Origin of the sequence: Agromyces sp. NPDC056965 (assembly GCF_042673425.1) — a bacterium.
GTDB lineage: Bacteria > Actinomycetota > Actinomycetes > Actinomycetales > Microbacteriaceae > Agromyces.
The window spans coordinates 1-57671 of the sequence record NZ_JBHURI010000001.1 but is presented as its reverse complement, the minus strand read 5'-3'; the positions used below and the strand labels follow the sequence as shown (position 1 = coordinate 57671).

The following is a 57671-nucleotide window of genomic DNA, read 5'->3' as shown; positions in this document are numbered from 1 at the left end:
ACGGCCACCGCCGCCGAATCGCTCGACCGCGTCGGCGTGCCGATCGAACCGCGCCGGGCGTGGCCCACCGGTGCCGACCGGCTCGGCGTGCCCGTCAAGGGTCGCATCGCGCCCGCCGAACAGGCGAGCGAGGGCCGCGCCCTGGCCCGCCTCACCGACCTCGGCTGGGGCGGCACGCTGCGCGAGCTGTTCGCGGCCGGTGCGCCCGACGCGCCCGTCTCACCGCAGGTGCTCGCTGCGTGCGTGCGGGTGCTCGCCGACTGGGGCTGGGCCGAGCGCCCGGTCGCGGTCGTGGCGATGCCGTCACGCTCGCACCCGCAGCTCGTGGACTCGCTCGCCCGCGGCCTCGCCGAGGTCGGGCGGCTGCCCTACCTCGGCGCCCTCGAGTTCCGAAACGGCGGTCCGACCGGCCAGCCCGGCGGCAACAGCGCGTTCCGGCTCGCCGGACTGTGGGATCGCTTCTCGGCCGACGGCCTCGATGTGCCCGCGGGCGGCGTGCTGCTCGTCGACGACCAGGCCGACAGCCGGTGGACCCTCACGATCGCCGCGCGCGAGCTCCGCCGGGCGGGCGCGACCGAGGTGCTGCCGTTCGTGCTCGCGCTTCGGGGGTGACCACCGCGCGCGAGCGCCCGTTCGGCCCGCCATGGCGCGGGCTCCGCCGCGTCAGTACCCCTGGATCTCGACCGGCAGGTCGTCTTCAACGGTGATCGTGACCGCGACGTCGAGGGGCGCATCCCATGCGACGTGCAGGACGTAGGTCACCCCGCCCGGGTCGCCGTTGAACTCGTTCCGATGCGGCGAGACGTTCGACACCCACACGTCGGCGTCGCCGACATGGAAGTGGAAGTCCTGCGCCGGCGGCGTCGCCCGCTTCTCCGTGGTACCGAACTGCACCTCGGCGGCGGTGATGTGCACGACGGACTTGGCCGTGATCACTCCCGGCCAGTTGAAGTTGTGCACGCTTCGGCCCTGCACTCCACGACGGATGTAGCGGATCGAGCGTCCCATGATGACCTCCCGGAACTGCGACGGTCCGCACAGCGTCCCGCGCGGACGCTCCGGCCGCCAGAGGGAGAACCCTGAGGTCCGCCGCTGCACCTCAGGCGGGCGCGAGCTCCTTCGCCACGAGCGTGAGCACGTCGTACGCCGCCACGAGCTCGTCGTCCTGGTTCTTCAGCACCGCGTCCCACCGCACCTCGCCGTACTCGTCGGTCTCGCGCGGCGTGATCTGCTTCGCCGTGAGCTCGACGCGGATCGAGTCGCCGGGCGACACGGGCGTCACGAAGCGCAGGTTCTCGAGCCCCGAGTTCGCGAGCACCGGCCCGGGTGCCGCGTCGACGAAGAGACCGGCGGCCCACGACACGAGCAGGTACCCGTGCGCGACCCGGCCCGGGAAGAACGGGTTCGCCGATGCCGCCGCCTCGTCCATGTGCGCGTAGAACGTGTCGCCGGTGAAGTGCGCGAACGTCTCGATGTCCTCGAGCGTCACCGTGCGCGACGCGCTCACGACCTGGTCGCCGATCCTCAGCTCGGCGAGCGACTTGCGGAACGGGTGCACGCCGCCGGGCTGCGACGAGGCCCCCGAGTGCCAGACGCCGGTGAGGGCGGTCAGCATCTCGGGCGACCCCTGCACGGCCGTGCGCTGCATGTGATGCAGCACGGCGCGGATGCCGCCGAGCTCTTCACCGCCGCCGGCGCGACCGGGTCCGCCGTGCACGAGGTTCGGCAACGGTGAGCCGTGGCCGGTCGACGAGCGGGCGTCGTCGCGGTCGAGGAAGAGCACGCGGCCGTTGTACGCCGCGATGCCCGAGGCGAGCGCGACGGCGACCTCGGGGTCGTGCGTCGCGACGCTCGTCACGAGCGATCCGCCTCCGCGGGCGACGAGGGCGGCCGCCTCGGCCACGGAGTCGTAGCCGAGGATCGACGAGACCGGGCCGAACGCCTCGACCTCGTGCAGGGCGGGGCTCGCGGCATCCGCGAATCGCAGCAGCATGGGCGCGACGAAGGCGCCGTCGGATGCCTCGCCGGTGGCGCCGTCGGCGAGGGTGACCGCCGGGGCATCCGTCGAACCGATGACGAGCTCGCCGCCGCCCGCCTCGAGACGGCCGACCTGGCGGAGCACCTCGTCGCGCTGCGCGATCGAGGCGAGCGGGCCCATCGTGACGCCCTCGGCGCGGGGATCGCCGAGCACGACGCGCTCGGCGATGCGGGCGCGCACGGCGTCGATCACGGCGTCGACGGATGCCGCGGGCACGATCGCCCGGCGGATCGCCGTGCACTTCTGGCCCGCCTTGGTCGTCATCTCGGCGACGAGCTGCTTCACGTAGGCGTCGAACTCGGGAGTGCCGGCGACCGCATCGGTGCCGAGCACGCTCGCGTTGATGGAGTCGGTCTCGCTCGTGAACCGCACGCCGCCGGTCTGCACCGAGTCGTGCGAGCGCAGCTTCTCTGCGGTCGAGGCCGATCCGGTGAAGGCGACGAGGTCGCCGAGCCGCAGGTGGTCGAACAGCGTCGGCACGCCGCCCGAGACGAGCTGCAGCGAGCCCTCGGGCAGGAGGCCCGATTCGACGAGGATGCGCACGAACGCCTCGGCGAGGTAGCCGGTGGGCGTCGCGGGCTTCACGAGCGTCGGCACGCCGGCGAGGAACGCCGGGGCGAACTTCTCGAGCGAGCCCCATACCGGGAAGTTGAAGGCGTTGATCTGCACGGCGACGCCGGGCAGGCGCGTGTAGATGTGGCGGCCGAGGAACGAGCCGTCCTTCGAGAGCTGCTCGACCGCGCCGTCGACGTAGACCTTCGAGTTCGGCATCTCTCGACGCCCCTTCGAGGAGTACGTGAAGAGCACGCCGATGCCGCCGTCGATGTCGACCCACGAGTCCTGCTTCGTGGCCCCCGTGCGCGCGGAGAGCTCGTAGAGCTCGGCCTTGCGTTCGGTCAGCGCGAGCGCCATCTGCTTGAGCAGCACGGCGCGCTGGTGGAAGGTGAGCGCGCCGAGCGAGGCCTGCCCCGCCGTGCGGGCGTACTCGAGCGCGGCGCCGAGGTCGAGTCCCTCGGTCGAGACGCGGGTGACGACCTCGCCGGTCGAGGCGTCGCGCACCTCGGTCGCCGACGCGGTGGCATCCGGGGTCCACCACTCGCCGTTCACGTAGCTCGGCAGGATCGTGTTCATCGGGAGTGCCTTTCGTCGAACGGGCGTCGAGACGTCGCAGATGGCGACCATTCGGGCGATGAAGCCGCCATCTTCGACGTTTCGGAGGTGGAGTAGGCGAGGCCCGGGCGCGGGCGCGTGCACTTGCGGGGCGTCACGGGGCGTCCCAGAGGTAGAAGCCCTCGCCGGTCTTGCGGCCGAGCTTGCCCTCGGCGACCATGCGGCGCAGCAGCGCGGGCGGGGCGAAGCGCTCGCCGAGCGTCGAGGAGAGGTATTCGGCGATGCCGAGTCGCACGTCGAGGCCGACGATGTCGGTCAGGCGCAGCGGGCCGATCGGATGCTTGTAGCCGAGGGCCATCGCCGCGTCGATGTCCTCCGCCGAGGCGACCCCGTCTTCGAGCATGCGGATCGCCTCGAGCCCGAGCGCGACCCCGAGCCGCGAGGAGGCGAAGCCCGGGGCATCCGCGACGACGATCGGGGTCTTGCCGATCGCGTGCACCCAGGAGCGGGCCTGCGCGACGAGCGGCCCCTCGGTCGCCTCGCCCCGCACGATCTCGACGAGCGTCGACGCGGGCACGGGGTTGAAGAAGTGCAGGCCGAGGAACCGCGACGGCCGGTCGAGCAGGGCCGCGAGCTGGTCGATCGAGATCGACGAGGTGTTCGACGCGAGCGCGGCGCCCGGCGCGAGCACGGCCTCGACGCGGGTGAGGGCGTCGATCTTCAGCTCGAGGTCTTCGGGCACGGCCTCGACGACGAGGTCGCAGCGGGCGAAGTCGGCGACCTCCGTCGTGGCGGCGAAGCGGGCGGCGATCGCGGCTTCGTCGTCGTCGGCGGTGCCCCGGGCGACGGATGCCGCGACGGAGTCGAGCACCCGCGTCGAGGCCGCAGCCGCGGCAGCGGCGTCGCGTTCGACGACGGTCACCCGCGAACCCGCGAGCAGGAAGGCGTGCGCGATGCCGGCGCCCATGCGCCCGCCGCCGAGCACGCCGACGTCGGCCGGAGCTCCGGTGTCGGTCTCGTTCACTTCTGCTTCCTCTCGAGGAACTCGGTCATGCGGCGCAGCTTCTCGGGGCTCTCGAAGAGCACGGCCTGCTCCTCGAGGTCGACCGCGGGGTGGGCGCCCCGCGGTGCGCGGAACACGCGCTTCGTCGCGATCGTCGCGGCGCGGTCGTTGCGGGAGATGCGGTCGGCGATCGCGTGCGCGGCCGGGAGCAGCTCGTCGGCGGGGTGCAGTTCGCTCACGAGCCCGATCTCGAGCGCTTCGGCCGCGGTGACCGTGCGCCCGGTGAGCAGCAGCTCGATCGCGCGGGCGTCGCCGACGATCTCCTTCAGCCGCCAGCTCGCACCGGCCGCGGCGATGATGCCGAGGCCGGTCTCGGGGTTGCCGATCTTCAGCGCGGGTGTCGCGATGCGGATGTCGGCTGCGTACGCGAGTTCGGCGCCGCCGCCGAGCGCGTACCCGTCGAGCGCCGCGATGACGGGCATCGGCAGCAGCGCGAGTCGGACGAACGCGTTCGCGTTGATGCCCGCGCGCGCGTCATCCGCTCGTCGTTCGCGGAGCTCGGCGATGTCGGCGCCCGAGGCGAAGACGCCGCCCGCGCCGGTGAGGATGAGCGTGCGCGGGATCGCCTCGAGTTCGGCGCACAGCAGGTGCAGGGCGTCGATCGTGGCCTGGTCGATGGCGTTGCGCTTCTCGGGCCGGTTGAGTGTGGCGATCACCCGGTCGTCGCGGCGCTCGACGAGGAGCGGCGCGTCGGCGGTGCCTTCGCGGGCAGCGGGCATCAGACGCGCTCCACGATGAGCGCGCTGCCCTGGCCGACGCCGACGCACATCGTGGCGAGGCCGTAGCGCGATTGCTCTCGCTCCATGCGGCCGAGCAGCGTCACGACGAGGCGCGAGCCCGACGAGCCGAGCGGATGCCCCAGCGCGATCGCTCCCCCGTCGGCGTTCACGCGCTCGGGGTCGAGCCCGAGGCGGCGCATCGACGCGATCGACTGGGTCGCGAAGGCCTCGTTGAGCTCGATCGAGCCGATGTCGTCGAGGTCGATGCCCGAACGCTCGAGCGCCTTCTCGGTCGCCGGCACCGGGCCGAGTCCCATGATCTCGGGCGGCAGCCCGGCCGAGGAACCGACCACGACACGTGCGCGCGGCGTGAGCCCGTAGCGCTCGACGGCGGCGGCGCTCGCGACGAGGATCGCCGAGGCGCCGTCGTTCAGTGCACTCGAGTTGCCGGCCGTGACGACCGATCCGCCGTGCACGACGGGCCGCAGCCCGGCGAGCGCCTCGAGCGTGGTCTCGGGGCGCGGCCCCTCGTCGACGAGCACCTCGCCGCGATGCGTCGGCACGCCGACGATCTCCGCCTCGAACCGGCCCGCGGCGATGGCGGCGGCCGCGCGCTGCTGCGAGCGGAGCGCGAAGGCGTCGGCCTCGTCGCGCGTGATGCCGTCGATGCGAGCGACCTCTTCGGCCGTCTCGGGCATCGAGAAGGTGGCCTTGTCGCGGGCGACGAGCTTCGGGTTCGGGAAGCGCCAGCCGATCGAGGTGTCGTAGGCCGCACCCGGCTTCGCCCACGCCCGATCGGGCTTCGCCTGCACCCACGGCGCACGGGTCATCGATTCGACGCCGCCGGCGATGATGAGGTCGGCGTCGCCGGCACGGATCGCCTGCGCGGCCATCGTGATCGCCGACATGCCCGAGGCGCACAGGCGGTTGACCGTGATGCCGGGCACCTCGTCGGGCAGGCCGGCGAGCAGCACCGACATGCGGGCGACATTGCGGTTGTCCTCCCCGGCCTGGTTGGCGGCGCCGAGGATGACCTCGTCGATCGCGCCGAGCTCACCGGCCTGGTCGAGGCGGGTGCGACGCACGAGTTCGCCGACGACGAGGGCGGCGAGATCGTCGGGCCGCACCCCGGCGAGCGCTCCGCCGTAGCGTCCGACGGGCGTGCGCACGCCTCCGACGAGGTAGGCCTCAGCCCTGGCGCTGTTCATGGGCACCGTCTCCTGACCGCATTGTCTGGTGGAACCTGCACCCAGCGTAGGCAGGGTGCGCGGCTTCGGGCAGTCCGGAATTCCCGACCGACCGTTCAGGAAGTAATTATGGCAAACGGATGTCCCCGGCGCCACCCGAGCCGCTCGAACGGTCGAGGTGGCACCGCACCCCCCTCGCCCCGCTGGTCAGCGGATCTGCGCGAGGATCGCCTCGGCGACCGCCGCGGCCCCGTCCTTGCTGGTGATCTCGTACACCGAGTCGCCGACCTTCAACAGCACCGGCGAGGCCGGTCCGTCGGTGACGAGCGCACGGATGGCGGCATCTCCCCCGGCGTAGCCCGGCGCGGCCGAGAGGTCGAGCGGCCCGAACGCCGTCGACACGTCGGCCTGTCCGAGCAGGTCGAAGAACTGGCCTGCACCGTGCACGACCGCGATGTGGGGCCCGCGCATGCTGTCGGTGAGGTAGTCGCACGAGTACGAGCGCGCCGCGGCGGCGACCGCGGCTTCGAACGAGTCCGGTGCGCGCGTCGTCGGGTCGTCGACCTCGGTCTCCGTGAAGGTGACGTCGAGAGCCATGCCGATGCCCTGCGGGTCGAGGCCGCCGTTGCAGACGGCGTCGCCCTGTCGCTGCGACCCCGCTGCCGGGAACACGAGCCGATCGGGCGACGCCGCCTGCACGGCCGAGAACGAGGCTTCGGCGAGCGCGCCGAGGCGGGAGAGCATCTCGGTCGGCGGGATGCCGTCGTAGCGTGTTCCGGTCGAGCCGAGCCCTGACGCGGTCAGGCGCATGGCCATCCAGGCGTCGCCGACTGGGGCGGTGAGCTGCCAGCCGGATTCGCCCACGGCGGTCGACGCCTCGATGGCACCGATCGCGAGCGTGTCGGTCGACGGAGCGTCGCCGGCCCATGCCGGCTGCCACTGCCCGGCCGCACCCGGAAGCAGGCCGATGCTGAGGTAGGCCACGTCGGCATCTCCGGAGTAGATCGTGGTCGGCGGCTCGCCGACCCGCCAGGAGCAGCCGAGCGCGCCGGCTGCAGCGAGCTCGACGGCATCGAACGCGTCGGTGGGACGGATCGCGCGTACCGGATCGACCGCAGCGCCGTCGGCACCGGTCATCACGGCGGCCACGAGTTCGCCCGGAGCCAGCTCGTCGCACATCAGCGGCCCGGTCGGCGTCATCTCGACCGGGGTCGGCGCAGCGACGGGAGTCTCCGTCGGCGTCGGTGCGGATGCGACGCAGCCGCTGAGGAGCAGGACGAGGGCGGCAGCGGCGGCACCGCCGGTGATGAGGCGCATGGCGCGAGCCTAGTGGCCGCCCGAGCACCGCGATTCAGGGGTGTCCCGGGCGACGACGAAGGCCCGCGTCCATCGGACACGGGCCTCGATCGTTCAGTGCCGGAGCACTCAGCCGGCGAGCTCCTCATCGGCGGCAGCCGACTCGGTCTCGACGATCTCGATGGTCTCCTCGACCTCGACGGCCACGTCGGCCGCGGCTGCACCGCGCTCGAGCTCGCCCGCGAAGTCGTCGCCGAGGCGCATGTCGACGAAGTCGACGTCGATCTCGGCACGGTCGAGCAGCTCGACCATGCGGCGCTGGCGGTTGCGCGGGATGAGCGTGACGACCTGACCGGTCTTGCCCGCGCGGCCGGTGCGGCCGGAGCGGTGCAGGTAGGTCTTGTACTCGTCGGGGGCGTCGGCCTGGATCACGAGGTCGATGTCGTCGACGTGGATGCCGCGTGCCGCGACATCCGTCGCCACGAGCACGTTGACCCGGCCGCTCGTGAGCTGCTGGAGGTTGCGGGTACGACGCGACTGGTTCAGGTCGCCGTGCAGGGCGACGGCACGGATGCCGTAGTCCTCGAGGTGCTCGGTGAGGTCTTCGGCGAACGCGCGGGTGCGGGAGAAGACGAGCGTCTTGCCCTCGCGGTTCGCGAGCTCGGCGACGATGTCGCGCTTCTCGTGGTTGCCGATGACGAACACGCGGTGCTCGATCGTCGAGGAGGCCTGGTCTTCACCGGCGACCTCGTGCACGGCCGGGTCGACGAGGAACTCGTCGACGAGCGCGGCGACGCCCTGGTCGAGGGTCGCCGAGAAGAGCAGCTTCTGCCCGCCCGGCGCGGTGCGGCGGATGATGCGCTGCACGGGCTCGAGGAAGCCGAGGTCGCACATGTGGTCGGCTTCATCGAGCACCGTGACGACGACCTCGGAAAGGTCGAGTCGGCGCTGCTCGATGAGGTCCTCGATGCGGCCGGGGGTGCCGATCACGATGTCGACGCCGCGCTGGAGCGCGCCGACCTGGCGAGCCTGGGGCACGCCGCCGTAGATCTGCGTGGTGAAGAGGCCGACGCTCTGCGCGATGGGCTGCACCGTGCGGTCGATCTGCAGGGCGAGCTCACGGGTCGGGGCGAGGATGAGCGCACGGGGCTTGCGGCCCATCTGGCGCTTGCCGCCGGCCTTGCCGGACTCGGCCCAGAGCTTCATGAGTCGCTCGACGGTCGGGGCGCCGAAGGCGATGGTCTTGCCCGAACCGGTCTTGCCGCGGCCGAGCACGTCGCGCCCCTCGAGCACGACCGGGATGGTCGCGGCCTGGATCGGGAACGGCGACTCGGCGCCGAGCTGCTTGAGCGCGGCCACGACGTTGCCGCCGAGGCCGAGGTCGGCGAAGCTCACGCCGTCGGCGTCGGTCGCCTGGATGGCCTGGGCCTCGAGGCGCTCGAGCACGACGTCGTCGTTCGGCGCGAAGCGGTTGCCCTGCTCCTTGGCCGGGTAGAAGCTCGAGTCGCGGCGACCCGACTCCTTGAAGCCGGGGCGGTCGACATCACGACGAGGGGCGCGGTCGTCACGGTCATAGGAACGGGCCGGACGGTCGGGACGGTCGAACGAACGCGCGGGGCGATCGTTGCGATCGAACGAACGGGCCGGCCGGTCATTGCGGTCGTTGCGGTCGAACGAACGGGGCGCGCGGTCGTCACGGTCGAACGAACGAGCCGGACGGTCGTTGCGGTCGAACGAACGCGCGGGGCGGTCGTTGCGGTCGTACGAACGGGCCGGACGGTCGTTGCGCTCGAACGAACGGGGCGCGCGGTCGTCACGGTCGAACGAACGAGCCGGACGGTCATTGCGGTCGTTCCGGTCGAAGGAACGCGGTGCGCGGTCGTCACGGTCGAACGAACGAGCGGGACGGTCATTGCGGTCGTTCCGGTCGAACGAACGAGCCGGACGGTCGTTCCGGTCGAAGGAACGGACGGGACGGTCGTTGCGATCGTTCGAACGGGGCGCACGGTCGTCACGGTCGTACGAACGAGCCGGACGGTCATTCCGGTCGAAGGAACGGGCCGGACGGTCGTTCCGGTCGAACGAACGCGGTGCGCGGTCGTTGCGGTCGTTCGAACGGGGCGCACGGTCGTCGCGATCGTACGAACGCGCAGGGCGATCGTTGCGGTCGTACGAACGGGGAGCCCGCTCGTCGCGGCCGTCGCGGTCGGAACGGTGCGGGGCGCGACCGGTGGCGACGCGCTCATCGCGCGACCAACGCTCCTTGCGAGGCGCGTCGGCCTCGGGGCGGTAGCCGCGGTGGCCTTCGCTGCGCGAACCGGGCTTCTGCGATCCGGCGCGCGCCGGGCCGCCCTTCGAGCCGCCCTTCGCGTACGAGGGATCGAAGTTCTTGGCGGGCCTGCCGCCTTGGGGCTTCTTGTTCTTGGGCATGGTGACTTCCTGGGTTGTACTCGTGTACATGGCAGCGCCACTGCAGGCGCAGCACACTGAGAACCCGGAGCATCGTCGACCGGGGCCGTTCACATACGGTGACTATCCGAGGCCTGTGCCTCGAAACCGGCCCTTTGGACTCACAAACCCATCCGCGCACAGCGCGGTGTCCAGAACCGACTCGGCCACGATACCGGAATCATCTGGGAAAGTCCCGCACGCGGCATCCGCCCCGTCGCTGGACCGCCCCGCGGCGGACGGACCCGCCGCCGAACGCTCAGCCCTCGGGGACCGGCGTCACCTCGGGGGCGGTGGTGGCGCCGGAGAGGACCCACGCGCCGCCGGTGCACTCGTAGAACGTCACCGTCTCGGTGTCGATGAACACGTCGCCGTCGGTCGTGCAGGTCTCGGGGGCCGGTTCGCCGGCGCCCAGCACGACCTGCGTGCCGGGCGCACCGGGCGCCCCGGTCTCGCCGGTCGCACCCGTCTCCCCGGTGGCACCCGTCTTCCCGGTCTCCCCCGTCGCGCCGGTCGCGCCCGGCGCCCCCGCGAGGTTCTCGGCCGCCGACACCCGGATGTTGCCGACGAGCGCCCAGTCGCCGTCGGTGAAGAGGTAGACGTCGGACGTGGCGATGTCGATGTAGACGTCACCGTCGTAGCCCTTGCCCGACTCGGGCGCGCCGGAACCGGCGCGCACGGCGGACCCGGCGGGCAGGATCTCGGCGAGCGCCTCCTCGTAGGCGGCCTCGTCGACCTGCGCCGTCGGAGTCGGGGTGGCGACCGCCTCGTTCGCGTCGGCCGAACGGGCCAGCGTCGCCCCGAGGAACGACGCCACGAACGAGAGGAGCACGACGGCCGCGCCGACCCAGAGCAGCATGGCGCGGCTCACTCCCGCGGGCTTCGCCGGCGTGCCGGTCGGCGGCGACTGGGGCGGCGCTCCGGTCGGTTCCGACGATGCGTCCTGCGGGATCCGGTCGTCACTCATGTCGCGCGCCCCTCACGTCTCGCGCTCCGGTCGACCCGTGACGGCACGGTGCGGAGCCGCGTCGCGCCCAGCGTAGCGACCGCGATCCGTGATCGATCGCGGCCACGCGGGCGGTCGACCTCGAAATCGCGACGAAACACGGGCGACGTAGGCTCACCGGATGCCGCAGCTCCACTCGCCCGTGACCGTCGGCGTCGAGCCGCCCCGCCAGCCCGAGGTCGAGCGCCTCCTCGATGCCAGCACCGCCTTCGCCGAGAGCCTGTACCCGCCCGAGAGCAACTTCCTGCTCGACGTCGCGACGCTCGAGCGACCGGGGGTCGCCTTCTACGTCGCGCGCGACGGTGGGCGCGCGGTCGGCATCGCCGCACTCGTCGCCGAAGCGGATGCCGCGCGCGGCGAGTTGAAGCGCATGTTCGTCGACCCGGCGGCGCGCGGACGCGGCGTCGCAGGTGCCCTGCTCGAACGCATCGAAGCGGATGCCGCGGCGCGCGGGCTCACCCGGATCGTGCTCGAGACCGGCGACCTGCACGACGCCGCGCAGGCGCTCTACACGCGCCACGGCTACCGCGAGATCCCGCAGTTCGGCCAGTACGTCGGCGAGGCGCACTCGGTGTGCTTCGCGAAGCCCCTCGCCGGCTGAGCGGCAAGCGTTTCCACCCGCGCGGAACGTGAGGTAGCATCACTCCACCCCTGAACCCGGAGCCCGGTGTGACCTCGACCCGACGCACAGGCGGCTCCGGCACTCGCGCCCGGCGAGTGGTGTGGGCCGTCGCGGCCACTGCAGCCGCCATCGCGACCGTGAGCGCGCTCTCGGGCTTCCACGTGCCGCTGCGCGAGATCGACCCGAAGGGCGCCGACGCGGCGAGCGAGGTCGTGACCGCCGAACTCATCGGCATCCGCACCTTCACGGCTCCCGACCGCATCACGGTCGAGGCCGATGTCGAGTACGGCGTGCGCGAGGACGGCACACTGCTCACGCTCGACGTCTGCACGCCGGCCGGCGCGGAGCTCACCGAAGCGCTGCTGCCGGCAGTGATCTCGATCCACGGCGGCAGCTGGGCGCGCGGCGACAAGGGCAACGCCGACTGGCGCAACGTCTGCCTCTGGCTCGCGAGCGAGGGCTTCGTCGCGGCATCCGTCAACTACCGCCTCGTGCCCGACGCCCGGTTCCCCGCGGCGATCGACGACGTCGCGCTCGCGGTCGAGTGGCTGCGCGACCCCGAGCAGGCCGAACGCTTCGGCATCGACGCGGCGCGCATCGGCGCGTTCGGCGGTTCGGCGGGCGGCAACCTCGCCGCGCTGCTCGGCACCACCGGCGAGGGGCCGCTCGACACGGGCTCCCGGGTCGCGGCGGTCGCCGAGCTCTCGGGTCCCGTCGGGCTCGGGGCCGCCGAGCTCGTGGCCGACGGGGCATCCGACTGGTTGCAGCGCATCGTCGGCGAGTACCTCGACTGCGAAGCCGGCGCGAGCGACGCGCAGTGCCCGCAGGCGATGGATGCCTCGGCCGGAAGCTTCGCCGATCCGAGCGATCCCCCCTTCTTCATCGGCCACGCCGAAGCGGAGGTCGTGCCGCTCGGGCAGTCGGAGCGACTCGCGGCCACCCTCGCCGCGGCCGGTGTTCCCGCCGAGCTCGCGGTCGTGCCGGGGGCCGATCACTCGATCGGCATCCTCGATGCGCAGATGCGGGCCCGCGTCGCGGCATTCCTGCACGCGCACCTCGACTGAGCAAGCCCCTGTGCCGCTGCGTCGGCTGCCCGTAGGCTCGGTCCGTCACCACGGGAGGCGACATGCCCGAACACGATCAATCCGGCCGCGCACCGTCGGGCCCCGAAGCATCCGGCCAGGACTCGCCGGTGCAGCTGTCTCGTGCCGACTGGAGGGTCATCCTCACGCGCACGGTGCACGAGTACCGCATCAACCAGGTGCACGACATCGCGGCGGCCCTGACCTTCTACGGACTGCTCACGGTCTTCCCCGCACTGCTCGCGGCACTCGCGCTCCTCGGCATCTTCGGCAGCGCCGAGGCCGTCGTGGCCGATGCGCTCCGCGTCGTGGAGGAACTCGGCGGCGCATCGGTCGTCGATGCCCTCCGCGAGCCCCTCGACCAGCTCGTGAACGCGTCGCACGCGGGCCTCGCCTTCGCGACGGGCCTCGTCGCCACGCTCTGGGCGGCGTCGGGCTTCGTCGGCGCGTTCGGCCGGGGCATGAACCGCATCTACGGGGTCGAGGAGGGGCGCCCGTTCTGGGAGATGCGCCCCGCGATGCTCGCCACCTCCGCCGCGCTCGTCGTGCTCGGCGCGATCGCCGCGGTCGGCCTCGTGGTGACGGGCCCGGTGGCCGAGGCTGCAGCCCGCGTGCTCGGCCTCGACGAGGGCATCGCCTTCTGGTGGGACCTCGCCAAGGTGCCGGTGCTCGCGGCGATCGGCATCCTCGTGCTGGCCCTGCTCTACTGGGCGGCGCCGAACGTGCGGCGCCGGCACCTGCGCTGGTTCAGCGTCGGCGCGATCGCCGCGCTGCTCGCGTGGGTCGTGACGACGGCGCTGTTCGCGCTCTACGTCTTCGGCGTCGGCAGCTACGTGCGCGTCTACGGCATCCTCGGCGGGGTGGTCGCCTTCCTGCTGTGGGTGTGGCTGTCGAACCTCGCGATGCTGTTCGGCGCGGTGCTCGACACCGAGGTCGAGCGCGCTCGGCAGCTCCGCGCCGGCATCCCGGCCGAGGAGCAGGTGCGCCTGCCGCTGCGAGACGACCGCGTGATCGCGACGAACCGCGCCCAGCGCCTGCGCGACGTGCACGCATCGGCGGGCATGCGGCCCGACGCGGTCGTCGACGGCATCACGCCGCCGGCCGGGCGGCCGCCGCACGGCTGATCGGCGACCCTACCGGCGTACGGCCGCGAATCGTCCTCGGGAGGGATGCAGCGCCGCGCCCGGCGTGGTTTGCTACTGGCATCATGGCGCAGACCCATCATCCCGAGCACGGCCCGGCGGACGCCGCGGCGGAGGTCCGACCCGCTGCGACGGCCCGGCCCGCGCCGCGACCGCCGGCCCCGCCGCTCCCGCCCGTGCCGTCGATCCCGGCGGCGCCTGCCCGGCTCGCCCGCATCACGGCCGACGAACGCCAGTTCCGGGCATGGATGCTCGTGTCGACCTCGCTCCTCGCCGTCATCCTCTTCTCGGTCTCGCTCCCGCTGGCCGCGACGATCTACGACATCGAGCTGCTCTCCGCCGCCGCCACGTGCCTCGCGCTCGCCATCGCGCTGCCGCTCGCGGTGCGCTGGCCATGGGTCGCCGCGAGCGTCTCCGCGGCGGGGCTGCTCGCCTTCGCACTGCTCTCCCTCGGCTCCGACGTCGCGCCGTGGCCGTGGCCGGTGACCTCGATCGTGAGCCAGGGCGTGCTGCTCATCGTGCTCGGCCTCATGTGGGAGTGGCGCCTCGGCCTCATCGCGTGGGGCATCGGGGTCGTGGTGACCCTGCCGTTCGCCTTCGTCGACTCGGGCGCCGCGGCGAGCATGATCACCGGCGCGGCCGTGACGGCCCTCGCCTGCGCCATCTCGGTGCTGCTCGCGCAGCGCCGCGTGATCGGCGTCGAGCTCTTCCGCGAACGCGCGCACTCCGCCTCGGAGCAGCAGCGACGCGTGCTCGGCGAGGAGCGCAACCGCATCGCCCGCGAGCTCCACGACGTCGTCGCGCACGGTCTGTCGATCATCCACGTGCAGGCGACGAGCGCGCCGTACCGGGTGCCGGGGCTGAGCGACGACGCCAAGACGGAGTTCGCCGAGATCGCGGCTTCTGCGCGGTCGGCGATGACCGAGATGCGGCAGTTGCTGGGGGTGCTCCGGAGCGCCGACACCGCGGCCGAGACCGCGCCGCAGCCCGGCCTCGCCCAACTGCCCGAGCTCGCGGCATCCGTCGAACGTGCCGGCGTGCCCGTGACCCTCACCGTCGACGCCTCCCTGCCCGACGGCGGTCTCGCCGCGACGGCCGCCTACCGCATCGTGCAGGAGGCGCTCAGCAACGTCGTACGGCACGCCCCGGGCGCACCCACCTTCGTCTCGATCGAGGTGCTCGCCGACGACCTCGTCGTCTGCATCGACAACGAGACGGCGACGGATGTCCCGGCGCCCGACGCCAAGGGCGGCGGCCACGGTCTCGTCGGCATCGGCGAGCGCGCGGCACTGCTCGGCGGACGCGCCGAATTCGGGGAACGACCCGGCGGCGGATACCGTGTTCTCGCGACCCTTCCGCTCGGGTCGGACGGAGGCATGGTGTGACGATCTCGGTGCTCATCGCCGACGACCAGGCGATGGTGCGAGCCGGCTTCGCGGCGGTGCTCTCCGCCCAGGCCGGCATCGAGGTCGTCGGGCAGGCGGCCGACGGCGACGAGGCCGTGGCGATGGCGCACGAGTTGCGCCCCGACGTCGTCGTGATGGACGTGCGCATGCCGGGTCGCAACGGCCTCGAGGCGACGCGCGCACTGCAGACCCCGCCGCGGTCGAGCGACTACGTGCCCCGCGTCCTCATGCTGACGACGTTCGACATCGACGACTACGTCTACGAGGCGCTGCGCGCCGGGGCGAGCGGGTTCCTCCTGAAGGACGCGACCCCCGAAGAGCTCGTCGCCGCCGTGCGCATCGTCGCGTCGGGCGACGCACTGCTCGCGCCGAGCGTGACGCGCCGCCTCATCGAGGACTTCGCGAGGTCGGCCCCGCCGCCGCGCATCGACGCCACGCGGCTCTCCGAGCTCACCGAGCGCGAGCGCGAGGTGCTGACCCTCGTCGGCCGCGGGTTCTCGAACACCGAGATCGCCTCGGCGCTCTTCATCGCCGAGCAGACGGTCAAGACGCACGTGTCGAAGATCCTCTCGAAGCTCGGACTCCGCGATCGTGTGCACGCCGTCGTACTGGCGTACGACACGGGGCTCGTGCAGCCCGGTTCCTGACCGTACGCCGGTACCGGCGAGAACCCCTCCCGCGGGTGATGGGCACCGCGGTACCGCCTTCGTAGCCTGCCTCCGAGGGCGGAGAGGCTGCCCGGACGGAGGCGGACATGACCGACGTACTCGCACGCTCGACCGGGCACGACCCGGTCGACCCGGTGGCGCGCGCCGGGGCATCCGCTCGGCGCCCCTCGGTCGCCCGCGACTCGAGCGTCGACGCGATCCGCGTCGCCCTGCTCGTGGTCGTGTTCGCCCTGCACGCGATGATGGTCGGCGTGAGCGTCGGCCCCGACGGCCCCGTGCTCGAGAACGCCCTCGAGGGGCAGGCCTGGTTCGCGGCCGTGAGCTGGGTCGTGCAGATCATGCCGTTGTTCTTCATCGCGGGCGGCTTCTCGAGCTTCCACCACTGGCGGTCGATGCAGGCGCGCGGGGCGAGCGGCGCCGACTACGTGCGAGCGCGGCTCGTGCGGCTCGTGCGCCCGGCCATCGTGCTGGTCGCCGTGGTCGCCGCCGCCCTCGTCGCGATGTCGCTCGCCGGCCTCGCCCCCGAGCTCGTGGCGACGGCGGGCTTCCGCATCGGGCAACCGCTGTGGTTCCTCGGCGTGTACCTCGCCACCTCGGCGCTCGTGCCGCTCATGGTGCGCGCCCACGAGCGCGCCCGGGTGCTGACCCCGCTCGCGCTGCTCGCGGGTGTCGTCGCGGTCGACGTGCTGCGCTTCTCGACCGGGCTCGACGGCATCGGGTTCCTGAACCTCCTGCTCGTGTGGCTGCTCGTGCAGCAGCTCGGCTTCCACCTCGCCGACGGCGCACTCGACCGCCTCGCTCCGGCGGCGCTCTGGTCGATCGCGGCCGGGTCGCTCGCACTGCTCGGCGTGATCACCGCCGCGGCGCCGTACTCGGCCGACATGTACGAGAACCTCAACCCGCCGACCGTGTGCCTCGTGGTGCTCGGCGTCGCCCAGCTCGCCCTCTTCCAGCTGGCCCGTCCGCGCATCCGCGCCTGGGTCGAGCGAGCGGATGCCTCGCAGCTCCTCTCGGCCGTCGGCGAGCGTGCGATGACGATCTACCTCTGGCACATGCCCGTGCTCGTGGGCCTCGCGGGCGCGCTGCTCGTCGCGAACGCCGGAGTCGGTCTCCCCCTGCCCGAGCCGATGAGCGCGGAGTGGTGGGCGACGCGTCCGCTGTGGCTGGGCGCCACGGCCGCCGTCGTCGCCGGTGCCACGCTCGTGTTCGCTCGATTCGAACGATCGCGGCGCGCGGCCCGGGTACCGGCGTCTTCGAGTCGACGTGCCGCTGCGCTCGATGCCGTGTGCGGCGTGGCCGGCGTCGCCGTCGTGCTCGTCACCGGGTTCGGACCGGTGCAGGCCGTCGTCGCGCTCGCACTGCTGACGGTCGCGCTGCGCGGCAGCGCGACCGTCGGCACCGTGCTCGCGAACGCGACCGCGGCGATGCGGGCTCAGCGGAGGTCGCGTCGCAACGGGATCGCGATGGCGAGCCAGGCCGCCACGACCGCGTAGCCGAGCAGCACGAGCGCCCCCACGAGCGGCGAGGTCGTCGACGTAGCCGCCATCGGCAGCTCCTCGGCGATCGCGTCGCCGAGGAAGGTGAAGTCCGTCAGTGCCGCGGTCGCGCCTCCGGGGAGGAACGGGTGGATGACGTTGACCCCGGGAACGATCATGAGCACGTGCTCGAGGAAGTAGAAGTACCCGAGCACGATGCCGATCGCGAGCAGCTGGTTGCGGGCGAGCGCGCCGATCGCGACGCCGAGCACCATGTAGACGGCCGCCGCGAGGGCGAGCCGCGCGAGGAGCGCGACGAGGGACGCGAGCGGCACCCCGAGTTCGACGCCCTGCACGGCGGCCCCCGTCGCGACGGCGAGACCGGCGAAGAGCGAGGAGACCAGCCCGTACGCGACGCCGAGGGCCCCGTAAGCGACGAGCTTCGCCGCGAGTACCCGGCTGCGACGCGGCACCGCCAGGAACGTCGTTCCGATCGTGCGATGCCGGTACTCGCCGGTGACGGCGATCGTGCCGATGAGCGCCGGCACGAAGAGCACGAGTCCGCTCATGCCGACGACGATGCCCACGCCCTCCGCGGTGTCGAGCCCCGGCAGCGGCGGGGTCGCGTTCTCGGGGCCGATGAGCGAGAGGAGCCCCGTCAGGCCTCCGCCGCAGAGCGCGGCCGTCACGAGCGACCAGTACGGGAGGCGGGTGGCGAGGAGCTTGGCGAGCTCGCCGCGGAGCAGCCGGGTCATGCGCGGATCCCTTCGGCGCCGGCGGGGACCGCCGCAGCTCCGCCCGAGGTGAGCTCGAGGAAGGCCGCTTCGAGGCTCGTACCGCGCTCCGTGAACTCCGAGAGCGGCCCCGCCCAGGTGGTGCGACCGCGGTCGATCAGCACGAGGTCGTCGATGCCGTGCTGCAGTTCGGTGAGCACGTGGCTCGAGAGCAGCACGGTGCCGCCGTTCGCCGCGAACTCGCGGAGGAACGTTCGCAGCCAGACGATGCCCGCGGGGTCGAGCCCGTTCGACGGCTCGTCGAGCACGAGCACCCCGGGGTCGCCGAGCAGGGCCGTCGCGAGTGCGAGCCGCTGCCGCATTCCCGTGGAGAAGCCGCCGACACGGCGATCGAGGTACTCGGCCATGCCGGTGAGCCCGGCGACCGCCTCGGCGCGGTCGGCAGCGTGGCCCCCGAGGGCGCAATAGCTCTGCAGGTGTCCGCGAGCGGTCATCGCCGGATGCGCACCGGCGAGGTCGAGCACGGCACCGACGGTGCCGGTGGGGTCGGGGAGCTCGCCGTACACGCGGCCGCCGATGAGCGCGGTGCCCGAATCGGGCCTCACGAGCCCCAGCAGCATCCGGAGCGTCGTCGACTTGCCGGCGCCGTTCGGGCCGAGGAACCCGGTGACGCGGCCGGGCGCCGCACTGAACGTCGCGTCGCGCACGGCATCGACGTCGCCGATGCGCTTCGCGAGTCCGGAGACGTCGATCTGGGCGGTGATCATGGAGCGGATCCCTTCGGTGGCATACTCGAACGAGAACGTTGAGAATGTTCTCACCGTGAGAATAATCATTCGGAGGACCGATGCGCAAGCCGTCGCCCATCGCCGACGTCGTCATGCACCCCGTTCGGCTGCGCATCATCCAGCAGGTGGGCACGCGCGAGATCACCACCGCGAGCCTGCGCAGCGCCCTGCCCGATGTCGCACAGGCGACGCTCTACCGGCACATCGCCGCGCTCGTCGACGCCGATGTGCTCACGGTCGTCGAGGAACGCCGCGTGCGCGGAGCGGTCGAGCGCACCTTCGCGCTCGGCGAGCGCATGGCGCACGTCGATCACGACGAACTGCTCGAGATGGGCACGCGCGAACTGCAGCAGGCGTTCCTCACCTTCCTCGCTCACCTCGGCGAGAGCTTCGATCGGGCGATCGCGGCGAACGACCCGCGGTTCCGCGACTTCCTCGGATTCGGCGAGACGACGCTGCACGTGACGACGGACGACCTCGCCGTGATCCAGGCCGGGCTCGGCGAACTGCTCGCGCCCTATCTGTCGGCAGAGGGCGACGGCCGCCGCACGGTCACGCTCGCGACGGCGCTCATCCCGACCGACGGCACCGCACCTCGCGACTGATCGAACGGCGGCGCCCGGTCGACCCGCTCAGTGCGAGTGGCCCGGCTCCGGCTGCTCCACGCCGGGGAGCGGCTCGCCGGTCCCCGGTCCGTGCGAGCCGTGCGGAACGGCGGACTCGCCGGCCTCGGTCGCCGCGAGCGCCGGGGTCGCAAGGGCCGCGACGAGCGCGGCGCCCGCGACCAGGCCGATGAGCCGGGCGGTGTCGGATGCCGCGGCGCCGCGATCGTCCGCCGGCTCCGTCGCTCCGGCGAGGCGCGTGCGAGCGCGCAGCTCGAGGCCGGCCGACAGTGCGACGACCACGATGAAGACGGATGCCGCGGCGAGCGGGCCCGGCGGGACATCCGTCGTCGCAGCAGCACCCGTCGAGACCGCGGCCGCCATCCCCACGAGGGCGGCCGCGGTCACGACGAGCGTTGCGGACGGGGCGATCACGCGCCCCGCCCGGAGCGCGAGCCCGCCCCAGCCGAGCGCGGCGACGCCGGCCACGACGAGGGCGGGCTGCATCGCTCCCCCGGCACCGGCAGCGAGCGCGGTCAGCACGAGCCCGGCGCCGAACGCGGCGAGCATCGGCCAACTGCGCAGGGCCGCCGCCAGTGCGTGCATGGCCGGTCCCTACGCCGTCGCCACGCGTCCGGTGCGCTCGAACCCGAGCGCCACGCCCAGCAGCACGATCGCGCTCGCGAGGTGCAGGAAGTGGTCGGCCGTGTTCAGCGCGAGGATGTTCGCCGCCGTGCCCGCGAGGAAGAACCCCACGATGCCGAGCAGCAGGTAGGCGGCGCCGACCGTCGCGTTGACGGCCTTCGCCGCGGTCGCGGAGACGATGCCGCCGATGAACAGTGCTGCGCCGATCAGCAGGTGCGCCACGTTGTGCAGCGGGTTCACCTCGAAGACGCCGAGGAGGAGGCCTCCTTCGGTCGCGAAGAACCCGACGCCGCCGGTGACGGCGAATCCGAGCAGGCCGACGAGCAGGTAGACCGCACCGAAGACGGTCGCGACGATGCGGTTCGGGGAGTTTCGCATGGGGTTCCTCCTTCTCGAGTCACGGCGACTGCCGTGCTGGAAGGGGATTCGGAACCTTCCCGGGTTCGGATTGGATCGGCGGCATCCCGCCTCATCCGACGGCGACGACTCCGGCGAGCGCGACACCCGTCACGATCAGCGTCGACGCCCCGGCGAGGGCGAACGGTCGCACCCCGACGCGGCGGAACATGCTGAACCGCACGCCGGTTCCGAGCGCGAACATCGCCGCCGCGAGCAGCACCGTCTGCGCGACGCCGGCGCCCGCGACGACGACGTCGGGCACCCAGCCGAGCGAGCGCACCACGACCATCGCGATGAACCCCACGACGAAGAGCGGAACGATCGGGGGTCGCCTGCCCGCGGCCCCGTCGGAACCCGCCTCCGCCGCGAGCGAGCGCCGACGCTGCACGCTGACGACGGCGAGCACCGGCGCGAGCATCAGCACCCGGGCGAGCTTCACCACGACGGCCACCGCGAGCCCCGTGCCGCCGAGCGCTCCGCCGACCGCGACGACCTGCGCCACCTCGTGGATCGACCCGCCCGCCCACATGCCGGCCTGCTGGGCGTCGAGGCCGAGGAGCGAGGCGGCGAGCGGGATCAGCGGGATCATGAGCGTGCCGAACACGACGACGAGGGCGACCGCCGTCACGACCTCCTCCTCGTCCGCTTCGACCACGCCGTCGACCGCCGCGACCGCTGCGGCGCCGCAGATCGAGAAGCCGCACGCGATGAGCAGTCGCTGCGTCGCCGAGATGCCGAGGAGCCGGCCGATCAGGAGCGTCGACGTGATGCCGACGACGACGATCGCCACCACCACGACGATCACCCCGATGCCGAGGTCGAGGATGTCCCCGAGCACGAGCTGGAGGCCGAGCAGCACGACGCCGAGGCGCAGCAGCGGCTTCGCGGCGAACGCGAGCCCCGCCTCGACGCGCGACGGGAGCGGCACGGTGTTCCGCAGCAGCACGCCCAGCACGATCGCGATGAGCAGCGCGCTCATGCCCGGCAGCAGGAACGCCGCGGCCATCGACACCGCAACGCCCGCGGCCGCGAGCCCGAGGCCGGGGGCCACGTCGACGAGACGTGCGCGAACCCTCCGCGCCGTGGTCGGCCGGTCGGGGAGAAGCGGCGGGCGGGGCGATGCCGGGATCGGTGCAGTGCGGGTCATCCCTCGACGATCGCGAACGGATGCCGCGGGCGGTAGCCGTCCGTTCAGCATCGAGGCATATCATGCTGATATGCCTCAGCGTTGGCCCGACCTCGCCGTGCTCGAGTTGCTCGTCGCGATCGGCCGGCACGGCAGCCTCGGCGCTGCCGCGCGCTCGGTCGACATGGCGCAGCCGAACGCGAGCCGATCGATCGCCGGACTCGAGCGCTCCCTCGGCCTCACGCTCATCGAGCGCCACGCCCGCGGATCGCGCCTGACCCCCGACGGCGAGGCGATCGCGGAGCTCGCCGCCCGGATCATCAGCGGCGCCGACGACCTGCTCACCGCCGCGACCGCGCGACGCGAGCACCACGAGGTGCGGCTCGACCTCGCCGCGAGCCTCACCGTCGCCGAGTACCTGCTGCCCGCGTGGATCGGCGAGCTTCGGCGCAGTCACCCCGCACTGGAAGTGCGCATGCGGGTGGAGAACTCCTCGCAGGTGCTCGACCTGCTCGAGTCGCACGAGATCGACCTCGGCTTCGTCGAGTCGCCCGCGGTGCGCCGGGGCCTGCACAGCCGCACGGTCGCGACCGACCGGCTCGTGGTCATCGTGTCGCCGACGCATCCGTGGGCGCGTCGATCGCGCGTCACGCTCGACGAGCTCGCGGCCACCCCGCTCGTGACCCGCGAGGCGGGATCGGGAACGCGATCGACCCTCGCCGATGCGCTCGACGACAGGACGCCGGCCGAACCCGCCCTGGTCGTGGCGAGCAATGCGGCCGTGCTCGTCGCCGCGGCATCCGGAGCGGGCCCCGCCGTGCTCAGCGACCTCGCCACCCGGCCGTGGACCGCCCGCGGCGAACTCGTCGAGATCGCCGTCGAGGGGCTCGACCTCGCGCGGCGCCTGCGAGCGGTGTGGCGACGCGGCGACGTGCTCTCCGCCCCGGCCGCTGCGCTGCTGGGCGAGCTGTCCGGGCGACGTCCGGGCGGGAACGTAGACTGATTCGCGGGGGAACGGCCGGCGGCGCGGGAGCGCTCGCATTCGGCATGCGTCACGACGCGAGTGCGGGCAGCATGCCCGGGCCGATCCTCATCGACCGACGCATGGCATCTGGGGGAATCGCTTGTCCACTTCGATCAACACGCACGACGGCGTCACCGTCTTCCTGACCTCGGCCACCGAGGCCGACGTGCACGCGGACGGTGCCGTCATCGGCATCCAGGCGGTCGACGGCGACGCACTGCGCGACCGCGTCGTGGCATTCGTGCAGGAGCGGGCGCAACGCCTCGGCGTGCCGGCGACCGCCGCACTCATCGACGACTCCTCGCACTGGACCCTGACCGTCGAGCCGGACGGCCGGGTGACCGAGGCTCCGACCGGCCTCGTGACCGAGGTTCCGACCAGCCTCGCGCCCGAGAGCGTCGAGCCCCGCCCGACGACCGCGCCGATCCCGACGATTCCCGCCGTGCCGATCGCGGCAGCCTCGGCGACCCCCCAGGCCGAGCCGAAACCCCACCGCCCCACCGTCGAGGACCTGCTCTCGAGCCGCCCCCGGCAGCGGCCGCTGAAGGCGACCCTGGGATGGCAGGGCCGGGTGCGCCGCATGAGCGGCGGCCTCATCTCGCCGAAGCCGAGCGCGATCGAGCAGACCCGCCACGACCAGACGAACCGCGTGCAGAAGCGACTCGACGGCCCTCGCACGATCGTGGTGCTGAACCCCAAGGGCGGCGCCCACAAGACCACGAGCACGCTGCTGCTCGCCGCGACGTTCGGCCGGCTCCGCGGCGGGTCCACCCTCGCGTGGGACAACAACGAGACGCGCGGCACGCTCGGCTGGCGCGCGCAGCACACCCCGCACCACCGCACCGCCGTCGACCTGCTCGGCGACCTCGATCGGTTCGAGAACCCGAGCGTCGCGAGCCTCAGCCAGCTCGACGACTACGTGCGCACGCAGGTCGACGCCCGCTTCGACGTGCTCGCCTCCGATGAGGATGCCGCCGCGACATCCACCATCGACGACGCCGCGTTCGACCGGCTGCACCGCACCCTCTCGCGCTACTACCGCCTGCTGATCGTCGACACCGGCAACAACATGCGCGCCTCGAACTGGGTCGCGGCAGTGGCCGCCGCCGACCAGCTCGTGATCGTCTCGACGGTGCGCGAAGACACGGCGGCGAGTGCCGCATGGCTCCTCGACGGCCTCTCAGAGAAGGGCTTCGGCGACAAGGTCGACCGGGCCGTCACGATCCTGACCTCGCCGTCGGAGAAGCCCGACCGCGAGCTCGAGCAGCGCCTCGCCGACCACTTCGGCGCGCTGACCGCCGCGGTCACGACGATCCCCTACGACGCCGCACTCGTCGACGGCGGCACGATCGACTTCGATGCGCTGTCGCCCGAGACGCACGACGCGTGGCTGAACGCCGCCGCGGTGGTCGCCGACCAGCTCTGATCGGCCCCACGACCATGTGAACATCGGGGCGCCCGGCGGTTCGCCGAGCTCGCCCCGAGGCGTTGTCCTCCGTCTCCGTCGCGCCTCCGCACCTGAGAACGGCCGTCCGGCGAGCCACCGGATGACCGATCGGTCGGAGCCGGCTCCCGCCTGACCACTCGACCGTGCACCCGTATCGGGAGCATATGCATTTCGTGATACGCCGCCGCAACAGCGCGCTTGGTGCACTGGAATCACCGAAAGCACATGCAACACCGATTCCGCCCGATCTCGAGTGGGGAGACATACATGGCCTCGCACCTGACAGCAGATGCCCGCCCTCGAGGCCGCGCCCGTTCGGGCTCGACCTGGTTCTGGACGGTCGGGTGCCTCGTCGCGATCGCGGGCCTCACGTTCGGCCCGCCCCGCCTCGTCTCCGACGCCCGGTACCTCTTCGTCTCGTGGTTCGAGTCGATGTCGGGGTCTCCGGTTCCGACCGGTGTCGCCGGCTTCCAGTTCCTGGCGAACGTCGCCATGTTCGTGCCGTTCGGCGCGCTCATCACCCTGGTCCTCGGACGCAGGCGATGGGCGGCCGGGCTCGCCATCGGGGTGGCGCTCTCCGCCATCGTCGAGGTCACGCAGGTCGTGCTCCCGGGTCGCGTGCCCGATGCCGAGGACGTCGTCGCCAACTCGATCGGCACCGCTCTCGGTGTCGGCCTCGTCGCGCTGCTCGGACTCGGCGGCGCGCTCGTGCGACGACGCGAACGCGATTCGGAGCAGGCCGGCATGTGCCACATCCACGAGCTGAAAGCACCCGACATGACCAGTCAACGAACCAGTGACCGACCCATGATGCAGCAACCGCGCCGCCGCCGCAGGCGGAGGCTGCTCGCGACGGCCGTCGTCGTCATCACGCTCATCGCGCTCCTGATCGGCGCCGTGGTCGGGCTCCAGGCCATCTCCGCCGACGGAGCACCCGGCGACGCGCCGACGGACGCACTCGGCGCCCCGGATCCCGACACCGGGTTCGACGTCGATGACGGATACATCGAGGAGGGCGAGGCGGTGTCGCCGTTCGCCGACGACCTGCCGGCGATCGCCCAGCTCGACCCGGAGCTGCGCGGCGCCATGCAGGATGCGGCCCGCGCGGCGATCGCCGACGGCTACGAGTTCGTCGTGACGAACGGGTGGCGCAGCGCCGCCTACCAGCAGTCGCTCCTCGACGCCGCCATCGCCGAGTACGGCAGCGAGGAGGAAGCCAGGCGGTTCGTCGCCGCACCCGAGACGTCCAAGCACGTCACCGGGGAGGCCGTCGACATCGGACGGACCGATGCGAACAGCTGGCTGAGCCAGCACGGCGCCGACTACGGCCTCTGCCAGACCTACGCGAACGAGATGTGGCACTTCGAACTGGCGACCACGCCGGGCGGGGAGTGCCCGGCGCAGCTGAGCGACGCGAGCGCCGGATGACGCGTCGGACACCCGGCCGAGGCGCCTCGACGGTCGGGCTCCTCGCGGCCCTGCTCGCCGCCTCGGCGATCGCGCTCGGGCTCGCGATCGCGCTCGGCTGCCTCGTGCTCGCGCCGTCGGTCGGCATCCTCAGCGGCATCGCCTCCCGGCTCCTCCCGTGACGGTCGTGGCCGCCGAATCCTGCGCGACGCGACTCCCCCGCTCGAAGCACGCTCGAAACACGGCCCGACTACACTCGCATCTGGCCCGGACCAGCCCGCCACAAGCGGAACGGCCCGACCATCCAGAGTCTCGCGAACAGAATTCGCCAGCCACGAGAACACCCCGGGGGCCCATGAACCACGAACCGATCACCGTCTCGATCCGACGCGAGGTCGACCCCGAGCGCATCTCCGAGGCGACCGCGTGGGTGCAGACCGGCGTGAACCTCGCGGCCAAGTACCCGGGCTTCCTCGGCTCGGGCTGGGTCCGCGCCGGCGAGGGATCGCAGGTCTGGCACATGCTCTACCGCTTCGCGAGCGAGGAGACCCTCGACGCGTGGGAGCGCTCGGCCGAGCGCACCTGGTGGCTCTCGATGGGCGAGGGCTTCGTGCGCTCGGAGCGCAGCAGGCGCCGCACGGGCATCGAGGGCTGGTTCGACGACCCGGCGACGGGTTCGGTGCCGGTGGCGGATGCCGCGGCATCCGCGTCGCTCGACGAACTGCCGCCTGCGCCGCCGCGCTGGAAGCAGGCGGTGACGATCTGGCTCGGGTTCTTCCCCGTGAACCTCGCCTTCACGCTGCTCGTGACCGCGTTCGTGCCCGGCTGGAACGACCTCGCCGTCGTCTGGAAGGTGCTCGCGACCACCCTGCTGCTCACGCCGATCATGACGTTCTGGGCGCTGCCCTTCGTCACGCGCGTGCTGCGACGCTGGCTCGCTCCCGCCGCCCGCTGAGACCGGCCGGAACCGGTGTGATCAGGCGGATGCCTCGTCGACCACGCGCCGGTGCTCGAGGATGCGCCGGATGACGAGCACGGCGAGCGCGATCGCGATCGCACCGTAGACGACCCAGTCGAGGTACTGCAGGTACTCCTCGAGCAGCGCGTGCTGGGTGCCGAGCGCGGCGCCCACGCCGATGAGCAGCGTGTTCCAGAGGCCCGAGCCGATGGCGGTGAAGAGGCAGAACCAGGCGAGCGGCATGCGATCGGCGCCCGCGGGCAGCGAGATCAGGCTGCGGACGCCGGGGATCATGCGCCCGACGAGCACCGACCAGCGGCCGTGCCGGTGGAACCACTCGGCGCCGCGGTCGAGGTCGGTGCGGCTGACGAGTCGCGTCCACGCGATCCAGCGGATGGCCCGATCGAGGCCGACGGCGGCGCCGAGGCCGTAGAGCACGAGGGCGCCGATGACGGAGGCGAGCGTCGACCAGAGGATGAGCCACCCGAGGTGGAGCTCGCCCGACTGGCTGAGGTATCCCGCGAACGGCAGGATGACCTCGCTCGGGATCGGCGGGATCAGGACCTCGAGGAATACGAGCACCCCGACGCCGATGTCGCCGAGGGAATTCAGCACGTCGGCGGCGAATCCGGTGAGGCCCGTGAAGCCGTGGTCGTCGGCGGTCGTCAGCAAGGTCGTGTCTCGGCTCTCGGTCGGGGTCGATGATCGGTGCTCGGCGGCGACCTCACCGTACCGGTGCGGGGTGGACGGAAGCTGGACGTCGCTGCTCGGCGCAGGGCCTCGCCGTTCAGCGGGGCGTGCCGATGCGGCGGGCGAGCGTCGCCGCGGCCTCCTGCACCGCCGACACGTACCCGGCGACGTCCGCCTCGGGCGCGGCATCCGGATATGTCACCGCGACCGCCGCCGCGGGCCAGCCGACGTGATCGCGCACGACCGCGCCGACCGACGCGAGCCCGCCCGTGACCTCGCCGTCCTCCCCGGCCCAGCCCTGCTCGCGCACCACGGCGAGCACTCGCTTCAGTCGCCCGTAGCTCCATTCCGGGCCGTCGCCGGCGAACGCGGCACGACCGGCGAACGCGGCCTTGTCGGGGTAGAGCGCCCGCAGTTGCGCGGGCGGCAGCACGGCGAGCATCGCCCGGCCGGTGGCGGTGAGGTGCGCGGGCAGGCGCACCCCGACATCGGTGACGAGCGAGGGCCGCCGGGGCGCGCGCTCCTCGACGAGGTAGAGCACGTCGCGCCCGTGCAGCACCGCGAGGTGCCCGCTCTCGCCGAGCCGGTCGACGAGGGTCGCGACGAGCGGCCGGCCGAGGCGCGCGAGCGGCTGCTGGCGCGAGAAGCCGCTCGACAGCTCGAAGGCGGCGATGCCGAGGCCGTAGCGGCGCTCCTCGGGCAGGTGCACGACGAAGCCCCGCTCCTGCATGACGGCCAGCAGGTGGTAGACCGTCGAGCGCGGGATGCCGAGCGCCGAGGCGATCGTGGCGGCGGGCACGGGCCCGCGCTGCGACGCGAGGTGCGTGAGGATCGCGAGCGTCTGATCGGCCGCCGGCACCTTCGATTGCTCCATCGTCGCCTCCGAGCTCATCCTACGCGGGAGTCTGGGATACCGGACGGCGACCGGCCCCACGCGCTTCCCGCGCGCACGAGGGCGGTGTGGAATCGGAGGTATGAGCAGCATCGCCACAGCACCCGCCCGCGCCGCGGCATCCGTCACCGTCGGCACCGGCCCCCTCGGCATCGACGACGTCGTCGCGGTGGCGCGCCACGGGGCATCCGTCGTGCTCGACCCGGCCGCGCTCGACGGCGTCGCCGCGAGCCGTGCGATCGTCGAGGGCCTCGCCGCGGACCCCGAGCCGCACTACGGCATCTCGACGGGCTTCGGTGCGCTCGCCACGACGTTCATCGCCGAGGACCGCCGCGCGCAGCTGCAGGCGAGCCTCGTGCGCTCGCACGCCGCCGGCTCCGGGGCCGAGGTCGAGCGCGAGGTCGTGCGCGCCCTCATGCTGCTGCGCCTCTCGACCCTCATGACCGGCCGCACGGGCGTGCGACGCGAGACCGCAGAGACCTACGCGGCGATCCTGAACGCCGGCATCACACCCGTCGTGCGCGAGTACGGTTCGCTCGGATGCTCCGGAGACCTCGCCCCCCTCGCGCACTGCGCGCTCGTGGCGATGGGCGAGGGCGAGGTGCGCGACGCCTCCGGTGAGCCGGCGGATGCATCGACGGCCCTCGCCGCCGCCGGCATCACGCCACTCCACCTCGCCGAGAAGGAGGGCCTCGCCCTCATCAACGGCACCGACGGCATGCTCGGCATGCTCGCGCTCGCGATCGACGACCTGCGGATGCTGCTCACCACCGCCGACATCGCGGCGGCGATGAGCGTCGAGGGCCTCATGGGCACCGACGCCGTCTTCGCCGCCGACCTGCACGCGCTCCGCCCGCAGCGCGGCCAGGCGATCTCGGCTTCGAACCTGCGGCGCCTGCTCGCCGACTCCCCCATCGTCGCGAGCCACAAGGGACCCGAGTGCACGCGGGTGCAGGACGCGTACTCGCTCCGCTGCGCACCGCAGGTGCACGGCGCCGCCCGCGACACGCTCGCGCACGCGGCATCCGTCGCCGACGCCGAACTCGCGAGTGCCGTCGACAACCCCGTGCTCACGCTCGACGGCCGCGTCGAGTCGAACGGCAACTTCCACGGCGCACCGGTCGCATACGTGCTCGACTTCCTCGCGATCGCGGTGGCGGATGTCGCGTCGATGAGCGAGCGGCGCACCGACCGGTTCCTCGACCGGGCGCGCAACCAGGGCCTGCCGCCCTTTCTCGCGCACGAGGTCGGCGTCGACTCGGGCCTCATGATCGCGCAGTACACCGCCGCGGGCATCGTCTCCGAGCTGAAGCGGCTCGCGGCACCGGCATCCGTCGACTCGATTCCCTCGTCGGCGATGCAGGAGGACCACGTCTCCATGGGTTGGGCGGCGGCGCGCAAGCTCCGCCGCGCTATCGACGGGCTCTCCCGCGTGCTCGCGATCGAGGTCATGACCGCGGCGCGCGGGCTCGCACTTCGGGCGCCCCTCGCTCCCGGTACCGCGACCGGGGCCGTCGTCTCGCTCGTCGCGGAGACCGGGGCGGTGCCCGGACCCGACCGTTTCCTCTCCCCCGAGATCGAAGCGATCTCGAGCATGGTCGCGCACGGCGACGTCGTCATCGCGGCGACGTCGGCGGCCGGCGCACTCGACTGAGCAGCATCGACATGTGCCCCGAAGAGGGCGCGAGATCGACGCGCTCAGGTGTTGTGCCGACCTGCCTGCGCTGAGAGACTGAGTCATATGCCGGCCCCCGAAGCCGGCATATGAACGGAACCCTATGTCGCTGATGCAACGAATGCCCGGCCCGCACGACCCGTTCCGAGCGCGACGCGCTCGGCCCGACGGACTCGCCATGGCGGCCGCAGCGGCCGTCATCGTGCTCGGCATCTCGGGTATCACCACGGCATCAGCAGAAGAGGTCACCCCTCCCGACGCCCCGGCGACGTCCGAGACGACGGACACGGGTGCGACGCCGTCCGAGTCGACGGATGCGACCGAACCGGAGCCCGCGCCGTCACCGTCGCCCGAGCCGACGCCGGAACCGACACCGACTCCCACGCCGGAGCCGACGCCGACTCCGACGCCCGAGCCGACTCCCACGCCGACACCGGAACCGACTCCGACGCCGACTCCCACACCGACGCCGACTCCGACCGACCCGCCTGCCACGACGCCGCCGACCGCACCACCGGTCACGCCGCCCGTCACGACCCCGCGCACCCCGCTGCTCGTCGGCAACGGCCCGTACGCCCGCATCTCGAGCGGCAGCGACCCGCAGCTCAGTTCGCTGCTCGGAGCACGCACGGCGCTCGATCGGGCGACTGCTGCGCTGCGCACGGCTGAAGCAGAACTCGAGACGGCCCAGTCGACGCGAACCGAGGCACGCGCCCTGGCGACGCAACTGCAGGAGCAGGCCGACGAGGCCCGCGCCGACGCCGACGCCGCCGGGGCCGCGGCATTCGCCGCCTCTCGCGGCGGCGACAGCTCGCTCACGTCGATGGCCGCCGCGTTCGGCTCCGGCAAGGACCTGCTCGCCGGTCTCGGCGGCGTCGCACGCGTCGACCAGATCACCGGCGACGCCGAGAAGCTGCAGAAGATCGCCGAGAAGCGTGCCGCCGAAGCCGATGTCGCCGAGGAGCGTGCCGCCGAGGCCTGGGCCAACGTCGACGCCGTGCCGGTCGAGGAGGCGCAGGCCGCCGTCGCCGACGCCGAGCGCGCCGTGGCATCCGCTCGCTCCGACCTCTCCGGGCTGCGCACGCGCGTCGCCGCGACGAGCGTCTCGTTCATCGACTCGCTGCCGCGCGATGCCGGACAGCTGAGCGAGCAGGGCTGGGCTCCCCCGGTCTCGGGCAACCAGACCGACGGCTTCGGCCCCCGGCCGAACAAGCCGCTCGCCGGCGTGAACGAGTTCCACCGCGGCACGGATGTCGCGGCGAGCTGCGGCTCCCCGGTCTTCGCGGCAACGGGCGGCATCGTCGTCGAGGCCCGCACGAACGGCAGCTACGGCAACTGGATCCTGCTCGAGCACGGCTCGGGCGTCTCGACCGGGTACGCGCACCTCTCCGATGGCGGCATCCTCGTGAACCCCGGTGACGCGGTCGCGGCAGGCCAGCTCATCGGCGCCGTGGGCAGCACGGGCGCATCCACCGGCTGCCACCTGCACTTCGAGGTGCGTCTCGACGGCACCGCCGTCGACGCCGTTCCGTTCATGGCGGCGCGCGGCATCGGCCTCGGCTGACCTCCGGCACGACCGACCATCGCGGCCCATCGTGGCGCTCGTCTGGGATCCCGGACAGCATGCCCGCGACATCCGTTGTCGGTGACCGCCGGGTGCGCGAGCATCGGAGCATGACCGACGCATCCACCGCAGCACCTGCCGGCCCCCGCACCGTTCGCGCCGCCCACGGCACCGTGCTCACCGCGAAGAGCTGGCAGACCGAGGCGCCGCTGCGCATGCTCATGAACAACCTCGACCCCGAGGTCGCCGAGCGGCCCGACGACCTCATCGTCTACGGCGGCACCGGCAAGGCCGCCCGCAACTGGGAGTCGTTCGACGCGATCGTGCGCACGCTCGAGGGCCTCGAGGCCGACGAGACGCTGCTCGTGCAGTCGGGCAAGCCCGTCGGCGTGTTCCGCACGCACGAGTGGGCGCCGCGCGTGCTCATCGCCAACTCCAACCTCGTCGGCGACTGGGCGACGTGGCCCGAGTTCCGGAAGCTCGAGCAGCAGGGCCTCACGATGTACGGCCAGATGACCGCCGGCTCGTGGATCTACATCGGCACCCAGGGCATCCTGCAGGGCACGTACGAGACCTTCGGCGCGATCGCGCGCGCACGGTTCGGCGGCACCCTCGCCGGCACCCTGACGCTCACGGGCGGCTGCGGCGGCATGGGCGGCGCCCAGCCCCTCGCCGTGACCATGAACGAGGGCGTCGTGCTCATCGTCGACGTCGACGCCTCGCGCCTCGCCCGCCGCGTCGAGCACGGCTACCTCGACGAGATGACCTCCGACCTCGACGATGCGATCGCCCGCGTGCTCGCGGCCAAGGAGGCGCGCACGCCGCTCAGCGTCGGGCTCGTCGGCAACGCCGCGACCGTCTTCCCCGAGCTCCTCGCCCGCGGCGTCGCGATCGACATCGTGACCGACCAGACGAGCGCCCACGACCCGCTGAGCTACCTGCCCGAAGGCGTGAGCGTGGCCGAGTGGCACGAGCTCGCGGCATCCGACCCCGAGGCGTTCACCGATCGCGCCCGCGCGTCGATGGCGAAGCAGGTGCAGGCGATGGTCGAGTTCCAGGATGCCGGCGCCGAGGTCTTCGACTACGGCAACTCGATCCGCCGCGAGGCGGAGCTCGGCGGCTACGACCGCGCGTTCGCCTTCCCGGGCTTCGTGCCCGCCTATATCCGACCGCTCTTCGCCGAGGGCAAGGGCCCGTTCCGCTGGGCGGCGCTCTCGGGCGACCCGGCCGACATCGCCGCGACCGACCGCGCCATCCTCGAGCTCTTCCCCGACGACGAGCACCTGCGCCGCTGGATCACCCAGGCCGGCGAGAAGGTGCACTTCGAGGGCCTGCCCGCGCGCATCTGCTGGCTCGGCTACCAGGAGCGGCACCTCGCGGGGCTGAAGTTCAACGAGATGGTCGCCTCGGGCGAGCTGAGCGCCCCGGTCGTCATCGGCCGCGACCACCTCGACTCGGGGTCGGTCGCGAGTCCGTACCGCGAGACCGAGGCCATGGCCGACGGCTCCGACGCGATCGCCGACTGGCCGCTGCTGAACGCGCTGCTGAACACCGCTTCGGGCGCGACCTGGGTCTCGATCCACCACGGCGGCGGCGTCGGCATCGGCCGCTCGATCCACGCCGGCCAGGTGATCGTCGCCGACGGCACCGAGCTGGCCGCCGAGAAGATCGCCCGCGTGCTCGTGAACGACCCGGGCACCGGCGTCATGCGCCACGTCGACGCGGGCTACGACCGCGCCGTCGAGGTCGCTCGCGAACGCGGCCTGCGCGTGCCTATGCTCGAGGCATGAGCGACGGGGGCGCCGCGGGGCGCATGCTGCTGACCGGCATCGGCGAGCTCGTCACCAACGACCCCTCGCCCGATCGCGAGGCCGGGCCGCTCGGCATCGTGCGCGACGGGGCGGTGCTCGTCGAAGACGGCCGCATCGCGTGGGTCGGCAGCGCGACGCACGCCGATGCTCGAGTCGCCGAGCGACGCGAGCGGCGCACCGAACGCGAGGACCGCCGGGACGGCGACGAGCACCGCTCACTCTGGGACGCCGAGGTCGAGGTCGTCGACGCCGGCGGCCGGGCCGTGATCCCGGGCTTCGTCGACAGCCACTCGCACCTCGTCTTCGGCGGCGACCGCGCCGCGGAGTTCGCCGCGCGAATGGCCGGCCAGCGGTACGAGGCCGGCGGCATCCGCTCGACGGTCGCCGCGACGCGGGCTGCGAGCGACGACGAGCTGCGGGCCCGGCTCGCCGGCTTCGTCGCCGAGCTGCACGCCCAGGGCACCACGACCTTCGAGATCAAGTCGGGCTACGGCCTGTCGGTCGCCGACGAGGCACGTCTCGTGCGCCTCGCCCGCGAGGTCACCGACGAGGTGACCTTCCTCGGCGCGCACGTCGTGCCGTTCGAGTTCCGCGATGACCCGGCGTTCGGCGGCGACGCCGACCGCGCCGCCGAGGCCTACGTCGACCTCGTCGTCGGGGAGATGCTCGACGCGTGCGCGCCGCACTCGAGATGGGTCGACGCGTTCTGCGAGCGCGGCGCCTTCACCGCCGAGCAGTCGCGACGCGTGCTCGAAGCCGGCGCAGCGGCCGGCCTCGGCGTGCGGGTGCACGGCAACCAGCTCGGCGAGGGGCCCGGCGTGCAGCTCGCGGTCGAGCTCGGCGCCGCCTCGGTCGACCACTGCACCTACCTGAGCGATGCGGATGTCGCGGCGCTCGCGACATCGGACACCGTCGCGACCCTCCTGCCGGGCGTCGAGTTCTCGACCCGCCAGCCCTACCCCGATGCGCGCCGGCTCATCGAGGCCGGCGTGACGGTCGCCCTCGCGAGCGACTGCAACCCGGGCTCGAGCTTCACGAGTTCGCTGCCGTTCTGCATCGCCGTCGCCGTGCGCGACATGGGCATGACCCCGGCCGAGGCGCTCTGGGCGTCGACCGCGGGCGGCGCGGCGGCCCTGCGGCGAACGGATGTCGGTGCGATCCGCCCGGGCATGCGGGCCGACCTCGTCGAGCTCGCGGCGCCGAGCCACGTGCACCTCGCCTATCGGCCCGGCGTGCCGCTCATCGGGCGCGTCTGGAAGGACGGCGCCGTCACCGCTTGACGCCCGACCGGGCCCGCGCGCGGCTCATGCGTGCGCGGGCGACCGCGACGATGCCCGCGGCGGCCATCAGCAGCGCCACCAGCGCCCCCGTCGACGGATCCCAACCGGATGCCGCCAGTCCTGCGGCGGGGCCACCACCCGGCGTCGGCGCCGGTGCGGGTGCGGGCGGCGTCGGCGGCTCAGGGTCGCAGAACTCGGGGTAGAGCACCTGGGTCGTGCGCACCTCGAGGATGAAGGCGCCGCCACCGTCGTAGCCGGTGGCCTCGACTCGCGGACCGCACGCGGATCCCCAGTCGTTCTGACCGTCCTCGGTCTCCTCACGGGCGTCGACGGCGACGTTCCCGTCGATCATGTCGTTCGTCGGATCCGAGTCCTCGCCGACCTCGGCGTTCGGGTGCGCGACGATCGCGATCGAGTCCTGCGGGAACGTGTTGAGGGCGACGTGGATGGTGTCGCTCAGACTGCGACGCCCCTCGACCGGCGCCACCATGGCGAACGGCACGATCGACAGGCCGAGCAGTGCGAACTCCGGGTCGGGTGGCGGCGTCGCGCCGTCGAGGCCCGGCATGTCGTCGGCCGGCGGACCCGGCAGCGCCACGTCGACAGGGAGCGGGTCACCGAGTCGGATCGGGTCGCCGAGGAGCGGTGGCGGGGTCCCGACGCCGAGGAACGGGCCCGAGCCGGTGAAGACGTTCTCGGTGACGCTGATTCCCGACGACGATGCGGAACCGGGCAGGTACAGGTCTTCGTAGAGCGGTCGCACCGTGATCGCCTCCGCCCGGGCGGAGGCGGGTTCGAAGTCGATGCTGTTTCCGGTGATCTCGAGCCCGTGCACGGGGGCCGCCAGCACGACGTACTCGGCGGTGCCCGAGAAGTCGTTCCCGGCGAGCACGATGTCCCTGGCGCCGAGCGGCAGGTAGAGCCCCCTCGGGTTGTCCGTGAAGGTGTTCCCGGTGAAGAGCACGTCGCTGCTGACCCGCGCGAGGTCGAGGGGCGGCACGTTCGACGGGTTGATCGTGAGGTTGCCGATCGCGGCGTTCGCATCGAAGGCGCTGTCGCGCACGACGTACCCGGTGACCGACTCCGCATACGTCGCCCACCACTCGGTCTGCCTCGCCGACGAGTCCTCGACCGTGACTCCGTCGGTCATGTCCCAGTAGAACGCGGTGGCACCGCCCGTGACGTGGACGTCGGCGACCGCGATCGCCGCGGAGTAGTAGAAGCGGATGCCGTTGCTGCCCTGCTGCGCGAGCGGCGTCGACGACGGATGTCCCGTGATCTGCGCGCCGTCGATCGTGACGTCCTGCGCCTCATGCCCCGTGATGCCGTCACCGGTCATGTCGAGCACGGTGTCGGTGACGGTGGCACCCGAGCTGCTCGCGAGGTAGATGCCGCTGCCCACGCCCGTGATCCGCGCTCCGGTGATCGCAGGTCCGGCGATCGGAGCGGCGAGGGTGACCCGCTGCTCCTGGATGCCCCAGACGACGCCGGAGATCACGGGATCGGTCACGGTCGCGGCGGGCGCTCGGCCCAGCGCGATCCCCGTGGAGCCCGCCGCGCCGTCGCCCGAGATGTCCGCCCCGTCGACGACGGCGTCGACCATGGAGCCGAGCCCCACGCCGACGGACTTCGCGCCGACGGCCACGATCGTCGGTGCCGTGACCCGCAGTCCGGTGCCGGCGTTGTCGGGTGCGGCCTGGATCGCCCGGTTGAATCCCGTCACGACGAGATCGGCGAGTGTCACGTCGGAGGCGTTCAGCACGTTGACCCCGTACGTCGTGCCGGCGCCCGGCCCGGAGAGCTGCGTTCCCGTGACGCTCGCGCCGGTCGTCGCGCCGAGGCCGATGCCGACCGAACTCGCCGCGATCGTGCCGGCGGTGATCGTCGGCCCCGCGACGGCACTCGCATCGACCGCGTAGACACCCCTCGCGAATCCCGAGACGGCAGGGGTCTCGATGACGGCCCCCGTGGAATTGGCGACGTAGATGCCGTAGGTCGTTCCGGCGACGCCGGTGCCGGTGACCGTCACCGTGTCGAGCTGCGGCGTCTGGGAGGTGCCGAGGTTCACGCCCATCGTCGCCGCGCCCACCGTGGTGTCCGTGATCGTCGGCCCCGCGCCGGCATTGGCGTTGGCGAGCACGACACCGCTGGCGAAGCCCGTGACCGAGGAGTCGGCCAGCGTCAGCGCGGTGGCGTTGTTGACGTTGACGCCGACCCCGACGCCGGCACCCAGCAAGGTGATGCCGGTGATGGACGGAGCTCCGGTGGCGCCGAGGGCGATGCCCGCGGCGGTGACGGTGAACGAGCCGCCGTCGAACACCGGGCCGGCGTTCGCGTTGGCGGCGGTGATCGACGCGCCGGTCGCGACCGAGCTGACGACGGCGTCTTCGACATCGGCCGAGGTCGAGGTCGCGAGGGCGAGCGCGATCGAGACGTCGGTGATCGTGGGCCGGATCACCTGCGTGCGCTGCGATGCCGCCAGGTTGACGCCGGTGGTGGCGGTGAACGGCGTCGCGCCGTCGGACGTCGAGTTCGTGATCACGAGGTCGGTCAACGCGACATCCGCTGCCGCCGCGCCGAGCGTGACGACGCTCTGGCTGTTGGCCGCCGCGCTGAGCGTGATCCCGTCGGCGGTGAGGCCGCCCGCGTTCACGAGCCACCTGCCATAGAGCGTGGTGGCGGCGGAAGCCGTGACGACCGTGCTCCGGGCGACGACGAGCTGGCTGGCGAATCGATAGGCGCCGGGCACGACACCGACCGTGCCGCCCGCGGGCACGGCGTTGAGCGCCGCCTGCAGGGTGATCTTCATCGCCGGCTCGGTCGCACCGACCCACGCGATCAGCGCGGCGTCGGATGCCCCGACGGGCGGCACCGGTGCGACGAGCGGGGCGACCTCCGCGGCGAGCGCTTCCGGCGCCGGGGCGACGCTCGGCGACGAGACCAGCGTGTCGAGCGAGAGCGGCACCGTCGGAGCGATCGGCACGACGGGCTCGAGCGCCGCTTCGGGCTCCGGCGTCGTCGGCTCCTCGGCGTCGTCGGTCGGCTCACCGTCGGTCGGTTCGCCCTCGGTCGCCTCGCCGCCGGGTTCGGGCGGCGCAGTGGCCGGCGGGGTCTCGGCGGCGGGCTCCGCGTCCGTGACGGGCGGCGCAGGCGATGGCCCGATCTCATCGGCCCAGACCGCGCCGCTCGGCACGATCAGGAACGCGATGATCACCCCGATTGCGGCCGCTGCCACGCGCGATCGGCCGGGTCGACGGCTCCGAGCGCTCATGAGACCCCCCGTCTCGCGACGAGCACTCCGCTCACGCTACCCCGCGGGTCGCCCCCGTGTCACGCGTTCGATCACTCGAGCGTCGTCGTCGCGACGCGTTCCCGTCACCCGCGCCGGACCTCGATCGCGCTGATGCCGCTGAGGCCGATCCACGCGCGGTCGGCCGTCTCGACGAGGGTGGCGAGCACGTGGTCGCAGGTGCTGCACCGCACGACGGTGCCCGCCGCGCTGCGGTAGACCATCGCGCGGGCGAGCTCGCCGATCGTGCCGCAGCCGTTGCACCGCGCCGTCGCCGTGGTGGCGTCGAAGCTGAAGAACTCGGCGAGGGGCCCCGCCAGGGCGTTGCCGTCGACATGCTGCATCAGGTGCCTCCGTATCGCTCGGTGCGGATCGATCGCGCGTCGTGGCCGAGCTCGACGAGCCAGTCGGCGACGCGTTCGACGAATCCGGTCGAACCGCAGACGAAGACGCGCGGTCGCTCGGCCGCCGGGATGACGGCCGCCTCGAGCATGTCGCGCGTGATGCGCGCGGGCGGCGCCGGCCACCCCGCGGGCGAGCGGCGCGTGTAGACGAGGTCGAGCTGCAATGGTGCGGATGCCTCGACGAGCCGATGCAGCTCGTCGGCGAAGTAGACGTCGTCGGGGCTCCGCACCGAGTAGAGCAGGCGGAACGGCGTCGGGTCGTCGGCTGCACCGTGGGCTTCGGCCATCGCGAAGAGCGGCACGACCCCAGAGCCGCCGGCGATGAGCTGAACCGGCCGGGATGCGCCCGTCGCGGCGCCGCCCGCGTCGCCGGCTGCCGAAGCATCCGGCGCCCACACGAAGAACGCGCCGAGCGGTCCGTGCACCTCGAGCTGGTCGCCGGCCCGCACCTCGTCGACGAGGTACGGCGAGACCTCGCCGTCGGGCAGCTTGTCGACGGCGAGCGTCACCCGAGAACCTGCGCCCGACGACGCGATGGAGTACGAACGGGTCGCGGTGTACCCGTCGGGCGCCGTGAGCCGCACGTCGAGGTGCTGGCCGGCAGCGTTGCCGGGCCATCCGTCGACGTCGAGTTCGAGCCGCGACGCGTTCGGCGTCTCGCGGCGCGTCGACGCCACGGTCGCGACGTGCCAGCCCGATCGGGGCACGGCCGGCGCGGCGGCGTCCGGTGGCGGGGCCGGCATCGACGATCGCGTCGAGACGCCGCTCACCAGTAGCGCTCCTCCGTCCACGGATCCCCGTGGAGGTGGTACCCGTTCTGCTCCCAGAATCCGGGCTCGTTCTGTTCCATCATCACGAGGCCGCGAACCCACTTGGCGCTCTTCCAGAAGTAGAGGTGCGGCACGAGCAGCCGTGCCGGCCCGCCGTGCTCGGGCTCGAGCGGCTCTCCGTCGAACTCGAACGCGATCCACGCCTTGCCGTCGAGCAGTTCGTCGAGCGGCACGTTCGTCGTGTAGCCGCCGTAGCTGTGCGCCATGACGAACTCCTGCTCGGTCTCGACGTGCTCGAAGAGCGTGTCGAGCGAGACGCCGCGCCAGCTCGTGCCGAGCTTCGACCAGTGCGTGACGCAGTGGATGTCGGTGTCGACGTCGTCGATCGCGAGGGAGGTGAACTCGTCCCAGTTCCAGCGATGCACGTCTGACTCGGTGCGGATCGTGAACTCCCACTCGGCCGTGTCGACGTCGGGCGTCGGCCCCGCCGAGAGCACCGGGAAGTCGTGGACGAGGGTCTGGCCGGGCGGCAGTTGATCGTCGCGCTCACGGCTTCGCCCACTGAATCCCCTGGTGATGAACGACATGGCGCTCCCTCCGTTGGCATCGACACTAGTGACGCCGGAGGCTGCTGTCACCGGTACCGATCGTGCGAGCGGTCGGGGGCGTCGAACATCACCGCGACCGGCACCACGGCGACGTCGCCTGCGCTCGTCGCGGTGCGGACGTCGGCCCAGGATGGCGCGTCGAACGTGAAGACGGCGACCGCCGCCGTCGGCATCGCTTCGGCCGCCTTCGAGAAGCGGGTCGCGAGGTCGGTCATCTCGGGGTTGTGGCCGACGAGCATCGCGACCGAGAGCCGGTCGTCGAGCGAGCGGATGACCCGCAGCATCGTGTCGACGGACGCGGCGTAGAGCCGCTCGTCGGCGACGATGCGACGGGCCGGGGTGCCGAGTTCGCCGGCGACCAGTGCGGCGGTCGACCGTGCCCGCTCCGCGGTGCTCGTGACGATCACGGCGGGTTCGATGCCGCGCTCGAAGAGTCGCCGGCCCATGCGCGGCGCCTCCTGCCTTCCGCGATCGTTCAACGGGCGATCGTGGTCGACGAGTCCTGGCGAGTCCCAGCTCGACTTCGCGTGGCGCATGAGCACGAGGGTCTTCACGGTGCGTCCTTCCGTCGGGCCGGCGCGCGCACGACTGCTCAGGGCAGTGCTCGCCCGCTGCGACCTCCAGCACGCAGAGTGCCGCCAGTCGTACGCTACGCCCGTCCGGCGCTTCCGCGGTGGCATCGACCTCGGCGAGGCCGATCGCACTCGTCACCGCGGGCGTGTCGTCACCGGTCGCGAGGAGGAGCCTCGAACACCACCCCGACCGGCGCGACCCCGCCGACCTCGGTCCACTCCGAGACGTCGTACCGGAACTCGGCGACGGCGCAGGTCGGCATCTCGGCGATCTCATCGGAGAGCTCGAATGCGAGCTCGCCGATCTCGGGATTGTGGCCGACCAGCATCACGGTGGCCAGCTCGTCGTCGAGGGCCCGGATGATGTCGACCAGACCCTCCGGGGAAGCGCCGTAGAGACGGCCGTCCTCCACGACCCGATCGGATCCGAGGTCGAGCGCCTGCGCGAGGATCGCCGCCGTCGAGCGGGCGCGCACCGCCGTGCTCGTCACGATCACGTCGGGAACGACGCCGCGCTCCCGCAGTCGCTCACCCGCCCTCGGCGCATCGCGCCTGCCCCGATGATTCAGGGGACGCTCGTGGTCGGGAAGCGCCGGGTCGCCCCAGCTCGACTTGGCGTGCCGCACCAGCAGGACAGTCTTCATGATTCCGTTCCCGTGTTCATCGTGCGCGTCTCGATTCGGGCAGCCCGCTCAGCGCGTTGCGATGCCCGCGGCGACCTCGAGCACGCAGAGTGCCGCCAGTCGTACGGTACGCCCGTCGGGCGCGTCCGCGGTGGCATCGACCTCGGCGAGGTCGACCGATTCCACGCGAGCGTCGGCCCCGGCCGCACGTGCGGCCCGCCGGAGTTCGTACGCCGAGATGCCGCCGGGCACCGACGCGGGGCACCCGGGCGCGACAGCGCGGTCGCAGACATCGACGTCGAGGTCGACGTGGATGGGGCCGCCGCCCGCGCCCGCGATCTCGAGCGCCTCGGCGAACACGTCGTCCATCGGGCGGCGATGCAGCTCGTCGCGATGCACGACGGTGATGCCGGCGTCGCGGGCCCGATCGGCGTACTCGCGGGAGTTCACGAAATCGGCGATGCCGATCTGCACGATGCGGCGACCGTCGAGGCCCGCTTCGAGCAGGCGGCGCACGGGCGACCCGTTGCTCACGCCGTCGCGCAGGTCGTAGTGCGCGTCGAGCGTGATGAGCCCCGCCGTCGCGAGCCGGTCACCCCACACGCCGAGTGCGACGGGCGAGGTCAGCGAGTTGTCGCCGCCGAGCGCGACGACCGTGCCCGCCCGGGCCGAAGCGGCGGCGACCGCAGCGCGCACCCGCGCCTCACCTTCGGGCCCGTCGGGCTCGGTGACGTCGCCGGCATCGGCGAACACGAGGTCGTCGAGCGCACGCGCGTCTCCGCGACGGCCGCGATCGGCCATGAGGGTCGGGCTGTAGCGACGCAGGGCCGCGCGGATCGCGGCGGGCGTCGCGTGCGCGCCGGTCGGCGAGAGCGAGGTGGCGAACGCCGGCACGCCGAGGAGCGCGAGATCGGCGCGCTCCCCTCCGCCGAGCGCATCGAGCGGCGGCCAGTCACCGGCCCGTGGCCAGAGCGGATCGTTCGGAAGCGCGGCGGTGCCCATGGTCAGACGCTAGCAATGACGGATGCCGCGAGCCGAGGCATCCGCCACCACTCGTGTCTGCGATACCGGACGCTCGGACGCGATCGACTGCTTGCTGCTGGCAGTCGGCAGCCGACGGCTCGCGAGATGCGACCGGCGACATGCGACTGCGTCATGGACCATGGACCGCGCTGCCTGCCCTGCTCGGTTCTCCGGCTCACGCTCTGCCAGTTCCGCCTCATCGGCCGGAGCGTCTGTCATCCGAGGCCCGATCGTTCGAAGCCGACTTCTCCGAACGAGTCAGGATCGGTCGTGACTGAGGGGGAACTGGCATTCCAGTCGAGCGAACATTGCCGCGCGAGCACTGGAGCTCGCCCACGGCGCGGCCGACCTGCTCAGCCGCGGAGCGCCTCGAGCAGTTCGCGTTCGCGGTCCGCGCTGAGCCCGGCACCGCGCTCGCGATCGAGCCCCTGACTGCGCTCCCACTCGAGGATCTCCCGCAGCGCCTGGTCGAGCGGGCGCAGTCGCAGGCCCGCGGCGAGCGCTGCGGCGTTCGAGCGGTCGAGGAATGCGCTCCACTCGGGGTCGATGATCCACAGCGGCAGCGACTCGGGGCCCGACCACTCGGCGACCCCCTGCTCGGCGAGCCACTCCGGGGAGACGGCGACGACCTCGCCCTCGTGTCCGGCGAGCGCCCGCGAGCGCTCGAGCCAGTCGCCGAACGTGGTGCGCTCGCCGACCGCGTTGAAGGCACCGGCGAGCCGCTGCTCGACGGCGTCGAGCGTGAACGCCACGAGGTCGTCGATGTGGATCGCCTGCACGGGGTCGTCGAGGATGTCGGGGACGAGCATCGGCTCGTCGCTGCGAGCGGCGCGCGCCACCCAGTAGCCGCCGCGGCCCGACGCATCGCCGGGCCCGACGATGAGGCCGGGACGGATCACGAGCAGCCGGTCGCCGAGCGCCTCGCGATAGGCCGCCTCGATGGCGGACTTCGCCTCGCCGTAGGTCTCGGCGCTCGAATCGTCGCCGTCGAGCGGGGTCATGAGCTCCGCCGACTCGACGGCACCGGGTTCGTTCTGCGACGCGTACACGTTGCACGAGGAGACGAAGGTCCAATGCGCCGCGCGGGGTGCCAGGTCGGCGGCCGCGCGACGCGCGAACCCGGGCTGCCGGGTCACGTCGATGACGGCGTCCCATTCGCGATCCGCGACGGCGTCGTAGGCGCCGGGCTCGGAGCGGTCGGCCGCGACGAAGGCAGAGCCCTCGGCGGCCTCGCCGGCCTCCCCTCGTGCGAGCGAGGTGACCGCGTGCCCGCGACGCAGCGCCTCCCGGGCGAGTTCGCGGCCGAGCCATTGAGTACCGCCGAGGATCAGGATCTGCATGCGGACATCACAGCACGATGCGGATGCCGCGCGCTCGCCTGTTCTCGCTCCGCGAACCACGCGACGCCCGCTGCTAGCGTCGAAGAAGTTCGCCGTGGTTCGGGAATAGTCGGGGCGGACAGGCGTTCCACCTGATGACAGATACCCCCTAGGGGTATAGGCTCGAGATCGAGCTGGACGACGGAGGAAGATCGATGAGCACGACTCACGGCGGACGACACGAACACGACGCCCACGCGGGGCACGACGAGCACGCGGGGCACGATGCTCACGTGGGCCACGAGGCCCACGCGGGGCACCAGGCGACGACGACCGGCACGGCCGACCCGCACGCCGGCCACGACATGAGCAGCCACGACCCGCACGCCGGCCACGACATGAGCGGCCACACCGGGCACGACATGAGCGGCCACGCCGGCCACGGCGACCACGTCGGCCAGTTCCGCCGGCTGTTCTGGATCATGCTCGTGATCGCCGTGCCGACGATCGCGTTCAGCCCGATGTTCGCGTCGATCCTCGGCTACTCGCTGCCCGACAACCCAGTGATCCCGTGGATCTCCCCCGTGCTCGGCACGGTCATGTACTTCTGGGGCGGCAAGCCGTTCCTCACGGGCGCCTGGAGCGAGCTCAAGGCCCGCAAGCCCGGCATGATGCTGCTCATCGGCCTCGCGATCACCGTCGCGTACTTCGCGTCGCTCGGCGCGAGCCTCGGCCTGCTCAGCCACCACCTCGACTTCTGGTGGGAGCTCGCGCTCCTCATCGTGATCATGCTGCTCGGCCACTGGATCGAGATGCGCTCGATCATGCAGGCGTCGAGTGCGCTCGACGCGCTCGCGGCGCTCCTGCCCGACGAGGCGGAGCGGGTGACGGATGCCGCCGACGGCACGCCCTCGACCGAGACCGTCTCCCCCTCGGAGCTCGCGGTCGGCGACGTCGTCATCGTCCGCCCCGGCGGCCGCGTGCCCGCCGACGGCGAGGTCGTCGACGGCACCGCGGCGATGGACGAGTCGATGATCACCGGCGAATCGGCCACGGTCGCCCGCGGCCCCGGCTCGCACGTGGTGGCCGGCACCGTCGCGACCGACACCGCGATCCGGGTGCGGGTCGGCGCCGTCGGCGACGACACCGCCCTCGCCGGCATCCAGCGCCTCGTCGCACAGGCGCAGGCCTCGAGCTCGCGTGCACAGCGCCTCGCCGACCGCGCCGCCGGCTGGCTCTTCTGGTTCGCGCTCGGCGCCGCGGTCATCACGGCGATCGCCTGGACCCTGCTCGGCGACCCCGACGACGCCGTGATCCGCACGATCACCGTGCTCGTGATCGCGTGCCCCCACGCCCTCGGCCTCGCCATCCCGCTCGTCGTCTCGATCGCGACCGAGCGCGCGGCGAAGGGCGGCGTGCTCGTCACCGACCGCCTCGCCCTCGAGACGATGCGCACAGTCGGCGCGGTGCTCTTCGACAAGACCGGCACCCTCACGAAGGGCGAGCCCGCCGTGACGGATGCCGCGGCCGCGCCGGGTCACGACCTCGACGAGGTGCTCGTGCTCGCGGCATCCGCCGAGGGCGACTCGGAGCACCCGCTCGCGAAGGCGATCGTCGCCGAGGCCGCCCACCGCGGGCTCTCGACGCGCGCCGCCCAGGGCTTCGAGGCCTCCGCGGCGATCGGCGTCCGCGCGACCGTCGACGGACGGGCCGTGCAGGTCGGCGGCCCCGGCATGCTCGAACGCGACGGGCTCGCGCCGCTCGCGGCATCCGTCGCCTGGGCCGAAGCCGGCTCGACGGTGCTGCACGTGCTCGTCGACGGCGAGGTGGCCGGCGCCATCGCGCTGGCCGACGAGATCCGCCCCGAGTCGAAGGAGGCGGTCGACGCGCTGCACGCGCTCGGCGTGCAGGTCGTGATGATCACCGGCGACGCCGAGCCCGTGGCGCGCACGGTCGCCGCGCAGCTCGGCATCGACCGGGTCTACGCGGGCGTGCGCCCCGAGGACAAGGCGGCCAAGGTGCAGGAGCTGCAGCACGAGGGGCTCTCGGTCGCGATGGTCGGCGACGGCGTCAACGACGCCCCGGCGCTCGCGCAGGCCGACGTCGGCATCGCGATCGGCGCGGGCACGGATGTCGCGATCGCCTCGGCCGGCGTGATCCTCGCGTCGTCCGACCCGCGATCGGTGATCTCGGTCATCGAGCTGTCGCGAGCCAGCTACCGCAAGATGTCCCAGAACCTCTGGTGGGCGGCCGGGTACAACCTCGTCTCGGTGCCCCTCGCGGCCGGCGTGCTCGCCCCGATCGGGTTCGTGCTGCCGATGTCGGTCGGCGCGATCCTGATGAGCCTCTCGACCATCATCGTCGCGGCGAACGCGCAGCTGCTGCGCCGCCTCGACCTGCGGCCCGAGGCCTCGACCCGGGCGGTGCTCGAGCGCGCGAGCTGAGGCATCCGCCCGCCGCGCCGTCTCCCTACCCGGGGAGGCGGCGCGGCCCGGTCTCGGCGATCAGCCCGCGCGCTCGACGAGGCCCGTCATGATCGCCGTGTCGGGGTCGACGCACGCCTCGGAGACCGCCGCACTCCACTCCTGGTCCATCGCCATGGGGTGGTCGCCGACCGACGGGAACCAGCCCTGGTTCGGCCAGTTCGCCACGAACTCCGCTCGTGGCGGGGCGGGCGGCACGACGATGTCGTTGAGCTCGAAGCACGGCACGTAGTACTCGGTGAGGTAGTCGTAGATCCAGCCGAGCTGCTCGGCGTTCGGCGGGCCCGAGGTGCGCTTGTTCGGATGCGCGACCCGGCACGAGTGCGCGGCGATCGCCTGCTCGACCGTCGTCGTCGACGTGCCGATCGCGTCGACGGGGCTGTCGGGGTCGGTGCCGGTGCGCCCCTCGTCGATCGGCAGCGCAGCGGCCTCGTAGCAGGCCCGCATCACGTCGACGCGGTTCTCGTCGGTCACGTACGCCTCGAAGACGACCTCGGGTCGCACTGCGCCGGGGTACGACGCCAGCACACCCTGCCAGTCGCGATCGGCCTCGGCGAGACGTGCGGCCTCGACATCAGCGTCGGTGAACGGGTCGCTCGCCGGCCACGGTGCGAACGCGGGCATCGGGATGGACACGATCTGCGCTGCGGCATCCGTCGCCTTTAGCGTGGCCGTCGCCTCATCGGCGTCCGCGCTCGCTCCCGAGCACCCGGTGAACGCGGTCAGCACCATCAGCGCGGCGGCGGCTGCTGCCGTCGCCGGGCCGGCAGCCTGCGTGGCCGTGGACCTCGTCGTCGAACCCCGCATCATGCGCATGCGCACCTCCGCCGCGAACCTAACAGGGCGATGCGCGCGGGCGCCACCGATCGGTGCGGCGACCCGGCGAGCTCGGCTCAGACGAACTCGAGCAGCTTCTCGATCATGATGATGCGCCGCGCGGCCTCGATGAGCGCGAGGTGCGAGAACGCCTGCGGGAAATTGCCGAGGTGCTGCCCCGTCTCGGTGTCGAGCTCCTCGGCGAGGAGCCCGAGCGGCGAGACGACGCGCAGCAGCTTCTCCATGAGCGCTCGGGCGCGCGCACCCTCGCCGATGATCGTGAGTGCCGACACGAGCCAGAACGAGCAGATGAGGAAGGTGCCCTCCCTGCCCGACAACCCGTCGTCGGTCTCGTCGGTGCGGTAGCGCAGCGCGAACCCGTCTTCGGAGAGCTCGTCGGCGATCGCGAGCACGGTCGCCCGCAGCCGCTCGTCGTCGGGCGGCAGGAATCCGTAGATCGCGGCCAGCAGGGCGGATGCATCGAGCGCGTCGGTGCCGTAGTGCTGGCGCAGCACGCCGCGCTCGCTCACGCCCTCGGCGAGGATGTCGGCGGCGATCTCGTCGGCCACCCCGCGCCAGCGCGCCGCCGACTCGGCGTCGCCCACGACCGTGCCGAGCTTCGACGCGCGGTCGAGCGCCACCCAGCACATGATCTTCGACGACACGTAGTGCTGCGGCGCCCCGCGTGCCTCCCAGATGCCCTGGTCGGGCTCGCGCCAGGCGTCCGTCGCGCACTCCGCCTGCGAGCGGATGAGCGGCCAGAGCGCGCGGGGCACGCGCTGGCTGCGACGGGCGTGCATGAGGATCGCGTCGAGCACGGCGCCGTACAGGTCGTTCTGCCGCTGCGCGAACGCCCCGTTGCCCGTGCGCACGGGCCGGGCGCCCTGGTAGCCCGTGAGGTGGTCGAGCGTCATCTCGGTGAGGTCGCGTCGCCCGTCGATGCCGTACATGATCTGGAGCGAGCCGTCTTCGTTGGCCTCGAGCCCCGAGAGGAACTCGACGAACTCGTCGGCCTCCCAGTCGAGGTCGAGGTAGTGCAGGGCCTGCACGGTGAACGAGGAGTCGCGGATCCAGTTGTAGCGGTAGTCCCAGTTGCGTTCGCCGCCGGGCGTCTCGGGGAGCGAGGTGGTGAGGGCGGCGACGGTCGCCCCGGTCGGCATGTAGGTCAGCCCCTTGATGGTCAGCGCCGAGCGCTCGAGGGCCTCGCGCCACGGGTGGTCGGGGATCGTCGCGTCGCCGAGCCAGTCGCGCCAGTACACGGTCGTGGAGTCCAGCTCAGCCGCCGCCTCCTCGAACGTCGCGGGGCCGGCGAGATCGTCGGCCCACGAGAGCGAGCAGAACGCCCGGTCGCCGGCATGCAGCGTGTGGCGTGCCCGCACATGGCCGCCCTGCACGCCGAGCGGCAGGTCGGAACGGAGGCGGAGCTTCATCCCGGCGCCGCTCGCGGTGGCCTCGTGCTCGTCGCCGGCCTCCCACTCGGCGCCGGCCCTCCCGTAGTCGAAGACCGGCTCGCAGAGGAGCTCCATCTCGACGTGCCCGTCGAGGCACGTCACGGTGCGCACGAGGCAGTGCGCGGCGTCGTCGTCGGCGGGCGCACGGGTGTGCGGCGTGGTCGTGTCGGGCTCCGATCGCGACACGATCGTGAGCGCGTCGCGCACCTCGGCCCAGCCGGTCGGCGTCTTCCACGTCGTCACGAGCACGTTGGTGCCCGGTTCGTAGGCGCGCGCCGAGGGCGCGTTGACGTCGAACGGCCCGAACCGGAAGTAGCCGGCCTGCCGGTCGAGGATCGTGGCGAACACGCTCGGTGCATCGAACCGCGGGGCGCAGAGCCATCCGACCGCACCGTCGGGCGCGACCAGCGCACCCGTGTGGCAGTCGGAGAGGAAGGCGAACGACGCGATCGGCGGGAACGGCGAGCGGGGCACCGCCCCGCGCATCTGTGGCGCGCGCCCGGTGGTCACGATGCCCCCGGGGCGAGCTCGGCGCCGCCCCGCATCACGAGCGGGGCGTCGACATCGGTGTCACTGCGTTCCATGGGGCCTCCGAGCACGGTCGGTCACGGGCGGGGGCCGCGCCGACGAAGCCGCCGTGCCGTGCCCCCACCTCGACCGTAGCCCTTCGGCTCACCCTTCGAGCAGAGCCCGCATCCGTTCGATCTCGGTGTTCTGCGCCGCGATGATGGCCTCGGCCATCTCGATCGCACCCTCGTGGGAGCCGCTCGCGAGCTGCTCCTCGGCCATCTCGACGGCCCCCTCGTGGTGCTCGATCATCTGCTCGAGGAAGAGCTGCGATGCGGCTGCCGCGTCGGCGGCCTCGAGCGCGGCGAGCTCGTCGGCGCTCAGCATGCCGCTCATCCCGTGCCCGCCGCCGGGCATCTCGCGCGGCGCGTCCCACTCCTCGAGCCAGGCCTCGAGCTGCGCGATCTCGGGCCCCTGCGCAGCCTGGATCTCCTCTGCGAGCGCGGCGACCTCGGGGGCCAGCCCGTCTTTCGCGAGCACGATGCCGCTCATCTCGAGCGCCTGCTCGTGGTGCGGGATCATCATCTGCGCGAACATCACGTCGGCCGCGGTACCCGCGTTCGCCGGCGCCTCGGTCTCGGCCGTCGAGTGGCCGTCGTGACCGCCGCCCGAGGTGTCGCCGGCATTCGCGGCGCAGCCCGAGAGGGCGAACAGCCCGGCGACTCCGAGAGCGACGACGGGCAGGGTCCGCGCGACGCTGCGGCGGCGCGCGATCGCACGGGCGCCGGCACGAGCAGCGGCGCTCATCGCTCCGCCACCCGGTATCCGGCCTCCTCGACGGCCGCCGCGATCGCCTCGTCGGAGATCGGCGCACTGCTCCGCACCGTCACGCCGGAGACGCCGCCGTTCACGAGCTCGACCTCGACGCCGTCGACACCGTCGATCGCCGTGAGCTCCTGGGTCACGTGGGCCACGCAACTGCCGCAGGTCATGCCGGCGACGCCGAACGTCGCCTCGACGAGCGAGGCGTCGACCGCGGTCTCGGTGGGCGCCGAGGCATCCGTCGTCGTGTCGATCGCGCAGCAGGAGCACCCGCCGCCATCGAGGTCGATCTCGGTTCTGCCTTCTGGTGCGAGCGTCATGGTTCGATCCTTTCGTCGGTCGCGACCACTATACCCCCCTAGGGTATAGGAGACGCAAGTCCGGCCGGCGTGACAGCATGAAGTCAAGAATTTCCGGGGCGATGTCGATCCGGCCATCGCCCGTTCGACGCCAGAGTGAGGCGGGCACTTCGGCCCCCTCCCACGAAGGAGACAACGACCATGAAGTACATGCTGATCATGCGCTCGAACGACGCGGCCGTCGAGGACTACGAGAACCTCGACTTCACCGAGGTCATCGCCGCCATGGGCGCCTACAACGAGTCGCTCATCAAGGCCGGCGTGCTGCTCGGCGGCGAGGGGCTGACCGACGCGAAGGAGGGCTTCGTCGTCGACTTCGACTCGACTCCCCCGGTCGTCACCGACGGCCCCTACGGCGAGACGAAGGAGCTCTTCAACGGCTTCTGGATCATCCAGGCCTCGAGCCCCGAAGAGGCGGCCGAGTGGGCAAAGCGCTGCCCCCTGGGGCCGGGCTCGAAGCTCGAGGTGCGCCGCGTCACCGAGCTCGAGGACTTCCCGCAGGACAACGAGTGGATCCAGAAGGAGGCCGGCTGGCGCGCCGAGGCCGAGGGTCGCCTCGGCGGCGCGAACTAGGCCGACGCCATGAGCGAGACGGATGCCGCGGGCACGGTCGAGTCGGCGGACGACGCCGTCGCGGCCGACCGTGCCCGTCGCGCCGTCGCCGCCGTCTGGCGCATCGAGTCGGCGCGCATCGTCGCGACGCTCACCCGATTCGTCGGCGATGTGGGGCAGGCGGAGGACCTCGCCCAGGAGGCGCTCGTCGAGGCGCTCCGGCAGTGGCCGGCGGACGGGGTGCCGCGCAACCCCGGCGCCTGGCTCACGGCGGTCGCGAAGCGCCGGGCGATCGACGGATGGCGCCGCCGCGAGCGCCTCGACGAGCGGTACGCCGCGATGGCCCGCGACCTCGAGCAGCAGGGCGGCGAGGCATCCGACACGTTCTGGGACCCCGACACCATCGACGACGACGTGCTGCGGCTCATCTTCGTCTCGTGCCACCCCGTGCTCTCCCGCGAGGCGCAGATCGCGCTGACGCTGCGCATCGTCGGCGGTCTCGGCTCCGAGGAGATCGCGCGCGCCTTCCTCGTGCCGACCGCGACCGTGCAGCAGCGCATCGTGCGGGCGAAGAAGACGCTCGCGGCGGCGAAGGTGCCGTTCGAGGTGCCAGAGCCGAACGAGTACGCCGCGCGCCTCGGATCGGTGCTCTCGGTGCTCTACCTGATCTTCAACGAGGGCTACCTGCCCGCCGGGGGCGACGAATGGGTGCGACCGGATGTCTCGGCCGAGGCCCTACGGCTCACCCGCATGGTGGCGGGCCTCATGCCCCGCGAGCCCGAGGCGCAGTCGCTCGTCGCCCTCATGGAGTTCACCGCCTCCCGCTTCACGGCGCGCACCGCTCGCGACGGCACGCCGATCCCGCTCGACGAGCAGGACCGCTCGCGGTGGGACCGCGCGCAGATCGGCCGCGGCCAGGCCGCGCTCGCCCGCGCCGACGCCATCGGCCGCGGACGCGGCGCGTACGGGCTGCAGGCGGCGATCGCCGAGTGCCATGCGGTCGCGCCATCCGTCGACGACACCGACTGGGCGCGCATCGTGCTGCTCTACGAAGCGCTCGGGCGGCTCGCGCCGTCACCCGTGGTCGAGCTGAACCGCTCCGTCGCCGTCGCGATGTCGACGGGCCCGGCGAGCGCGCTCCGCATCGTCGACGCACTCGTCGCGAGCGGGCGGCTCGCGGGCTACGCACCGCTGCCCGCCGTGCGCGGCGAACTGCTGCGCCGGCTCGGCCGCACGGGCGAGGCCCGCAGCGAGCTCGAGACCGCCGCACGACTCACCGGCAACGAGCAGGAGCGGGCGTCGCTGCTCGCCAAGATCGCCGGACTCGAACCCCCGGCGACGCCAGCCGGCTAGCCGAACCGGGCCACCCCGGGGCGCAACCCGCGAGGTCGCCGAGACGTCGCAAACGGCGGCTCCAGTGGCCTGCAGCTCGCCATTCGCGACGTCTCGACGTGCGGTGGCCGGGTCGGCGTCAGATGCCGTCGCCCGGAGAGACATCACCCGCGGGAGCGTCCGATGCGGCGGGCGCTGAGGGCGCTGCGGGCGCTGCGCCGGCGACGGCGACGGCGGGCGCCGCGGCATCCGCCCCGCCCGCGGCCTTCGCGGCCCGCTTCTCACGGCGCCGCTCGCGTCCGCCCTCGACCAGGTCGTAGAGCACGGGCAGCACGACGAGCGTGAGCGCGGTCGACGACACGAGTCCGCCGATCACGACGAGCGCGAGCGGCTGCGAGATGAAGCCGCCGTGCCCGGTGATGCCGAGCGCCATCGGCAGCAACGCGAAGATCGTCGCGAGCGCCGTCATGAGGATCGGGCGGAGACGGCGGGACGCACCGTGCACGAGGGCGTCGCGCACGGCCATGCCGCGATCCCGATACTGGTTCACGAGATCGACGAGCACGATCGCGTTCGTCACCACGATGCCGACGAGCATCAGCACGCCGACGAGCGAGGCGACGCCGAGCGGCACGCCCGTGATGACCTGCAGTGCGATCGCGCCGGTCGCCGCGAACGGCACCGACACGAGCAGCAGCAGCGGCTGCAGCAGCGACCGGAACGTCGCGACCATCACGATGTAGACGATCAGGATGGCCGCGAGCAGGGCGAGGCCGAGCTGCGAGAACGACTCCTGCTGGTCGGCGCTGACGCCGCCGATCGACGCGGTCGTGCCGGCCGGCAGGTCGACCGTGTCGAGCGCCGCGGTCACGGCGCCGCTCGCGGTGCCGAGGTCGTCGCCCGCGGGGGTCGCCGAGACGGTCGCGCTGCGGAGCCCCTGCACGGTGGTGACGGATGCCGGCCCGTCGACGTTCTCGACGGTCGCGAGCGTGTCGAGCCGCACGAGGCCGGCGGGCGTCGGCACCTCGAGGGCGGAGAGCTCCTCGACGGTCGCGGGCGGGTCGTCGGTCGTGAGGTAGATCGTGAGGGTCTTCTCGTCGATCACGACGCTGCCGGCGCGCTGCGGCTGCATCGCGGCGGAGACGAAACCGCCGAGTGCGACCTCGGAGTAGCCCGCTGCCGCGGCATCCGCTCGGTCGACCTCGACCGCGACGTACGGCTGGGACTCGGCCAGGTTCGAGGTGACCTGCGCGAGCGAGTCGATGCCGTCGAGCTCGTCGACGACGGCGTCGGTGGCCGCCTGCAGGTCTTCGGCGTTCGAGGCGGTGATGTCGACCTCGATGTCGCTCGAGGCGCCGAAGCCGCTCGAGGCGGCGAGGGTGACCTCGCCGACGTCGTCGAGTGCGTCGAGATCGTCGCGGACGCTCGCCTGCAGGGCGTCCTGATCGGCGTTCTCGTCGGTCGTCACCGAGTAGGTGATCGTCGCGCCGCCGCCGCCGAACGCCGCGGTGAGGCCGCTGCCCGAACCGATCGAGGTCTGCACGGTCTCAACGCCCTCGGTGTCGCGGATCGCCTGCTCGACGGGCTGGGACGCCGCGTCCATGGCGTCGAGGCTCGTGCCGATCGGCAGCTCCTGCGCCACGCGGAAGGTGTTCTGCCCCGACGATCCGAGGAAGTTCGTCTTCATGAGCGGGATCAGGGCGATCGTGCCGCCGAGCACGAGGCCGGCGACGACGAGGGTCACGATGCCGTGCTTGAGGGTCCACTCGATGATCGGCAGGTAGCCGCGCTGGAGCCGCGAGGGATGCTCGAGCTCGTCGGCGGGGGCGACCGGCTTCGCCTGCACGGCGGTCGCGGCCGCGCCTGCGGCGCCGGCGGACGACGGGAGCCCCGTCGCCCCGGTCTCGTCGCGGAGCTCGGGCGCGAGCCAGACGTCGTCGACGAACGCGGCGGCCGCGACATCTGCCTGGTCTTCGTGCCTGGCGAGCTTCGCGGGCTTCAGGAACCAGTACGCGAGCACCGGCACGATCGTGAGCGAGACGAGGAGCGAGGCCACGAGGGCGATCGTCACGGTCAGCGCGAACGGCCGGAACAGCTCGCCCGTGACGCCCTCGACGAGCGCGAGCGGCAGGAAGACCGCGACCGTCGTGATCGTCGAGGCGGTGATCGCGCCGGCGACCTCGCGCACGGCGTGCACGATCGTCGCGGCCTTGTCGACGCCCTCGATGAGGTGCCGCTTGATGTTCTCGATGACGACGATGGAGTCGTCGACGACGCGCCCGATGGCGATCGTGAGCGCGCCGAGCGTCAGGATGTTCAGGGTGTAGTCGGCCGCCTGCAACCCGATGAAGGTGATGAGCACCGACGTCGGGATCGAGATCGCCGTGACGAGCGTGGCCCGCACCGAGAGCAGGAAGACGAGGATCACGATGACCGCGAACAGGAGCCCGAGCAGGCCCTCGGTCGCGAGCGACTCGATCGACTGCTCGATGTAGGGCGCCTGGTCGAAGACGACCGTGAAGGTCGCACCGGGGTTCGTCGTGTCGAGCGAGGACTCGAGGTCGGGCAGCAGCGCCGTCACGGCGTTCGACACCTCGACCGTGTTCGCGGCCGGGAGCTTCGTGACCGAGATGGTCAGGGCCGGCTCGCCGTTCACGCGCGAGATGCTCGAGACGGGGTTGTCGGTCAGTTCGACGGATGCCACGTCGGCGATCGTGATCGCAGCGGGCACGCTCGTCGGGGCGCCGAGGCCCTCTGGCAGCTCGGCGCCGCCGGGCAGGGCCGTGCCGTCGGGCGGCGAGGCCTCGTCGGTCGGCGCCTCCGCCGGGGCATCCGGTACCTGCTCGGTGCCCCCCAGCACCGGAAGCGCGGCGATCTCGTCGACGCTCTGGATGCGCGTGCCCGTCTGCACCGCGAAGGTCGAGTCGCCCTCGGTGATGGTGCCGGCGGGCACCAGCAGGCCGTTCTGCTGCAGCGCGTCGCGGATGGCCTGCTGCGTGATGCCGTAGGCCGCGAGCTTCGCGGGGTCGGGCGTGATGGTGACGCGCTGGCCGATCTCGCCGACGAGGCTCGCCTCGCGCACGCCGTCGACGTCGGTGATCTCGGGCAGGGTCGTGCGCTCGATCTCGTCGGAGAGCGCGCTGATGTCGTCGGCGCCGGTCACGGCGATCTGCAGCACCGGGAAGTCGTCGAGGCTGAGGGCGATGACCTGCGGGTCGACGTCGTCGGGCAGTTGGCCGGCGATGCGGTTCACGGCCGAGAGCATCTTCTGCTCGGCGAAGGCGAGGTCGGTGCCGTAGGTGAAGCTCGCGGTGACGCGCGAGAGGCCCGTCGAGCTCGTCGTCGAGGTCGACTCGAGGCCCGTGATGCCCTGGATCGCGGTCTCGATCGGGGTCGAGACGTCGGTGTTCACGATGTCGGGCGACGCACCGGAGTAGCTCGTCACGATCGACAGCTGCGGGAACTCGATCGACGGCGCCAGCTCCTGCTTCAGGCTCGTCAGGGAGATGCCGCCGAAGATCGCGACGACGACGGTGATGAGCGCGATGAGGGCACGGTTCTTCATGCTGAGCGCGGCGAGCAGGTGCATTGCACGATTCTCGCAGGCGCCGCAGCGGCGGATATCACATCCTGGTGAAATTCACGCGGCATCCGCGCTCGGCATGTCGACCGTTTGACCCCCATCCGGGGGGTATCCTCGCGAGAAGGACCCCCCATAGGGTGGCCACCAGGGGAACGAAGGGGTGGGCGATGGGCTCCGCGGATGCTGCACGGCAGGTGCCGTGGCTCCGCTACGCGCTCCTCGCGGCATCCCTCACCGCCGTGTGGCTCGTCGTCTCGCTCTTCTCGAGCGCACCGAGCGCCTCGGCCGATGAACGCGATTCCGGCAGCGGACTGCTCGGCACCGTCGGCTCGCTGCTCGGCGGCGTGACCGAGGTCACGGGCGCCGTCGGCGGCCTCGTCGGCGGCGTCGTCGAGACGGTCGTCCTCCCGGTGAACCAGGTCGTCGAGCCCGTCGTCGAGGTGCTGCCCGAGCCGGTGGCCGAACCCGTCGCGGTGATCGTTCCCGGCGCGGTCGACACCGTCACCGAGGCCGCGAACACCGTGATCGGCGGTGGCAACGCGGCCGTCGGCACCCTCGTCAACGGCGTCACGGGCACCGTCTCGGGCATCGCCGGCGGCGACACCGTCAGCGGCATCACGACCCCGGTCGCCGGACTCGTCGACGGCGTCGTCGACGAACTGCCGATCGTCGGAGCACTGCTCCCGAACGGAACGGTCGGCGGGGTGCTCGGCCCGGTGGCCGGCCTCGTCGACGACACGCTCGGCACCGTCGTCGGCACGTCGCCCGCACTGCCCACCGATGGCACCGGCGTGCTCCCCCAGCTTCCGTCGATCCCACTGCTTCCGGGCGGCACCGACGGCACGGACCCCGGAGGACCCGGCGGCCAGACGCCCGGTGAACCGCCGCCGGCCGGCCACGCGGGGGCGCCGCCCGGCGCCGCTGCCGGCGGGTCGGTTCCCGGCCATTCGAGCGTCACCGACGGCACGGGCTCCACGAACTCCGCATCGACCGGCGACTCCGCATCGGGCACGATCTCGCCGTCGGGATCGCCGGGCGGCGACGGCTCGCCCGCGCTCGGGGCGCCCGCCCTCGGCGTCGGCGGAACCGGCACCGGCGCTGCGGGAGGCAGCGGCGGCGCGGCATCCGGCACCTCCGACGCGGCGTACGCCGCCCTCGAACTCGACGCGCTCGCGTCGCTCGCGCTCCACTCGGTCGACGACGAGCTGCCGTCGTCGCCGGTGTACGACACCGACTCCACCCCTGACTGACGGGGGCCGTTCCGCCTGCACGTGAGGCGGAAGACGGTCATCGCTCCCTGCCCGGGAGCGACCTACCCCATCAGTTCAGGAGGACTGGAAATGAAGAAACTGCTCTTGAGGGCGCTGTACGCGACCCTGTTCGCCGGGGGCCTCTCGCTCCTCGGCGCCGGTGTGGCCCATGCGTCGGAGACGACGGGCGACGACGGCATCCTGTCGGGAACCCAGGCTGGCATCTCGATCGACCTGCCGATCACGCTCGGCGGCAACGCCATCTCGCTCCTCGGGGACTCGTCGTCGCAGGGCGCGAGCACCGAGGCTCCCGGCGGCGAGGCGGCCGAATCGGCCGCCGTCACCTCGGGTGACGACGGGGTCGGCTCCGGCAGCCAGGCGCTCATCGACCTGTCGGTGCCGGTGACGATCGGCGGCAACGCCGTCTCCGTCATCGGCGACTCGTCGTCCGAGGGCGCGACCGCCGAGGTCGCTCCGGCCCCGGTCGCGGCCCCGGCTCCCGCTCCCGCCGCGGCTGCTGCACCCGAGACCAGCGGGCTCGACTCGCTGCTCGGCGGCACGCAGGCGCTCGTCGGCGTGTCGATCCCGATCACGCTCGGCGGCAACGCCATCTCACTCGTCGGCGACAGCAGCAGCGCCGGTGCGGAGAACGCGGTCGAGTCGGGAACCGGCGCGGACTCCGCGTCGGGATCCGGCGCAGCGACCAGCGGCGACGACGGGATCCTCGGTGGCACGCAGGCGATCATCGGCGCAGCGGTGCCGATCACCGTTGGCGGCAACGCCATCTCGCTCATCGGCGACAGCAGCAGCGCCGGTGCGGAGAACACGGTCGAGTCGGGAACCGGCGCGGACTCCGCGTCGGGAACCGGCGCAGCGACCAGCGGCGACGACGGGATCCTCGGCGGCACGCAGGTGCTGCCGAGCCTCGGGCTGCCGGTGACGATCGGAGGCAACGCGATCTCGGGGTTGGGCGACAGCACGTCGACCGGCGCCGAGACGGTCGTGACGCCGGGGACCGGGGGCGGTTCGGCGACGACGGATGGGAACGGCGGGCTGCTCGGGGGAACACAGCTGCTGCCGAACCTGTCCCTGCCCGTGACGGTCGGCGGCAATGCCATCTCGGTGATCGGCGACAGCGAGACCGACGGGTCCACGACCGTCGTCGACCCGACGGACCCGGTGGACCCGACCGACCCGGTCGATCCCGTCGATCCGGTGGACCCGGTCGACCCGGTGGACCCGACCGACCCGACGACGCCCACCTCACCGGGTGACGGCAGCGGCGGGGCGGTCGCGTCGGGCAGCGGTTCGGGCGGATCCGCTTCGGGCTCGGGCGCGGCGATGCTCGCCTCGACGGGAACCGACGTCTCGGGTCTCGGGCTCGCGGCACTCGCGATGCTCGCGGGCCTCGTGCTCGTCGGGATCCGGCGGTTCGCGCTGCAGCGCTAGGCAACGGGATGGGCCCGGCGCCGCCCTACCGGCGCCGGGCTCGCACCCCCGGCAGTTCACTGCCCCAGAGACTCCGTGCCGCCGACCGGTGCGGAACGGCCAGGCCGCGGTGCGCCGGCATCGCGGTCGGTCGGGGCGGCCGACGAGCGCAGTCG

General features: G+C 72.6%; 50 protein-coding genes (1 of these 50 running past the window's edge). 22 read left to right on the top strand and 28 right to left on the bottom strand.

The window, feature by feature from the left end:
* Positions 1–612 carry the 3' end of a DEAD/DEAH box helicase gene (locus ACFTQE_RS00250; protein WP_376923179.1) on the top strand. It extends 1512 nt beyond the left edge of the window, so 612 of the gene's 2124 nt are visible here — the last part of the coding sequence; the start codon falls outside the window, past its left edge; its stop codon occupies positions 610–612.
* Positions 613–663: 51 nt separating this feature from the next.
* Here the strand turns inward: ACFTQE_RS00250 and ACFTQE_RS00245 are convergent, their stop codons facing one another.
* The 8 genes from ACFTQE_RS00245 to ACFTQE_RS00210 form a co-directional block, all read right to left on the bottom strand.
* Positions 664–1008 carry a hypothetical protein gene (locus ACFTQE_RS00245; RefSeq protein ID WP_376923178.1) on the bottom strand — a complete coding sequence of 115 codons (345 nt, stop codon included), beginning with the start codon at positions 1006–1008 and terminating at the stop codon, positions 664–666.
* A gap of 91 nt (positions 1009–1099) precedes the next feature.
* A complete protein-coding gene (gene paaZ / locus ACFTQE_RS00240; protein WP_376923177.1) occupies positions 1100–3169 on the bottom strand; it encodes a phenylacetic acid degradation bifunctional protein PaaZ in 2070 nt (689 codons plus the stop codon).
* Between the two features lie 133 nt (positions 3170–3302).
* Positions 3303–4172 (bottom strand): 3-hydroxyacyl-CoA dehydrogenase family protein, encoded by an 870-nt coding sequence (locus tag ACFTQE_RS00235; protein ID WP_376923176.1) that lies wholly within the window; start codon positions 4170–4172, stop codon positions 3303–3305.
* Positions 4169–4930, bottom strand: coding sequence for an enoyl-CoA hydratase/isomerase family protein (locus ACFTQE_RS00230; RefSeq protein WP_376923175.1), 762 nt, complete (start codon positions 4928–4930; stop codon positions 4169–4171). The genes ACFTQE_RS00235 and ACFTQE_RS00230 overlap by 4 nt, the downstream gene beginning before the upstream one ends.
* Complete coding sequence (locus ACFTQE_RS00225) at positions 4930–6138, bottom strand: acetyl-CoA C-acyltransferase (protein ID WP_376923174.1); 1209 nt, start codon at positions 6136–6138, stop codon at positions 4930–4932. The genes ACFTQE_RS00230 and ACFTQE_RS00225 overlap by 1 nt, the downstream gene beginning before the upstream one ends.
* Positions 6139–6324: 186 nt before the next feature.
* On the bottom strand, positions 6325–7434 hold the full coding sequence (locus tag ACFTQE_RS00220; RefSeq protein ID WP_376923173.1) for a hypothetical protein: 1110 nt from the start codon (positions 7432–7434) through the stop codon (positions 6325–6327).
* A gap of 108 nt (positions 7435–7542) precedes the next feature.
* Complete coding sequence (locus ACFTQE_RS00215) at positions 7543–9843, bottom strand: DEAD/DEAH box helicase (protein ID WP_376923172.1); 2301 nt, start codon at positions 9841–9843, stop codon at positions 7543–7545.
* A gap of 277 nt (positions 9844–10120) precedes the next feature.
* Complete coding sequence (locus ACFTQE_RS00210; RefSeq protein ID WP_376923171.1) at positions 10121–10828, bottom strand: collagen-like protein; 708 nt, start codon at positions 10826–10828, stop codon at positions 10121–10123.
* Positions 10829–10988: 160 nt separating this feature from the next.
* Between ACFTQE_RS00210 and ACFTQE_RS00205 the strand changes: the two genes are divergently transcribed.
* From ACFTQE_RS00205 to ACFTQE_RS00180, 6 genes are all read left to right on the top strand, one after another.
* Entirely contained in the window at positions 10989–11468 is a 480-nt protein-coding gene (locus ACFTQE_RS00205; RefSeq protein WP_376923170.1) for a GNAT family N-acetyltransferase, read from the top strand.
* Positions 11469–11536: 68 nt separating this feature from the next.
* A complete protein-coding gene (locus tag ACFTQE_RS00200; protein WP_376923169.1) occupies positions 11537–12553 on the top strand; it encodes an alpha/beta hydrolase in 1017 nt (338 codons plus the stop codon).
* A gap of 62 nt (positions 12554–12615) precedes the next feature.
* Entirely contained in the window at positions 12616–13695 is a 1080-nt protein-coding gene (locus tag ACFTQE_RS00195) for a YihY/virulence factor BrkB family protein (protein WP_376923168.1), read from the top strand.
* 83 nt (positions 13696–13778) lie between these two features.
* On the top strand, positions 13779–15098 hold the full coding sequence (locus tag ACFTQE_RS00190) for a sensor histidine kinase (RefSeq protein ID WP_376923167.1): 1320 nt from the start codon (positions 13779–13781) through the stop codon (positions 15096–15098).
* Entirely contained in the window at positions 15095–15766 is a 672-nt protein-coding gene (locus ACFTQE_RS00185; protein WP_376923166.1) for a response regulator, read from the top strand. The genes ACFTQE_RS00190 and ACFTQE_RS00185 overlap by 4 nt, the downstream gene beginning before the upstream one ends.
* A gap of 107 nt (positions 15767–15873) precedes the next feature.
* The gene (locus tag ACFTQE_RS00180; protein ID WP_376923165.1) at positions 15874–17280 is read left to right on the top strand and encodes an acyltransferase; all 1407 of its coding nucleotides are present in this window, start codon (positions 15874–15876) and stop codon (positions 17278–17280) included.
* On the opposite strand, the gene ACFTQE_RS00175 is transcribed toward ACFTQE_RS00180, so the two are convergent.
* Positions 17220–18017: an ABC transporter permease gene (locus ACFTQE_RS00175; RefSeq protein WP_376923164.1), complete on the bottom strand. Its 798-nt coding sequence runs from the start codon at positions 18015–18017 to the stop codon at positions 17220–17222. The two genes, ACFTQE_RS00180 and ACFTQE_RS00175, sit on opposite strands and share 61 nt — an antisense overlap.
* Entirely contained in the window at positions 18014–18763 is a 750-nt protein-coding gene (locus ACFTQE_RS00170) for an ABC transporter ATP-binding protein (protein WP_376923163.1), read from the bottom strand. The genes ACFTQE_RS00175 and ACFTQE_RS00170 overlap by 4 nt, the downstream gene beginning before the upstream one ends.
* A gap of 80 nt (positions 18764–18843) precedes the next feature.
* On the opposite strand from ACFTQE_RS00170, the gene ACFTQE_RS00165 reads away from it, so the two are divergent.
* Positions 18844–19389 (top strand): helix-turn-helix domain-containing protein, encoded by a 546-nt coding sequence (locus ACFTQE_RS00165; protein ID WP_376923162.1) that lies wholly within the window; start codon positions 18844–18846, stop codon positions 19387–19389.
* A 27-nt stretch (positions 19390–19416) separates the two neighbouring features.
* Here the strand turns inward: ACFTQE_RS00165 and ACFTQE_RS00160 are convergent, their stop codons facing one another.
* From ACFTQE_RS00160 to ACFTQE_RS00150, 3 genes are all read right to left on the bottom strand, one after another.
* Positions 19417–19992: a hypothetical protein gene (locus ACFTQE_RS00160; protein WP_376923161.1), complete on the bottom strand. Its 576-nt coding sequence runs from the start codon at positions 19990–19992 to the stop codon at positions 19417–19419.
* A gap of 9 nt (positions 19993–20001) precedes the next feature.
* A complete protein-coding gene (locus tag ACFTQE_RS00155) occupies positions 20002–20409 on the bottom strand; it encodes a DUF4383 domain-containing protein (protein WP_376923160.1) in 408 nt (135 codons plus the stop codon).
* 91 nt (positions 20410–20500) lie between these two features.
* Entirely contained in the window at positions 20501–21577 is a 1077-nt protein-coding gene (locus tag ACFTQE_RS00150) for a YeiH family protein (protein ID WP_376923159.1), read from the bottom strand.
* Between the two features lie 70 nt (positions 21578–21647).
* Here ACFTQE_RS00150 and ACFTQE_RS00145 point away from each other — a divergent pair, with 70 nt between their 5' ends.
* From ACFTQE_RS00145 to ACFTQE_RS00125, 5 genes are all read left to right on the top strand, one after another.
* Positions 21648–22559 carry a LysR family transcriptional regulator gene (locus tag ACFTQE_RS00145; RefSeq protein ID WP_376923158.1) on the top strand — a complete coding sequence of 304 codons (912 nt, stop codon included), beginning with the start codon at positions 21648–21650 and terminating at the stop codon, positions 22557–22559.
* Between the two features lie 121 nt (positions 22560–22680).
* Positions 22681–24006, top strand: coding sequence for a chromosome partitioning protein (locus tag ACFTQE_RS00140; protein ID WP_376923157.1), 1326 nt, complete (start codon positions 22681–22683; stop codon positions 24004–24006).
* Positions 24007–24294: 288 nt separating this feature from the next.
* Positions 24295–25455, top strand: coding sequence for a VanZ family protein (locus ACFTQE_RS00135; protein WP_376923156.1), 1161 nt, complete (start codon positions 24295–24297; stop codon positions 25453–25455).
* Positions 25452–25616, top strand: coding sequence for a hypothetical protein (locus ACFTQE_RS00130; protein WP_376923155.1), 165 nt, complete (start codon positions 25452–25454; stop codon positions 25614–25616). Before ACFTQE_RS00135 ends, ACFTQE_RS00130 begins: the two co-directional genes overlap by 4 nt.
* Positions 25617–25789: 173 nt before the next feature.
* Positions 25790–26389: an antibiotic biosynthesis monooxygenase gene (locus ACFTQE_RS00125; protein WP_376923154.1), complete on the top strand. Its 600-nt coding sequence runs from the start codon at positions 25790–25792 to the stop codon at positions 26387–26389.
* A gap of 21 nt (positions 26390–26410) precedes the next feature.
* Here ACFTQE_RS00125 and ACFTQE_RS00120 read toward each other — a convergent pair whose 3' ends face one another.
* Both ACFTQE_RS00120 and ACFTQE_RS00115 read right to left on the bottom strand, forming a co-directional pair.
* Positions 26411–27061, bottom strand: a complete 651-nt coding sequence (locus tag ACFTQE_RS00120; protein WP_376923267.1) for a DedA family protein — start codon at positions 27059–27061, stop codon at positions 26411–26413.
* Between the two features lie 118 nt (positions 27062–27179).
* Positions 27180–27956 (bottom strand): IclR family transcriptional regulator, encoded by a 777-nt coding sequence (locus ACFTQE_RS00115; RefSeq protein WP_376923153.1) that lies wholly within the window; start codon positions 27954–27956, stop codon positions 27180–27182.
* A gap of 100 nt (positions 27957–28056) precedes the next feature.
* Here ACFTQE_RS00115 and hutH point away from each other — a divergent pair, with 100 nt between their 5' ends.
* From hutH to hutI, 4 genes are all read left to right on the top strand, one after another.
* Positions 28057–29628 carry a histidine ammonia-lyase gene (gene hutH, locus ACFTQE_RS00110; protein ID WP_376923152.1) on the top strand — a complete coding sequence of 524 codons (1572 nt, stop codon included), beginning with the start codon at positions 28057–28059 and terminating at the stop codon, positions 29626–29628.
* 133 nt (positions 29629–29761) lie between these two features.
* Complete coding sequence (locus ACFTQE_RS00105; RefSeq protein WP_376923151.1) at positions 29762–31213, top strand: M23 family metallopeptidase; 1452 nt, start codon at positions 29762–29764, stop codon at positions 31211–31213.
* Positions 31214–31323: 110 nt separating this feature from the next.
* On the top strand, positions 31324–33003 hold the full coding sequence (gene hutU, locus ACFTQE_RS00100; protein ID WP_376923150.1) for a urocanate hydratase: 1680 nt from the start codon (positions 31324–31326) through the stop codon (positions 33001–33003).
* Positions 33000–34304: an imidazolonepropionase gene (gene hutI, locus ACFTQE_RS00095; RefSeq protein ID WP_376923149.1), complete on the top strand. Its 1305-nt coding sequence runs from the start codon at positions 33000–33002 to the stop codon at positions 34302–34304. Before hutU ends, hutI begins: the two co-directional genes overlap by 4 nt.
* Here the strand turns inward: hutI and ACFTQE_RS00090 are convergent.
* The 8 genes from ACFTQE_RS00090 to ACFTQE_RS00055 form a co-directional block, all read right to left on the bottom strand.
* Positions 34294–37539, bottom strand: coding sequence for a right-handed parallel beta-helix repeat-containing protein (locus tag ACFTQE_RS00090; protein ID WP_376923148.1), 3246 nt, complete (start codon positions 37537–37539; stop codon positions 34294–34296). The genes hutI and ACFTQE_RS00090 overlap by 11 nt on opposite strands.
* Positions 37540–37679: 140 nt before the next feature.
* A complete protein-coding gene (locus tag ACFTQE_RS00085) occupies positions 37680–37937 on the bottom strand; it encodes a DUF6510 family protein (protein ID WP_376923147.1) in 258 nt (85 codons plus the stop codon).
* On the bottom strand, positions 37937–38767 hold the full coding sequence (locus tag ACFTQE_RS00080; protein ID WP_376923146.1) for a ferredoxin reductase: 831 nt from the start codon (positions 38765–38767) through the stop codon (positions 37937–37939). The genes ACFTQE_RS00085 and ACFTQE_RS00080 overlap by 1 nt, the downstream gene beginning before the upstream one ends.
* Entirely contained in the window at positions 38764–39354 is a 591-nt protein-coding gene (locus tag ACFTQE_RS00075) for a sulfite oxidase-like oxidoreductase (RefSeq protein ID WP_376923145.1), read from the bottom strand. The genes ACFTQE_RS00080 and ACFTQE_RS00075 overlap by 4 nt, the downstream gene beginning before the upstream one ends.
* 47 nt (positions 39355–39401) lie before the next feature.
* A complete protein-coding gene (locus ACFTQE_RS00070) occupies positions 39402–39929 on the bottom strand; it encodes a SixA phosphatase family protein (RefSeq protein ID WP_376923144.1) in 528 nt (175 codons plus the stop codon).
* 170 nt (positions 39930–40099) lie between these two features.
* Complete coding sequence (locus ACFTQE_RS00065) at positions 40100–40591, bottom strand: SixA phosphatase family protein (RefSeq protein WP_376923143.1); 492 nt, start codon at positions 40589–40591, stop codon at positions 40100–40102.
* A 48-nt stretch (positions 40592–40639) separates the two neighbouring features.
* Complete coding sequence (locus ACFTQE_RS00060) at positions 40640–41572, bottom strand: arginase family protein (RefSeq protein ID WP_376923142.1); 933 nt, start codon at positions 41570–41572, stop codon at positions 40640–40642.
* Between the two features lie 374 nt (positions 41573–41946).
* Positions 41947–42933 carry an NAD-dependent epimerase/dehydratase family protein gene (locus ACFTQE_RS00055; protein WP_376923141.1) on the bottom strand — a complete coding sequence of 329 codons (987 nt, stop codon included), beginning with the start codon at positions 42931–42933 and terminating at the stop codon, positions 41947–41949.
* A gap of 194 nt (positions 42934–43127) precedes the next feature.
* Between ACFTQE_RS00055 and ACFTQE_RS00050 the strand changes: the two genes are divergently transcribed.
* Positions 43128–45356: a copper-translocating P-type ATPase gene (locus tag ACFTQE_RS00050; RefSeq protein ID WP_376923140.1), complete on the top strand. Its 2229-nt coding sequence runs from the start codon at positions 43128–43130 to the stop codon at positions 45354–45356.
* A gap of 60 nt (positions 45357–45416) precedes the next feature.
* On the opposite strand, the gene ACFTQE_RS00045 is transcribed toward ACFTQE_RS00050, so the two are convergent.
* From ACFTQE_RS00045 to ACFTQE_RS00030, 4 genes are all read right to left on the bottom strand, one after another.
* Entirely contained in the window at positions 45417–46211 is a 795-nt protein-coding gene (locus ACFTQE_RS00045) for a hypothetical protein (protein ID WP_376923139.1), read from the bottom strand.
* A gap of 77 nt (positions 46212–46288) precedes the next feature.
* Positions 46289–48136 carry a glycoside hydrolase family 15 protein gene (locus ACFTQE_RS00040; protein WP_376923138.1) on the bottom strand — a complete coding sequence of 616 codons (1848 nt, stop codon included), beginning with the start codon at positions 48134–48136 and terminating at the stop codon, positions 46289–46291.
* A gap of 198 nt (positions 48137–48334) precedes the next feature.
* Entirely contained in the window at positions 48335–48976 is a 642-nt protein-coding gene (locus ACFTQE_RS00035) for a DUF305 domain-containing protein (protein WP_376923137.1), read from the bottom strand.
* Positions 48973–49311 carry a heavy-metal-associated domain-containing protein gene (locus ACFTQE_RS00030; protein WP_376923136.1) on the bottom strand — a complete coding sequence of 113 codons (339 nt, stop codon included), beginning with the start codon at positions 49309–49311 and terminating at the stop codon, positions 48973–48975. The genes ACFTQE_RS00035 and ACFTQE_RS00030 overlap by 4 nt, the downstream gene beginning before the upstream one ends.
* A gap of 180 nt (positions 49312–49491) precedes the next feature.
* Between ACFTQE_RS00030 and ACFTQE_RS00025 the strand changes: the two genes are divergently transcribed.
* Both ACFTQE_RS00025 and ACFTQE_RS00020 read left to right on the top strand, forming a co-directional pair.
* Complete coding sequence (locus ACFTQE_RS00025; RefSeq protein WP_376923135.1) at positions 49492–49923, top strand: YciI family protein; 432 nt, start codon at positions 49492–49494, stop codon at positions 49921–49923.
* Positions 49924–49932: 9 nt separating this feature from the next.
* On the top strand, positions 49933–51255 hold the full coding sequence (locus ACFTQE_RS00020; RefSeq protein ID WP_376923134.1) for an RNA polymerase sigma factor: 1323 nt from the start codon (positions 49933–49935) through the stop codon (positions 51253–51255).
* A gap of 118 nt (positions 51256–51373) precedes the next feature.
* On the opposite strand, the gene ACFTQE_RS00015 is transcribed toward ACFTQE_RS00020, so the two are convergent.
* On the bottom strand, positions 51374–54823 hold the full coding sequence (locus ACFTQE_RS00015; protein ID WP_376923133.1) for an efflux RND transporter permease subunit: 3450 nt from the start codon (positions 54821–54823) through the stop codon (positions 51374–51376).
* Between the two features lie 161 nt (positions 54824–54984).
* Here ACFTQE_RS00015 and ACFTQE_RS00010 point away from each other — a divergent pair, with 161 nt between their 5' ends.
* Both ACFTQE_RS00010 and ACFTQE_RS00005 read left to right on the top strand, forming a co-directional pair.
* Positions 54985–56067, top strand: a complete 1083-nt coding sequence (locus ACFTQE_RS00010) for a hypothetical protein (protein ID WP_376923132.1) — start codon at positions 54985–54987, stop codon at positions 56065–56067.
* Between the two features lie 90 nt (positions 56068–56157).
* A complete protein-coding gene (locus ACFTQE_RS00005; RefSeq protein ID WP_376923131.1) occupies positions 56158–57516 on the top strand; it encodes a hypothetical protein in 1359 nt (452 codons plus the stop codon).
* Positions 57517–57671 lie beyond the last annotated feature (155 nt).

Coding starts and splice junctions, on each gene's coding strand:
- hutU (WP_376923150.1), top strand. CDS start 31,324: ATGACCGACGCATCCACCGCAGCACCTGCCGGCCCCCGCACCGTTCGC.
- ACFTQE_RS00145 (WP_376923158.1), top strand. CDS start 21,648: ATGCCTCAGCGTTGGCCCGACCTCGCCGTGCTCGAGTTGCTCGTCGCG.
- ACFTQE_RS00165 (WP_376923162.1), top strand. CDS start 18,844: ATGCGCAAGCCGTCGCCCATCGCCGACGTCGTCATGCACCCCGTTCGG.
- ACFTQE_RS00050 (WP_376923140.1), top strand. CDS start 43,128: ATGAGCACGACTCACGGCGGACGACACGAACACGACGCCCACGCGGGG.
- ACFTQE_RS00085 (WP_376923147.1), bottom strand. CDS start 37,937: ATGCAGCATGTCGACGGCAACGCCCTGGCGGGGCCCCTCGCCGAGTTC.
- ACFTQE_RS00005 (WP_376923131.1), top strand. CDS start 56,158: ATGAAGAAACTGCTCTTGAGGGCGCTGTACGCGACCCTGTTCGCCGGG.
- ACFTQE_RS00215 (WP_376923172.1), bottom strand. CDS start 9,843: ATGCCCAAGAACAAGAAGCCCCAAGGCGGCAGGCCCGCCAAGAACTTC.
- hutH (WP_376923152.1), top strand. CDS start 28,057: ATGAGCAGCATCGCCACAGCACCCGCCCGCGCCGCGGCATCCGTCACC.
- ACFTQE_RS00230 (WP_376923175.1), bottom strand. CDS start 4,930: ATGCCCGCTGCCCGCGAAGGCACCGCCGACGCGCCGCTCCTCGTCGAG.
- ACFTQE_RS00035 (WP_376923137.1), bottom strand. CDS start 48,976: ATGAGCGCCGCTGCTCGTGCCGGCGCCCGTGCGATCGCGCGCCGCCGC.
- ACFTQE_RS00195 (WP_376923168.1), top strand. CDS start 12,616: ATGCCCGAACACGATCAATCCGGCCGCGCACCGTCGGGCCCCGAAGCA.
- ACFTQE_RS00220 (WP_376923173.1), bottom strand. CDS start 7,434: ATGCGCCTCATCACCGGCGGTGCCGCCGCTGCCGCCCTCGTCCTGCTC.
- ACFTQE_RS00060 (WP_376923142.1), bottom strand. CDS start 41,572: ATGGGCACCGCCGCGCTTCCGAACGATCCGCTCTGGCCACGGGCCGGT.
- ACFTQE_RS00125 (WP_376923154.1), top strand. CDS start 25,790: ATGAACCACGAACCGATCACCGTCTCGATCCGACGCGAGGTCGACCCC.
- ACFTQE_RS00075 (WP_376923145.1), bottom strand. CDS start 39,354: ATGTCGTTCATCACCAGGGGATTCAGTGGGCGAAGCCGTGAGCGCGAC.
- ACFTQE_RS00155 (WP_376923160.1), bottom strand. CDS start 20,409: ATGCGAAACTCCCCGAACCGCATCGTCGCGACCGTCTTCGGTGCGGTC.
- ACFTQE_RS00170 (WP_376923163.1), bottom strand. CDS start 18,763: ATGATCACCGCCCAGATCGACGTCTCCGGACTCGCGAAGCGCATCGGC.
- ACFTQE_RS00150 (WP_376923159.1), bottom strand. CDS start 21,577: ATGACCCGCACTGCACCGATCCCGGCATCGCCCCGCCCGCCGCTTCTC.
- ACFTQE_RS00055 (WP_376923141.1), bottom strand. CDS start 42,933: ATGCAGATCCTGATCCTCGGCGGTACTCAATGGCTCGGCCGCGAACTC.
- ACFTQE_RS00130 (WP_376923155.1), top strand. CDS start 25,452: ATGACGCGTCGGACACCCGGCCGAGGCGCCTCGACGGTCGGGCTCCTC.
- ACFTQE_RS00225 (WP_376923174.1), bottom strand. CDS start 6,138: ATGAACAGCGCCAGGGCTGAGGCCTACCTCGTCGGAGGCGTGCGCACG.
- ACFTQE_RS00210 (WP_376923171.1), bottom strand. CDS start 10,828: ATGAGTGACGACCGGATCCCGCAGGACGCATCGTCGGAACCGACCGGA.
- ACFTQE_RS00105 (WP_376923151.1), top strand. CDS start 29,762: ATGCAACGAATGCCCGGCCCGCACGACCCGTTCCGAGCGCGACGCGCT.
- ACFTQE_RS00010 (WP_376923132.1), top strand. CDS start 54,985: ATGGGCTCCGCGGATGCTGCACGGCAGGTGCCGTGGCTCCGCTACGCG.
- paaZ (WP_376923177.1), bottom strand. CDS start 3,169: ATGAACACGATCCTGCCGAGCTACGTGAACGGCGAGTGGTGGACCCCG.
- ACFTQE_RS00045 (WP_376923139.1), bottom strand. CDS start 46,211: ATGCGCATGATGCGGGGTTCGACGACGAGGTCCACGGCCACGCAGGCT.
- ACFTQE_RS00245 (WP_376923178.1), bottom strand. CDS start 1,008: ATGGGACGCTCGATCCGCTACATCCGTCGTGGAGTGCAGGGCCGAAGC.
- ACFTQE_RS00025 (WP_376923135.1), top strand. CDS start 49,492: ATGAAGTACATGCTGATCATGCGCTCGAACGACGCGGCCGTCGAGGAC.
- ACFTQE_RS00190 (WP_376923167.1), top strand. CDS start 13,779: ATGGCGCAGACCCATCATCCCGAGCACGGCCCGGCGGACGCCGCGGCG.
- ACFTQE_RS00115 (WP_376923153.1), bottom strand. CDS start 27,956: ATGGAGCAATCGAAGGTGCCGGCGGCCGATCAGACGCTCGCGATCCTC.
- ACFTQE_RS00180 (WP_376923165.1), top strand. CDS start 15,874: ATGACCGACGTACTCGCACGCTCGACCGGGCACGACCCGGTCGACCCG.
- ACFTQE_RS00160 (WP_376923161.1), bottom strand. CDS start 19,992: ATGCACGCACTGGCGGCGGCCCTGCGCAGTTGGCCGATGCTCGCCGCG.
- ACFTQE_RS00205 (WP_376923170.1), top strand. CDS start 10,989: ATGCCGCAGCTCCACTCGCCCGTGACCGTCGGCGTCGAGCCGCCCCGC.
- ACFTQE_RS00065 (WP_376923143.1), bottom strand. CDS start 40,591: ATGAAGACTGTCCTGCTGGTGCGGCACGCCAAGTCGAGCTGGGGCGAC.
- ACFTQE_RS00015 (WP_376923133.1), bottom strand. CDS start 54,823: ATGCACCTGCTCGCCGCGCTCAGCATGAAGAACCGTGCCCTCATCGCG.
- ACFTQE_RS00135 (WP_376923156.1), top strand. CDS start 24,295: ATGGCCTCGCACCTGACAGCAGATGCCCGCCCTCGAGGCCGCGCCCGT.
- ACFTQE_RS00030 (WP_376923136.1), bottom strand. CDS start 49,311: ATGACGCTCGCACCAGAAGGCAGAACCGAGATCGACCTCGATGGCGGC.
- ACFTQE_RS00175 (WP_376923164.1), bottom strand. CDS start 18,017: ATGACCCGGCTGCTCCGCGGCGAGCTCGCCAAGCTCCTCGCCACCCGC.
- hutI (WP_376923149.1), top strand. CDS start 33,000: ATGAGCGACGGGGGCGCCGCGGGGCGCATGCTGCTGACCGGCATCGGC.
- ACFTQE_RS00020 (WP_376923134.1), top strand. CDS start 49,933: ATGAGCGAGACGGATGCCGCGGGCACGGTCGAGTCGGCGGACGACGCC.